At 30.7% G+C, this 57,671-nt stretch carries 56 protein-coding genes (1 of these 56 only partly in view); 25 read left to right on the top strand and 31 right to left on the bottom strand.

The genetic code is table 11. From position 1 onward, the window contains the following. Positions 1–61: 61 nt before the first annotated feature. The 5 genes from LPB136_RS12065 to LPB136_RS12045 all read right to left on the bottom strand — a co-directional run bounded on the left by LPB136_RS12065 (position 62) and on the right by LPB136_RS12045 (position 5,892). On the bottom strand, positions 62–451 hold the full coding sequence (locus tag LPB136_RS12065) for a hypothetical protein (RefSeq protein WP_072556570.1): 390 nt from the start codon (positions 449–451) through the stop codon (positions 62–64). A 228-nt stretch (positions 452–679) separates the two neighbouring features. Continuing rightward, a complete protein-coding gene (locus tag LPB136_RS12060) occupies positions 680–2,416 on the bottom strand; it encodes a helix-turn-helix domain-containing protein (RefSeq protein WP_072556569.1) in 1,737 nt (578 codons plus the stop codon). Between the two features lies 1 nt (position 2,417). Beyond that, positions 2,418–3,200: an enoyl-CoA hydratase/isomerase family protein gene (locus tag LPB136_RS12055; protein WP_072556568.1), complete on the bottom strand. Its 783-nt coding sequence runs from the start codon at positions 3,198–3,200 to the stop codon at positions 2,418–2,420. A 47-nt stretch (positions 3,201–3,247) separates the two neighbouring features. Then, positions 3,248–4,657 carry a sensor histidine kinase gene (locus tag LPB136_RS12050; protein WP_072556567.1) on the bottom strand — a complete coding sequence of 470 codons (1,410 nt, stop codon included), beginning with the start codon at positions 4,655–4,657 and terminating at the stop codon, positions 3,248–3,250. A gap of 89 nt (positions 4,658–4,746) precedes the next feature. Further along, a complete protein-coding gene (locus LPB136_RS12045; RefSeq protein ID WP_072556566.1) occupies positions 4,747–5,892 on the bottom strand; it encodes a DNA polymerase III subunit in 1,146 nt (381 codons plus the stop codon). A gap of 109 nt (positions 5,893–6,001) precedes the next feature. Here LPB136_RS12045 and LPB136_RS12040 point away from each other — a divergent pair, with 109 nt between their 5' ends. The 4 genes from LPB136_RS12040 to LPB136_RS12025 are packed head-to-tail and all read left to right on the top strand — an operon-like array spanning position 6,002 to position 8,847. Next, on the top strand, positions 6,002–7,189 hold the full coding sequence (locus LPB136_RS12040; protein ID WP_072556565.1) for a phosphoglycerate kinase: 1,188 nt from the start codon (positions 6,002–6,004) through the stop codon (positions 7,187–7,189). A 22-nt stretch (positions 7,190–7,211) separates the two neighbouring features. Continuing rightward, a complete protein-coding gene (locus LPB136_RS12035) occupies positions 7,212–7,418 on the top strand; it encodes a hypothetical protein (RefSeq protein ID WP_072556564.1) in 207 nt (68 codons plus the stop codon). Continuing rightward, positions 7,372–7,800 carry a hypothetical protein gene (locus tag LPB136_RS12030; protein ID WP_162272278.1) on the top strand — a complete coding sequence of 143 codons (429 nt, stop codon included), beginning with the start codon at positions 7,372–7,374 and terminating at the stop codon, positions 7,798–7,800. Before LPB136_RS12035 ends, LPB136_RS12030 begins: the two co-directional genes overlap by 47 nt. Positions 7,801–7,806: 6 nt before the next feature. Continuing rightward, positions 7,807–8,847: an NADP(H)-dependent aldo-keto reductase gene (locus tag LPB136_RS12025; protein WP_072556562.1), complete on the top strand. Its 1,041-nt coding sequence runs from the start codon at positions 7,807–7,809 to the stop codon at positions 8,845–8,847. 94 nt (positions 8,848–8,941) lie between these two features. On the opposite strand, the gene LPB136_RS12020 is transcribed toward LPB136_RS12025, so the two are convergent. Together LPB136_RS12020 and trpS are read right to left on the bottom strand one after the other, a co-directional pair. Further along, on the bottom strand, positions 8,942–9,244 hold the full coding sequence (locus tag LPB136_RS12020; RefSeq protein WP_072556561.1) for a DUF6370 family protein: 303 nt from the start codon (positions 9,242–9,244) through the stop codon (positions 8,942–8,944). Between the two features lie 15 nt (positions 9,245–9,259). Then, positions 9,260–10,228: a tryptophan--tRNA ligase gene (trpS, locus tag LPB136_RS12015; RefSeq protein WP_072556560.1), complete on the bottom strand. Its 969-nt coding sequence runs from the start codon at positions 10,226–10,228 to the stop codon at positions 9,260–9,262. Positions 10,229–10,449: 221 nt separating this feature from the next. Between trpS and LPB136_RS12010 the strand changes: the two genes are divergently transcribed. Both LPB136_RS12010 and trhA read left to right on the top strand, forming a co-directional pair. Then, the gene (locus LPB136_RS12010; RefSeq protein ID WP_158009657.1) at positions 10,450–11,163 is read left to right on the top strand and encodes a lysophospholipid acyltransferase family protein; all 714 of its coding nucleotides are present in this window, start codon (positions 10,450–10,452) and stop codon (positions 11,161–11,163) included. Further along, positions 11,135–11,776 (top strand): PAQR family membrane homeostasis protein TrhA, encoded by a 642-nt coding sequence (gene trhA, locus LPB136_RS12005; protein WP_072556558.1) that lies wholly within the window; start codon positions 11,135–11,137, stop codon positions 11,774–11,776. Before LPB136_RS12010 ends, trhA begins: the two co-directional genes overlap by 29 nt. Here the strand turns inward: trhA and LPB136_RS12000 are convergent, their stop codons facing one another. Further along, a complete protein-coding gene (locus LPB136_RS12000; RefSeq protein ID WP_072556557.1) occupies positions 11,777–12,247 on the bottom strand; it encodes a CYTH domain-containing protein in 471 nt (156 codons plus the stop codon). 70 nt (positions 12,248–12,317) lie between these two features. Between LPB136_RS12000 and porZ the strand changes: the two genes are divergently transcribed. The 3 genes from porZ to LPB136_RS11985 are packed head-to-tail and all read left to right on the top strand — an operon-like array spanning position 12,318 to position 17,849. Continuing rightward, positions 12,318–14,645 (top strand): type IX secretion system anionic LPS delivery protein PorZ, encoded by a 2,328-nt coding sequence (porZ, locus tag LPB136_RS11995; RefSeq protein WP_072556989.1) that lies wholly within the window; start codon positions 12,318–12,320, stop codon positions 14,643–14,645. Next, a complete protein-coding gene (gene recO, locus LPB136_RS11990; protein WP_072556556.1) occupies positions 14,646–15,368 on the top strand; it encodes a DNA repair protein RecO in 723 nt (240 codons plus the stop codon). It begins immediately after the preceding gene. After that, the gene (locus tag LPB136_RS11985) at positions 15,369–17,849 is read left to right on the top strand and encodes a TonB-dependent receptor plug domain-containing protein (RefSeq protein WP_072556555.1); all 2,481 of its coding nucleotides are present in this window, start codon (positions 15,369–15,371) and stop codon (positions 17,847–17,849) included. Positions 17,850–17,937: 88 nt separating this feature from the next. Here LPB136_RS11985 and LPB136_RS11980 read toward each other — a convergent pair whose 3' ends face one another. From LPB136_RS11980 to LPB136_RS11945, 8 genes are all read right to left on the bottom strand, one after another. Then, a complete protein-coding gene (locus tag LPB136_RS11980) occupies positions 17,938–18,279 on the bottom strand; it encodes an SdpI family protein (protein WP_072556554.1) in 342 nt (113 codons plus the stop codon). Between the two features lie 92 nt (positions 18,280–18,371). After that, the gene (locus LPB136_RS11975) at positions 18,372–19,238 is read right to left on the bottom strand and encodes an acyl-CoA thioesterase (protein WP_072556553.1); all 867 of its coding nucleotides are present in this window, start codon (positions 19,236–19,238) and stop codon (positions 18,372–18,374) included. Next, positions 19,238–20,434 carry a peptidogalycan biosysnthesis protein gene (locus LPB136_RS11970; protein ID WP_237267392.1) on the bottom strand — a complete coding sequence of 399 codons (1,197 nt, stop codon included), beginning with the start codon at positions 20,432–20,434 and terminating at the stop codon, positions 19,238–19,240. Before LPB136_RS11970 ends, LPB136_RS11975 begins: the two co-directional genes overlap by 1 nt. Positions 20,435–20,479: 45 nt before the next feature. Then, positions 20,480–23,902: a leucine--tRNA ligase gene (locus tag LPB136_RS11965; RefSeq protein WP_072556552.1), complete on the bottom strand. Its 3,423-nt coding sequence runs from the start codon at positions 23,900–23,902 to the stop codon at positions 20,480–20,482. 107 nt (positions 23,903–24,009) lie between these two features. Beyond that, complete coding sequence (locus LPB136_RS11960) at positions 24,010–24,543, bottom strand: DUF2911 domain-containing protein (protein WP_072556551.1); 534 nt, start codon at positions 24,541–24,543, stop codon at positions 24,010–24,012. A 198-nt stretch (positions 24,544–24,741) separates the two neighbouring features. After that, the gene (gene feoB / locus LPB136_RS11955; RefSeq protein ID WP_072556550.1) at positions 24,742–26,853 is read right to left on the bottom strand and encodes a ferrous iron transport protein B; all 2,112 of its coding nucleotides are present in this window, start codon (positions 26,851–26,853) and stop codon (positions 24,742–24,744) included. 2 nt (positions 26,854–26,855) lie between these two features. Beyond that, positions 26,856–27,083: a FeoA family protein gene (locus LPB136_RS11950; RefSeq protein ID WP_072556549.1), complete on the bottom strand. Its 228-nt coding sequence runs from the start codon at positions 27,081–27,083 to the stop codon at positions 26,856–26,858. 91 nt (positions 27,084–27,174) lie between these two features. After that, entirely contained in the window at positions 27,175–28,674 is a 1,500-nt protein-coding gene (locus tag LPB136_RS11945; protein WP_072556548.1) for an aminotransferase-like domain-containing protein, read from the bottom strand. Between the two features lie 67 nt (positions 28,675–28,741). On the opposite strand from LPB136_RS11945, the gene LPB136_RS11940 reads away from it, so the two are divergent. The 5 genes from LPB136_RS11940 (at position 28,742) to LPB136_RS11920 (ending at position 34,661) form a co-directional block, all read left to right on the top strand. After that, positions 28,742–30,565 carry a TonB-dependent receptor gene (locus tag LPB136_RS11940; RefSeq protein WP_072556547.1) on the top strand — a complete coding sequence of 608 codons (1,824 nt, stop codon included), beginning with the start codon at positions 28,742–28,744 and terminating at the stop codon, positions 30,563–30,565. Between the two features lie 283 nt (positions 30,566–30,848). After that, positions 30,849–31,421, top strand: coding sequence for a hypothetical protein (locus tag LPB136_RS11935; RefSeq protein WP_072556546.1), 573 nt, complete (start codon positions 30,849–30,851; stop codon positions 31,419–31,421). Between the two features lie 8 nt (positions 31,422–31,429). Beyond that, positions 31,430–32,854, top strand: coding sequence for a flotillin family protein (locus tag LPB136_RS11930; protein ID WP_072556545.1), 1,425 nt, complete (start codon positions 31,430–31,432; stop codon positions 32,852–32,854). Positions 32,855–33,075: 221 nt separating this feature from the next. Beyond that, complete coding sequence (locus tag LPB136_RS11925; RefSeq protein WP_072556544.1) at positions 33,076–33,945, top strand: cupin-like domain-containing protein; 870 nt, start codon at positions 33,076–33,078, stop codon at positions 33,943–33,945. A gap of 14 nt (positions 33,946–33,959) precedes the next feature. Beyond that, entirely contained in the window at positions 33,960–34,661 is a 702-nt protein-coding gene (locus LPB136_RS11920) for a Bax inhibitor-1/YccA family protein (RefSeq protein WP_072556543.1), read from the top strand. A gap of 73 nt (positions 34,662–34,734) precedes the next feature. On the opposite strand, the gene rseP is transcribed toward LPB136_RS11920, so the two are convergent. Further along, a complete protein-coding gene (gene rseP / locus LPB136_RS11915) occupies positions 34,735–36,081 on the bottom strand; it encodes an RIP metalloprotease RseP (RefSeq protein ID WP_072556542.1) in 1,347 nt (448 codons plus the stop codon). 147 nt (positions 36,082–36,228) lie between these two features. Here rseP and LPB136_RS11910 point away from each other — a divergent pair, with 147 nt between their 5' ends. Next, positions 36,229–36,906: an SCO family protein gene (locus tag LPB136_RS11910; protein ID WP_072556541.1), complete on the top strand. Its 678-nt coding sequence runs from the start codon at positions 36,229–36,231 to the stop codon at positions 36,904–36,906. Positions 36,907–36,949: 43 nt separating this feature from the next. On the opposite strand, the gene LPB136_RS11905 is transcribed toward LPB136_RS11910, so the two are convergent. The 5 genes from LPB136_RS11905 to panB form a co-directional block, all read right to left on the bottom strand. Beyond that, a complete protein-coding gene (locus LPB136_RS11905) occupies positions 36,950–37,495 on the bottom strand; it encodes a hypothetical protein (RefSeq protein ID WP_072556540.1) in 546 nt (181 codons plus the stop codon). Between the two features lie 52 nt (positions 37,496–37,547). Continuing rightward, the gene (locus LPB136_RS11900; RefSeq protein ID WP_072556539.1) at positions 37,548–37,937 is read right to left on the bottom strand and encodes a VOC family protein; all 390 of its coding nucleotides are present in this window, start codon (positions 37,935–37,937) and stop codon (positions 37,548–37,550) included. A gap of 1 nt (position 37,938) precedes the next feature. Further along, positions 37,939–38,394 carry a DUF1801 domain-containing protein gene (locus tag LPB136_RS11895; protein WP_072556538.1) on the bottom strand — a complete coding sequence of 152 codons (456 nt, stop codon included), beginning with the start codon at positions 38,392–38,394 and terminating at the stop codon, positions 37,939–37,941. Between the two features lie 80 nt (positions 38,395–38,474). Further along, positions 38,475–39,434 (bottom strand): 2-hydroxyacid dehydrogenase, encoded by a 960-nt coding sequence (locus tag LPB136_RS11890; protein WP_072556537.1) that lies wholly within the window; start codon positions 39,432–39,434, stop codon positions 38,475–38,477. Further along, a complete protein-coding gene (panB, locus tag LPB136_RS11885) occupies positions 39,435–40,253 on the bottom strand; it encodes a 3-methyl-2-oxobutanoate hydroxymethyltransferase (protein WP_072556536.1) in 819 nt (272 codons plus the stop codon). Between the two features lie 138 nt (positions 40,254–40,391). Between panB and LPB136_RS11880 the strand changes: the two genes are divergently transcribed. From LPB136_RS11880 to LPB136_RS11860, 5 genes are all read left to right on the top strand, one after another. Further along, positions 40,392–40,868: a nuclear transport factor 2 family protein gene (locus LPB136_RS11880; RefSeq protein ID WP_072556535.1), complete on the top strand. Its 477-nt coding sequence runs from the start codon at positions 40,392–40,394 to the stop codon at positions 40,866–40,868. A 16-nt stretch (positions 40,869–40,884) separates the two neighbouring features. Beyond that, the gene (locus tag LPB136_RS11875) at positions 40,885–41,457 is read left to right on the top strand and encodes a sigma-70 family RNA polymerase sigma factor (protein ID WP_072556534.1); all 573 of its coding nucleotides are present in this window, start codon (positions 40,885–40,887) and stop codon (positions 41,455–41,457) included. Between the two features lie 4 nt (positions 41,458–41,461). Beyond that, positions 41,462–41,725 (top strand): hypothetical protein, encoded by a 264-nt coding sequence (locus LPB136_RS11870; protein ID WP_072556533.1) that lies wholly within the window; start codon positions 41,462–41,464, stop codon positions 41,723–41,725. 130 nt (positions 41,726–41,855) lie between these two features. Further along, positions 41,856–42,209 carry a four helix bundle protein gene (locus tag LPB136_RS11865; protein ID WP_072556532.1) on the top strand — a complete coding sequence of 118 codons (354 nt, stop codon included), beginning with the start codon at positions 41,856–41,858 and terminating at the stop codon, positions 42,207–42,209. A gap of 31 nt (positions 42,210–42,240) precedes the next feature. Then, complete coding sequence (locus LPB136_RS11860; RefSeq protein ID WP_072556531.1) at positions 42,241–42,882, top strand: O-methyltransferase; 642 nt, start codon at positions 42,241–42,243, stop codon at positions 42,880–42,882. On the opposite strand, the gene LPB136_RS11855 is transcribed toward LPB136_RS11860, so the two are convergent. Both LPB136_RS11855 and mutS read right to left on the bottom strand, forming a co-directional pair. Further along, positions 42,883–43,164: a Sec-independent protein translocase subunit TatA/TatB gene (locus LPB136_RS11855; protein WP_072556530.1), complete on the bottom strand. Its 282-nt coding sequence runs from the start codon at positions 43,162–43,164 to the stop codon at positions 42,883–42,885. 14 nt (positions 43,165–43,178) lie between these two features. Beyond that, positions 43,179–45,788: a DNA mismatch repair protein MutS gene (gene mutS, locus LPB136_RS11850; RefSeq protein WP_072556529.1), complete on the bottom strand. Its 2,610-nt coding sequence runs from the start codon at positions 45,786–45,788 to the stop codon at positions 43,179–43,181. A gap of 87 nt (positions 45,789–45,875) precedes the next feature. Between mutS and LPB136_RS11845 the strand changes: the two genes are divergently transcribed. The 3 genes from LPB136_RS11845 (at position 45,876) to LPB136_RS11835 (ending at position 49,089) form a co-directional block, all read left to right on the top strand. Next, on the top strand, positions 45,876–46,403 hold the full coding sequence (locus LPB136_RS11845; protein ID WP_072556528.1) for an RNA methyltransferase: 528 nt from the start codon (positions 45,876–45,878) through the stop codon (positions 46,401–46,403). A 75-nt stretch (positions 46,404–46,478) separates the two neighbouring features. Beyond that, the gene (locus tag LPB136_RS11840) at positions 46,479–48,422 is read left to right on the top strand and encodes a tetratricopeptide repeat-containing sensor histidine kinase (protein ID WP_158009637.1); all 1,944 of its coding nucleotides are present in this window, start codon (positions 46,479–46,481) and stop codon (positions 48,420–48,422) included. Next, on the top strand, positions 48,412–49,089 hold the full coding sequence (locus LPB136_RS11835; RefSeq protein ID WP_072556526.1) for a response regulator transcription factor: 678 nt from the start codon (positions 48,412–48,414) through the stop codon (positions 49,087–49,089). The genes LPB136_RS11840 and LPB136_RS11835 overlap by 11 nt, the downstream gene beginning before the upstream one ends. 311 nt (positions 49,090–49,400) lie before the next feature. Here the strand turns inward: LPB136_RS11835 and mgtE are convergent, their stop codons facing one another. The 5 genes from mgtE to LPB136_RS11810 all read right to left on the bottom strand — a co-directional run bounded on the left by mgtE (position 49,401) and on the right by LPB136_RS11810 (position 54,034). Then, the gene (gene mgtE, locus LPB136_RS11830; RefSeq protein ID WP_072556525.1) at positions 49,401–50,750 is read right to left on the bottom strand and encodes a magnesium transporter; all 1,350 of its coding nucleotides are present in this window, start codon (positions 50,748–50,750) and stop codon (positions 49,401–49,403) included. Between the two features lie 45 nt (positions 50,751–50,795). After that, a complete protein-coding gene (rsmA, locus tag LPB136_RS11825) occupies positions 50,796–51,602 on the bottom strand; it encodes a 16S rRNA (adenine(1518)-N(6)/adenine(1519)-N(6))-dimethyltransferase RsmA (protein WP_072556524.1) in 807 nt (268 codons plus the stop codon). Positions 51,603–51,667: 65 nt separating this feature from the next. Next, the gene (locus LPB136_RS11820; protein WP_072556523.1) at positions 51,668–51,877 is read right to left on the bottom strand and encodes a hypothetical protein; all 210 of its coding nucleotides are present in this window, start codon (positions 51,875–51,877) and stop codon (positions 51,668–51,670) included. Positions 51,878–51,892: 15 nt separating this feature from the next. Further along, complete coding sequence (locus LPB136_RS11815; RefSeq protein WP_072556522.1) at positions 51,893–52,222, bottom strand: DUF4286 family protein; 330 nt, start codon at positions 52,220–52,222, stop codon at positions 51,893–51,895. Between the two features lie 93 nt (positions 52,223–52,315). After that, positions 52,316–54,034: a tetratricopeptide repeat protein gene (locus LPB136_RS11810; RefSeq protein ID WP_237267390.1), complete on the bottom strand. Its 1,719-nt coding sequence runs from the start codon at positions 54,032–54,034 to the stop codon at positions 52,316–52,318. 173 nt (positions 54,035–54,207) lie between these two features. Here LPB136_RS11810 and LPB136_RS14085 point away from each other — a divergent pair, with 173 nt between their 5' ends. Next, positions 54,208–54,351, top strand: a complete 144-nt coding sequence (locus LPB136_RS14085; RefSeq protein WP_204218334.1) for a hypothetical protein — start codon at positions 54,208–54,210, stop codon at positions 54,349–54,351. Between the two features lie 100 nt (positions 54,352–54,451). On the opposite strand, the gene serS is transcribed toward LPB136_RS14085, so the two are convergent. Both serS and LPB136_RS11800 read right to left on the bottom strand, forming a co-directional pair. Continuing rightward, a complete protein-coding gene (serS, locus tag LPB136_RS11805) occupies positions 54,452–55,726 on the bottom strand; it encodes a serine--tRNA ligase (protein ID WP_072556520.1) in 1,275 nt (424 codons plus the stop codon). Between the two features lie 196 nt (positions 55,727–55,922). After that, positions 55,923–56,855, bottom strand: a complete 933-nt coding sequence (locus LPB136_RS11800) for a bifunctional riboflavin kinase/FAD synthetase (RefSeq protein ID WP_072556519.1) — start codon at positions 56,853–56,855, stop codon at positions 55,923–55,925. A gap of 180 nt (positions 56,856–57,035) precedes the next feature. On the opposite strand from LPB136_RS11800, the gene LPB136_RS11795 reads away from it, so the two are divergent. Further along, positions 57,036–57,671: the beginning of a TonB-dependent receptor gene (locus tag LPB136_RS11795; protein ID WP_072556518.1), read on the top strand. 2,247 nt of this gene lie beyond the right edge of the window; only the first 636 of its 2,883 coding nucleotides appear in the window; the start codon lies at positions 57,036–57,038; its stop codon lies beyond the right edge, outside the window.

The following is a 57,671-nucleotide window of genomic DNA, read 5'->3' as shown; positions in this document are numbered from 1 at the left end:
AATAAGTCTGTTACTAAATCTAATGCTTCTAAGGTTATTTTTATTATAATTGTTATCATGCTTATTGAATTTTTCCATTTTTAATTATAACCGTTTCAGAGTTTTCGCTATTCACAAACTCAAGTTCCAATAAATCTACTTTATCAAAATCTTTTACATCAGATTTTAATAATTTCTGAATTTTTGTTACTTCATCTTTTACAGATGTAAACTCACAATCTACTAACTGAAATTCTCCTTTCTCTGTACTTAATCCATTTGCCCCAAATTGAATTCCTTTTGCATATATAATTTGATTTACCTCTTTACAGTTGCAATTGTCTTTTAAAACCTGAAGAATAGTACTTGATCGATCCGAACTTTTTACTACAGAACCAACTGTGTAACCAACCAAACCTCCAAGACATATAAATAAAATTATTATTACTGCTGTTTTTTTTGTTTTCTTCATAATTAAGTTATTTTAAATATTCGTAAATTTCTCTTACAAAGATTTGAATTTAAAAAACATTCTACAAGCAAAGCCAACCTGTTTTTAAGGAAATAGGGCTCTTAAAAAAAAACGTGTTTACCTCAATATAAGCACCTTAACACTAATTAAACATAAACGAAGTTTGATAAAACAACAAGCCCTAAATTTTTAAATTTAGGGCTTAAAAGAGTAAAATATTATTATTTTTTAAGAAATAGAGTTCAATTTTTTAATATAAATTGAAGGTAACAAACCTGTTCTTTTCTTGAAATATTTAGTAAATGAATCTGGGCTTTTATAACCTAATTCTTCTGAAATAGATTGCACAGAATAAGCTCTAAATCTTAAATCTTCTTTTAATTTTAATATTGAATAATTTATACGAAGATCGTTGATATAAGTATTAAAGTTTTTTTGATAATGCAAGTTAATAACCTTAGATAAGTAAGTTGTGTTTGTCTTAATTTTTTTAGCAATTGTATATGAACTACACTCTTTTTTTAGATAATAATTTTGACTCGACAGTTTTTCTAAACCTTCAACTATTTGTTGATACGTTTCTGGGTTAATTTCAGATGTATTTTTATCTTCAGAAATAACATCTTTAGTACTTATAATTTCGCTCTTTTTATCTTCTTTAAGAATGTCAATTTTAGAAATTAACTCTTTAAACTTTAATGTTTCTTTCTTTCTTTTCACAGAAATAGAGAATGCATAAAAAGCTAATATTGATATTAGAAAACCACAACCTAACAAAAGATATAATGTAGTTTTCTTTTGCACCTTTTTTTCAAACTCTAAATCCAAAACTTCTTTGTTATGAAAAGAATCTATTATGTTGTTTTTACTCTTTTCTAATCCTTTTTGATTTAAAACATACTTTTCGAAATACTCATTAGATTTTTCTAAATCTCCATTTTTTTTGTAAATTTTAGCTAGTTTTTTATAATCATCTACCAGATTAAACTCTTTGGTTTTGTTCTTTGCAGCAAAAATTCCTTCTTCCATTATTTTAGCAGCTTCTTCATAATTTTCAATTTTACTATAATACGTTGCTAAGTCATTATAATAGTAAGAAACTCCAGATTTAGAATCATACTCTTTAGACACTTTCTTTATATATTCAAACTGCTTTAAAGCTTCATCATACTTACCTTCTTCGACTAATATTTTTGCTTTTTGAGTTTGAAAATTAATATTTGTTATCCCAGAAATTGTATCTAATTTTTGTTTAAAACCAAGATCTAAAATATATTTTGCAGAGTCAATTTCATTTAACTTAAAAAACACATTACTCATACTAATAATTGTAAGAGAACTATTAAACTTTCTATTTAATTCATCTATTTCTTGAGTGCTTTGTAATAAAGAATATCCTTTCTTGTAGTATTTTAAAGCTTCTTTATATTCTCCTGCTTCAGATTTCATTCCGCCAATTAAAACAGGAAGTACTGCTTTATAAAATGGTAGGTTTTCTTCTTTTGCTATGTCAACACTTTTATAAAAATAATCTAACGCAATTTTTGTTTCTCCAATTGCAGCGTAATTATTTCCTTGTTGAGTATATACTTCAATAGGAGCAATTTTCGCTCTATTTAAAAAAGCCTTTTCTTCTTCAGATAAATTGTTATTAATAAGTAATTCTATTTCTTTTTGAAATAATTTGATTGATTGGTAATTCTCATTAACAAACTGACTTTGTCTAGCATAATTATGCAACATTTGAATAATTCTCAAAGTATCTTTGTTCTTTTCTGACAAATCTAAAAGACCTCTAAGATATTGTAAAGACTCTCTTGTATTGTCTTGATATTTATTAACAGAATCTACCAGTTTTAAAAACTCTTTCTTATACACGCTGTCTTTAAATTGTTGAGCAAAAGAGTTGGCAACAATTAAAATTAAGAAAGAGGAAAGAACTATTTTTTTGAGAATCTCTTTCATACTAAGCTCCTGGAAAATTAGCTTTTCGTTTTTCTAAAAATGCTGTTGTTCCTTCTTTAAAATCTTCTGTACCAAAACAGTTTCCGAATTCAGAAATTTCTACTTCAAAACCATTTACTCCATCTTCAAAATTTGCATTTACAGCTCTAATTGCTGCTGTAATTGCTACAGAAGAATTACGCATAATCTTACTAGCTAATTTTTCTGCAAGTGGCATTAATTCTTCTAAAGAAACTACGTGATTTACCAATCCGTAGGCTTTTGCTTCTTCAGCAGAAATCATTCCGGCAGTCATAATTAATTCCATTGCTTTTCCTTTACCTACTAATTGTGGTAAACGTTGTGTACCTCCATAACCAGGAATTACACCTAAAGAAACTTCTGGTAAACCCATTTTTGCATTGTCTGAGGCAATTCTAAAATGACACGCCATTGCTAATTCTAATCCGCCACCCAAAGCAAAACCATTTACGGCTGCAATAACTGGTGTTGAAAGGTTTTCTACAAAATCAAATAACATATCTTGTCCTAAAGCAGCTAATTTACCTCCATCTTCAACAGAAAAATTTGCAAATTCAGAAATGTCTGCTCCTGCAACAAATGCTTTTTCTCCACTTCCAGTAACCACAATTACTTTTACGGTTTCATCATCTTCTAAAGCCTCAAAAGCTGTGTGTAGATCGTGTATAGTTGCTTTGTTTAAAGCATTTAATTTACTTGGCCTATTAATTGTTACTGTTGCTAGACCATTGTTATTTGATACTAAGATGTTTTCGAAATTCATTTTTTAGATTGTTTTTAGATTCCTGCCTACACAGAAATGACAATTGGTTATTCTTTTGGTAAAATTACGGTAAAAACAGTTCCTTTTCCTTCCGTTGAAGTAAAAGAAATGGTTCCGTTATAAGCTTCAATTATATTTTTTATTATTCCTAAACCTAAGCCCATTCCACTTGTTTTTGTGGTGAATTTAGGCTCAAATATTAATTCTTTATTGGTTTCGGAAATTCCTTTCCCATTGTCGGAAACAACAATTTTTACATTATTTTTTTCTCTTAAAACTACAACTTCAACTTGTGGATTTTCTTCAACATTTATAGCTTGTGTAGCATTCTTAACTAAATTAGTTACAATTCTAATTAATTGTGTTTTATCTAGGTTGGCTTCGATTTTTTCTTCTTTCGGAATATACTCGATATAATCTTCAGTAAAAATATCTAAGGCGTGTTTAACTACGTCAATAACATCTAGTTGTTCTCGTCTTTGAGTGGGCATTTTAGCAAAATCTGAAAAAGCAGATGCAATAGAACTCATTACATCTATTTGCTGAATAAGGGTTTCACTATATTCAGCCATTTTTCCTTTTATTTCAGGATCTTCTGGATTAAATTTTCGCTCAAAACTCTGTACAGTTAAACGCATTGGAGTAAGCGGGTTTTTAATTTCATGTGCTACTTGTTTTGCCATTTCTCGCCAAGCTTGCTCACGTTCACTTTGTGCTAATTTTACAGCACTATCTTCCAATTGGTCAATCATATTATTATAAGATTCTACCAACGAATTTATCTCTGAACTAGCAGAGCCTAATGTTATCTTCTCATTTCGTTTATTTAAACGTGTCTCTTTAATTTTTTCAGAAATTGTTTGAATAGATCGTGTTATGTAACTCGATAAGAAATAGGCAAGTGCAATGGCGATTAAAAACATAAAAACGTACACAAAACCAAGACGCGACATAAATTCTTCGAGTTCTCTTTGCTGTTCTGTATTGTCTTGCGCTATTTGTAATTCTAAAATACCAATCCTTTTAAATTTTGGATCATTGATATATGTATAAGAAGATTGATAATTAACTTCTTCTTGTGTATCATCCTTTAAAATTCTATGATTAGAACTATTAGCTAATTCGTTTATTACTTCTATTGACAGAGGTTTTATATCAACTTTTTCAAAAGCTACTGGTTTAGAGGATTTTAGTAATTCTCCATTCATGTTGTACATTGTTATATTTAACTTATGTACTTGGGAAATTTCGTAAATTCTGTTTTGGAAAATATATTGTAAATTTTCTGTATTTACAGCAAAAGTTGTTCTTCTTGTTAATTCAATTTCTATATCTTTCTTTATTGTTTCTTCTTTACGCTCAAAACGCTTTTCATTATATTCTTTTGTTTGTTCATCATATTGAATTATTGTTACACCAGCAATTAAAACTGAAGCCAATAAAACCAAGAGAATCATCGCAAGAAATATGCGAATTCGTAACGATATGTTTTTAAAGTTTAGCAATTAGTAATTAGTAATTTATTAGGTTTTTCATTCATCAATAATTAAACCGTTTCTTCTTTTTGATGTAAAAAACGTGTTAACTTCATAGAAACATCCAATAAAATAATTTTAGCATTTCCGTTTCTTTCTATATGATATTGTGCTTCGTTTAACTCCTTTTCTATCAATAAAATATTTCCACTATGCACAAATGGTGCAAAATTTTTCAAGTTGAATTTTGGTGTCTTTGTTTCTAAAAAAACCAACTCTTCGGAAGCATAATTAAGCAACATTGCTTGTCTAAAAAACTGCAAACAATATTGTAAAAACTGTTTTTGCGTTTCTCTTCCTGTTCCTGCTATTTCGTTAGACCAAGCAATTAATTCTTGAATTACCGCTGCGTTTCCTTTTGCTTTAAATGCTGCTCTAATCCAGGTTATAAACCATTGTTCAAATTGTAAATCGTTAGAGTTTTCGTTTAATAATTGTAATGCTTTATTGTAATTTCCGTTAGCTTGATGTGCTATTCTTATAGCTTCGTTTTCTTCAACTTGTTCTTCACTTATTAAAGTTGAGACAATGTTTTCTTCACTTAAAATAGGAAAGTATAATGCTTGACAACGAGATTTTATGGTATTTATAATCTGCTCTTCATCTTCTGTAATTAAAATAAAAACTGTGTCTTTTGGTGGTTCTTCAATCAGTTTTAATAATTTATTTGCGGCAGCAATGTTCATTTTTTCTGCCATCCAAATTATCATCACTTTAAAACCTCCTTCGTAACTTTTTAGTGTTAATTTTTTTACAATATCTTGTGCTTCGTCAACACCAATAATACCTTGTTTATTTTCTACACCAATATGTTGCAACCAACTAAATAGGCTTCCGTAAGGTTTTTCTGCTATAAATGTTCGCCAATTTTCTAAAAACAGATTACTAACAGGATGTTTTTTTACGGAATCGTTTGTAGTAACAGGAAAAGCAAAATGCAAATCCGGATGTTGTAACTTGTTACATTTAATATTACAAGCTTCATTATTTTCAGAAGAATTACACAATAAAAATTGTGCATAAGCTATTGCCATTGGCAAAGTACCGCTTCCTTCTTTACCTACAAATAATTGTGCATGTGGTATTCTTCCGTTTTCAGCAGAAATTTGCAGATGTTTTTTTATGTGTTCTTGACCTATAATTTCACTAAATAGCATAGCAACAAATATAAGAGATAAAATTACGAAATCGATATTTTAATTTTTAGGTTTTCAATTTCTGTAAACCTAAATAATAAAGTATTTTTGTTGAAAACACACCAATTAAATGAAAACACTTAACGATTTTAACTTCGAAAACAAAAAAGCATTAATTAGAGTAGATTTTAATGTGCCTTTAAATGATAAATTTGAAGTTACAGATAATACTCGAATTCAATCTGCTAAGTCTACTATTATTAAAGTTTTAGAAGATGGCGGTAGTTGCGTTTTAATGTCGCATTTAGGACGTCCAAAAGGAATTGAAGATAAATTTTCGCTACTACATATTGTAGAAGAAGTTACCAATGTAATTGGTGTTAAGGTAAAATTTGCAACTGATTGTGTTGGCGAAAAAGCAGAAGAAGCTGTAGCTAACTTACAAAATGGTGAAGTGTTATTATTAGAGAACTTACGTTTTCATCCAGAAGAAAAATCTGGTGATGTTGACTTTGCCAAACAACTTTCTAAATTGGGAGATATTTATGTAAATGATGCTTTTGGAACTGCGCATAGAGCACATGCATCAACAACTATTATTGCACAATTTTTTGCAGAAAACAAGTGCTTTGGAAACTTGTTAGCTAAAGAAATTGAAAGCATTGATAAGGTCTTAAATAATTCCGAAAAACCAGTAACCGCAATTTTAGGAGGCGCAAAAGTATCTTCAAAAATTGGTGTTATTGAAAATATTATTGAAAAAGTAGATCATATAATTGTTGGTGGCGGAATGACGTTTACCTTTATAAAAGCACTTGGCGGTAAAATTGGAAATTCTTTAGTGGAAGATGATAAATTAGAATTAGCTTTATCAATTTTAAAACTAGCTAAAGAACAAAATACAGAGATTCATTTACCAGTTGATGCATTAATTGCTGACGATTTTTCGAATGATGCTAACACACAACTTGTAAATACAAATGAAATTCCTGATGGTTGGATGGGCTTAGATTGCGGACCCAAAACTTCTGAGAAATTTGCAGACGTTATTGCAAAATCTAAAACCATTTTATGGAACGGGCCTTTAGGTGTTTTTGAAATGGAAAAATTTGCAACTGGAACAATTGAACTTGGAAATGCAATAGCAGAAGGAACACAGAATGGAGCATTTTCTCTTGTTGGTGGCGGAGATTCTGTTGCCGCAGTTAAACAATTTGGTTTTGGTAACAAAGTGAGTTATGTTTCTACTGGTGGAGGCGCAATGTTAGAAATGTTAGAAGGAAAAACATTACCAGGAATTGAAGCGATTTTAAAATAGTTTAAACAAACCCTCGTTAAAAATGAAATATTGGTTTTTAAATAATAACATAATAGTTGTTACTGAAGATTCTATCTATATTGGGAGTTCTAAAAAATATATAAAATCTGAATTAATTTCGAAATTTGAAAAAGAAATAATTCCTAATGAAATTTTTAATATTCCTTTCGCTTATATAAAAAGTGTTGAAAATCCAAAAAAAAAAATTAATTACAATTTTTTATGGTAATGATTCAGACGAGGAAATTAAAATCGATAATTTAAAAATTAAAGACGAAATCTTTAATTACTTGAAAGAAAAATTATCAAAATTAGAATATTCAAGAAAAAAGCCTTCCGTATTAAAACACGCTAAAGCTCCTTTATTTGCAATTTTATTTGTTTCAGGAATATTCCTTTGGACTTTTTACTTAGCAAGTCAAATTGCAAAAGGATACGAATATGAAATTGCTGGTGGTAAACAAGGAATTGGCAGTTTAATTCTTGGAATGGCTCAATTTGGAACAACAAAAGTCATTTTAGGATATTTATTAATTTTATCAATTGCTTTTTTTTCATTAATTAAAAAACTAAAAAACAGAAGTTTAACCGAATACCTTAATAGAAACTAACAAAATATGAAATACACAACTTTACCAAATACCGATGTAAAAGTTTCTAAAATATGTTTAGGAACAATGACTTGGGGAAATCAAAATACCGAAGCAGACGGACACGAACAAATGGATTACGCTCTTGAACAAGGAGTTAATTTTTGGGATACTGCAGAATTATATTCGGTTCCTGCAACGCCAGAAACGTATGGAGCAACCGAAAAAATTATTGGTTCTTGGTTTAAAAAAACAGGAAACAGAGACAAGGTTGTTTTAGCGTCTAAAATTGCTGGTGGTGGCGATTACACTAAACATATTAGAACTGGCGGATTCTCGAAACAAAATATTATTGATGCAGTAGAAGGAAGTTTAAAACGTCTACAAACCGATTATATAGATTTGTATCAATTACATTGGCCAAATAGAGGTGTAAACTGTTTTGGTGTTAGAGATTATCCTTATAAATATTCAACTAAGGAAGCAGAAAATCATTTAGAGATTTTAGAAACCTTGCAAAATTTAATTCAACAAGGAAAAATAAAACACATTGGTTTGTCTAATGAAACTCCTTGGGGAACCATGAAATACATGCAAACTTCTGAGCAACACAAACTGCCAAGAATGAGTACAATTCAGAATTCGTATTCATTAATTCATCGTGGTTATGAAGTTGGTATGAGTGAAGTTTCTATGAGAGAAAATATTGGTTTATTAGTATATTCTCCATTAGCACAAGGTGTTTTATCTGGAAAATATTTAGACGGTAATTTACCTGAAGGCGCAAGAGGAACATTATTTCCTCGTTTTATTGCTCGTTATATGACCGAAGGTTCTTTAAAAGCAGTTGTTGAATATCAAAAAATTGCCAAAAAACACGGACTTACATTAACTGAATTATCATTGGCGTTTATAAATCAATTGCCATTTGTAACTAGTAATATTATTGGCGCTACAAAAATGAGTCAGTTAAAAGAGAATATTAACTCAATAAATATCGATTTATCTGAAGAAATTTTAAAAGAAATTGAAGCAGTGCATAGCGCAATGCCAAATCCTGCGCCATAATTTAGTTTGCAGTATTTAGTAGCAATTTGCAGTATAAAAAATCCGAAGTAAAATTTTACTTCGGATTTTTTATGTTTATTATTTTAATTTTGGATTAATCTATCAGTTTTAATTCACTGGCAACAAATCTGTTTTCAACGATTTCGCCTGTAACTTCTGCTTTTCTAATTACGTTACAAAAACCCATATTTATATCGTGTGCGTCTCCAAATTCATCAATATGTGCTCCATCAACAAAATAAGCAGTATCGTTAATTCTTACCGCTAAATCACATCCTTTTTGTGTATCTAACCCAAATTTACATTGACCGCAAGAAACCTCAACAACCTGAGTTTTACTTGTCTTTTGTGAGCAGGCTATTATTCCAAAGAAAAATATAAAAAGTATTTTTTTCATTGTCTATTTTTTAAATTAATAACCCAATTTAGCTCTAGTTCTCTGTAAAACATCTTGCGCTACAACTCTAGCCTTTTCTGCACCAATAGCTAAAGCAGCATCAATTTCATTTCTATTTTCCATAAAATGATTATAACGCTCTCTAATAATTGCAAACTTATCTACTATTAACTCATACAATTCTTGTTTTGCATGACCGTAACCGTAGTTTCCTGCTTCATATTTAATTCTCATTTCAGCAATTTGTGCTTCAGATGCTAATAATTTATACAGTGCAAACACATTATCAGTATCCGGGTTTTTAGGTTCTTCCAACGCTAAACTATCCGTTTTTATTCCCATAATTTGCTTGCGAAGTTTTTTATCAGAAAGGAAAATATTAATAGTATTGTTTCTTGATTTACTCATTTTTTCGCCATCAGTTCCTGGAACTAATTTTGTGTTTTCTTGAATTTTTGCTTGAGGAGCAATAAGTGTTTCTCCAACAATATTATTTAATCTACTAGCAACATCACGTGTCATTTCTATATGTTGCAATTGATCTTTTCCAACAGGAATAATTTCTGCATCGTATAATAAAATATCTGCCGCCATTAACATTGGATACGAAAATAAACCTGCATTTACATCTTGTAACCTATCTGCTTTATCTTTAAAACTATGGGCTAACGTTAATCTTTGGTATGGAAAAAAACAGCTTAAGTACCATGTTAATTCGGTAACTTCTGGAATATCACTTTGACGATAAAAAACAGTTTTATTTATATCTAAACCGCATGCAAGCCAAGCTGCAGCTGTACTGTAAGTGTTTTCTCTTAAAATATTTCCATCTTTAATTTGTGTTAGTGTATGCAAATTTGCAATAAACAAAAAAGATTGATCGCTAGATTCATTAGCCATTTTTATGGCTGGTAAAATAGCGCCTAATAAATTTCCTAAATGTGGTGTTCCTGTACTTTGAACTCCTGTTAATATTCTTGCCATTTCTGTTATTTTGAATAGCAAAAATAATCAAACATAAAGAATATTACTACATTAGCATTTATGAAAGCTCATAATGAGCATTTAATAAATAAAAAACGCTACAACAAACGCAGTTAAACTACTGTATAACAAGTACTAAATAGATGAAATACCTACTTTACCCTTTTCGATTAATTTGGCGAATTTGGTTTTATTTACTCATGATTGTCTCAGTTCTTGTAATGATTCCATTTTTATTAGTGCTTTTATCTGATGAAAAGTACTATAATTCATTTTGGAAAATGATAAGAATTTGGTCTTTTTTCTTAATCTACGGAATGGGTTTCCGTTTAAAAATTGATAAAAAAGAAAAATTAAATCCAAAGAAAAGCTACATGTTTGTTGCAAACCATGCCTCTTTATTAGATCCATGGATAATGATTGCTATGAATAAAAATCCACTTTTATTTGTTGGGAAAAAAGAATTAGTAAAACTTCCTATTTTTGGGTTTTTCTATAAAAAAGCAGTCGTAATGGTTGATAGAAATGATCCTAAAAGCAGAAAACAAGTATATGCTAGAATTAAAAAACGATTAGAATCTGGTTTAAGTATTGCTATTTTCCCTGAAGGTTTGGTGCCAACAGAAAATGTTATTCTGGCACCTTTTACAAATGGTGCGTTTAGTTTATCTATCGAATATCAAATGCCAATTGTAACACAAATTTATTACGATGCTAAACGTTTATTTTCATGGAATTTTTTTAAAGGACATCCAGGAACTTTTAGAGTAAAACAATTAAACACAATAGAAACAAAAGGGCTAACAATTGAAAATAAAGAAGCTTTAAAAAAACAAGTTTTTGATTTAGTTTTTAATGAATTAAATAACAACAAAGCGTACATGAAAGATACAAATAGACCTAATAATGAGCGAGAAATTAAATCACCTTTATAGTAAAAAAGAAGAGTTTTTAAATGTTCTTACACATGGTTTTGGTTTATTACTTAGTGTAATTGCATTACCTTTTTTAGTGCAGAAATCTTTTAATTATCATCACCTGTGGCAACATTTAAGTTTAGTTATTTACGGTTTAAGCTTAATTGTTTTGTATGCAGCATCCACTTTTTATCATGCAGCAAAAAAACCTAACATAAGAAGAAAGCTAAATATATTTGACCATGCAGCAATTTATGTTCTAATTGCTGGAAGTTATTCACCTTTTTGTTTAATAGCGTTGCCTGAAAAATTAGGTTGTCAACTATTTATTGCTGTTTGGATTTTTGCTTTATCTGGCGTAATTTTAAAACTGTTTTTTACAGGTAAATTTGACAAAATTTCAACAGCATTGTATATTTTAATGGGTTGGCAAGTTATGTTTTTTATAAAACCACTAATGGAAAGTCTTTCGGAAAGCGCCTTCTTTTATTTAGTTGCAGGTGGAATTTCATATACAATAGGAGCCATTTTATATTCAATTAGCAAGCTTCCATATAACCATGCAATTTTTCATGTTTTTGTTTTAGGTGGGAGTTTTTTCCACTTTATGGCAATCTATTACCACATTTAATTACCAATTACAAAATGGTTTTTTAGAAAGATTTGAATTGTAATATTTTTTTTTACCTGTTACTTCTTTTCCTAACCAATTTGGTTTTGAAAAAATCTCATTTTCTGATTTTAATTCTATTTCAGCAACCACTAAACCTTGGTTTTTACCTAAAAATTGATCAACTTCAAATATGTGGTTTTCAGATTTAATAAGATAGCGATATTTTTCAATGCTTCCTTTTTCACAAAGAAAAAATAACTCCTCAGCTTCGTTTTTAGAAATTTCTTTTTCCCACTCAAAACGAGAAGTTCCGCTTTTATTAGACTTCCCTTTTATGGTTAAAAAACCTTTATCGTCCATAATTCTTATACGAACAGTTCTGTTTTTATTAGAATTTAAAAAACCTTGTTTTATATAGTTTTTTTGATAGGCTTCTTCTTTAAAGCTATCTGAATTAACCAAAAATTTTCGTTCTATTTCTAACGCCATAAAAATGCAAATCAAATTTGTACGAATGTATCCTTTTTTATCGTTATTATTAAATATCTTTGAATACTTTATGAAGAAATTAGTACTATTTATATTCCTATCTTTTAGCTTTCTAGCCAACTCTCAAACTGATTATAGCGATCGTTGGGAAGATTTTTTTTCTTACAATAATGTAAAGGATTTTATAAAAGTAGACGAAGTAATTTATGCAATGGCAGACAATGCTGTTTTTATTTATAATACGCAAACTCAAGGAACCAATAAACTATCTTCTGTACAAGGATTGTCTGGAGAAACCACTTCAGCAATTCATTATAATAAAACTTTTGACAGACTGGTAATTGGTTATGAAAACGGATTAATAGAAGTTGTAGATGCAGATGGCAGCATTACTGTTTCTGCGGATATTGTTGGTTTTAATCAAACCGGTTCTAAAAGAATTAATGATATTTATGAGCATGAGAATAAACTTTACCTTTCAACTCCTTTTGCTTTAATTGAATATGATATTGACCGCGTAGAATTTGGAGATACTTTTTTTATTGGTCAAAATTCTTCCGAAGTTAATGTAAATCAAACTACGGTTTTAAACAACACTATTTATGCCGCAACAAATACAGGTATCTATTTTGCGGATGTTAATAACCCAAATTTAATTGATTTTAATAATTGGCAACAAATTTCATCAACCAATACTTTTAAAAAAATTACTGTATTTAACAACAACATATACACTACTCTCAACACAAGTTTACAAAGACTAGACGGTAACAATACAATATTAATAAGAGATTTTCTAGAACCAATAAGAGGATTTAAAAGCTCTAACACCCACTTATCTGTATCGTTAACAACGTATATTGTTTTGTATGACATTAACATTAATAGTATTGCACAAATAGATCAAACCACTGATTTTAGCTTTATTTTAAACACAGCTTACACAGAAAATAATGATGTTTATTTAGGTACAACAGAATTTGGTGTTTTAAAAACAACCTTAGGTAGTTTGGCTAATTTTGAAGAAATACATCCTGATGGCCCGCTAAATAATGCTCCTTTTTCAATAGCTGTAAAAGAAGATAATTTATGGGTTGTATATGGCGGTTACGATGTAACATTTACACCAAATAAAGCAGAAAAAGGGTATAGTCACTTCAAAGAAGGTGAATGGATAAACACTCGGTTTAATGCTGATTTTCCTGTTATTGATCTTAATTACATAACTATCAACCCAAATGACACTCAACATGTTTTTATAAGTTCAATGGGATCAACAAGAAATGTTAACTCAGTTTCAACAGGAGGTTTATTGGAAATAAAAAATGATGAAGTAGTAAATTTTTACAATCACAACAATAGTCCAATACAAGATATTTTAGCAACAAACCCTGCTGTAGTTACTATTAGAGTTGTTGGAACTATTTTTGATAGAGAAGGAAATCTATGGATTACAAATATTCTTGTAGATGAAAAGTTGAAAAAATTAACTCCTTCTGGACAATGGAAAGGAGTAAATATAAACGACATACTAACCAATGGAGCTCCAGGTTTAGGAGAAATTGTAATTGATAAATCAAATTCTATTTGGGTAGCTACAAGAAGAAATGGAGCACTTATTTATAATGAAAACGGTGATAGAAAAAGAGCTCTAATTACAGAACCCACAAAAGGAAGTTTGCCCAACGCAAACGTTAGAACAATTGCGGTTGATGCAAGCAATAGAATTTGGATTGGGACTCTTACAGGCTTAGCACTTTTTAATAACGCAGCTGGTTTATTTGATGCTGACATTTATGATGCAGAACCTGTTATTATTTTAGATGATGGTATCCCCAAAAAATTATTAGGAGAAGAAACTATAAACAGTATTGTTGTAGACGGCGGAGATAACAAATGGTTTGGAACAGAAAATGCTGGTGCTTTATATACAAATCCAAATGGGCAAACAACATTAGCTAATTTTAACTCCAGTAACTCACCACTACCTTCTAACAAAATATTAAAAATTGCTGTAGATGATAGTACCGGAAAAGTATATTTTGCAACAGATAAAGGTATAGTTGTTTACAATAGTAATGTTTCTCCTTTTGGTGATGAATTAGGTGAAGTTTACGCCTATCCAAATCCTGCATTAAATAATCATAGTACCGTAACAATTGATGGTAGAAACGGAACTCATTTACCTAAAGGAACTAATGTTAAAATTTTAGACGTTGCTGGTAATTTAGTTTACGAAACTAATGTTGTAGAAGGTCAAGAACTACAGGGAGGAAAAGTAGTTTGGAACAAACGAAATTTAGCCGGAAATAAAGTCGCATCTGGTGTTTATATAGTTTTACTTTCTAATGATGATGCTTCAGAAACTACCACAACAAAAATTGCAATTGTTAATTAAATGGCTGTAATTTCAACCAAAGCAATTGTTATTAGTGCTCTAAAATATTCCGATTCTAGTCTTATCGTAAAATGTTTTACAGAACAAGAAGGCTTAAAATCTTATTTAATTAGAGGTGTTTTAAAATTTAAAAAAGGAAATTTAAAACCTGCATATTTTCAACCACTTACCCAATTAAAAATAGAAGCTACACACAAACAAAAATCTACTTTACACACCTTAAAAGACGCTACTGTTTTACATCAATACAATACAATTTATCAAGATATTGTAAAGCAATCTATCGTTTTATTTCTGTCTGAAGTTTTATCTAGTTGCATTCAAGAAGAAGAAAAAAATATTCGTTTTTTTTCTTATTTAGAAAATGCAATTTTGTGGTTAGACACACATGAAACAGTTTCTAATTTTCACTTATTATTTTTATTGAATTTATCACACTTTTTAGGGTTCTACCCAGATGTATCTAATAAGCATAAAGATGGCTTTAATTTACTTGAAGGAAATTTTACGGATGCAACTCACGAAAAACTAACTATTTCTGGAGACAAATTAGCACTCTTTAAAAAGCTTTTAGGCATAAATTTTGATGCTATAGAAAACGTGTCTTTTAGTAAACAAGAAAGGCAAGTAATTCTACAAGTGATAATTCAATATTTTGAACTACATTTGGACGGTTTTAGAACACCAAAATCTTTAGCAATTTTAGAAACAGTTTTTAGTTAAATGAGAGCCTTATTTATTACTTTTTTCACACTCTTTTCTTTTATAGGATTTTCGCAAAAAGCGAAGATTTTAGACCAAGAAACAGGTAAAATCATTAAAAATGTGTCAGTTTTTAACAAAAATAAGACAAAATCGTCAATTTCTGACGATAATGGTTTTATTGATATTTCATCATTTAACAAAAATGAAATTATCTTTTTTTCACATATTTCTTATGCTGAATTAAAACAAAAAAAAACAACGATAAAAGCTAACAACTACATAGTTTATCTTAATAAAGAATCTGAACAATTAAATGAAATTGTTTTATCTGTATTTAAAAACAAAGAAAAAGCCAACAGAATTGCAGAGCAAATTGCTGTAATTTCACTTAAAGACATCCAAAAAGAATCTCCACAAACATCGGCAGATTTATTGGCTTCAGTTCCTGGAATTAAAGTTCAAAAATCTCAATTTGGAGGAGGAAGTCCAGTGCTGAGAGGTATGGAAAGTAATCGTGTTTTATTGGTTGTAGACGGTGTTAGAATGAATAATGCAATTTATAGAAAAGGGCATTTACAAAGCGCCATAACTGTGAGTCCAAATTTATTAAAAAGAACCGAAGTTATTTTTGGGCCTTCTTCTGTAATTTATGGATCAGATGCTTTAGGTGGCGTAATTCATTATTATACTAAAACTCCTAAACTATCTGATGAAACTGAAATATCAAGTCAATTATTCTCTAGATATTCAACTGTAAATCAAGAAACAACAACCAATGTTACAGCTGAATTAAGTTTTGATAATTGGGCAAGTTTAACAAGTATTTCTTATAGTGATTTTGGCGATTTACAAATGGGAGAAAATAGATCTCATGGTTTTGATAACTGGGGAAAAGTACATTTTTATTCAGAAAATATAAATGGAAATTATGCTGAAAACCCAACAGAAAATAAAGATGTAAATCTACAAAGAAACACTGGCTATTCTCAAACAGATGTGTTGCAGAAGTTCTTTGTTCCATTGTCTAAAAAGACAGATTTAAACATCAACTTACAATATTCTACTTCATCAAATATTCCTCGTTTTGATAGACTTACCGAGTTAAAAGACGAAACCGATAATTCTTCATTAAAATTTGCAGAATGGTATTACGGACCGCAACAAAGGTTGCTAATTTCTCCTCAGTTGATCATAAATCCTGAGAAGAACTGGTTAGACAAAGGAACTATTACTTTTGCTTATCAAAACTTAAAAGAAAGTAGAATTCAACGAAAATTTGGAAGTTTAGATAGATCTTACAGAGAAGAAACTGTAAATGTGTTTAGTGTAAATGGAGATTTTACTGTTCCGCTTGCGAAAAGTAGAAATTTAGGATACGGTTTTGAATTTGCATACAATGATGTTGCTTCAAATTCCTACGGAAAAATCTTAAACATTTCTAACGAAAATATTAATGGTTTTTCAGATGACTTCAAAGTACAATCTCGTTATCCAGATGGCGGAAGCAGTTACTTTAGTGCTGCTGCTTATGTAGATTATAGACAAGATTTAAGTAAAACTTCAACTTTAAACACTGGTTTACGTTTTACAAACACACAACTAAATGCAAAGTGGATTGATGAAACTTTTATCACTTTACCTAAAAATGAAGTAGAAACAAACAATTCCGCAGTAACAGCAACTATTGGTTACGTGTATAAACCGAATAAGAATTGGCAACTAAATAGTGTAATTTCTTCTGGATTTCGATCTCCTAATATTGATGATGTAGGCAGAATTAGAGAAAAAAGCGGCAATGTTACCATACCAAATATTGATGTTAAACCAGAGTTTGCTTATAATGCAGAAATTGGTGTTCAAAAATATTTTAACGACAGAAGGTTCCGTTTTGGTGCAAATATGTATTATACATTATTAGACAATTATATTCAAAGAGATTTTGTGTACAACACCAACGGAACAATAAAACAGGTAGAATTTGATGGCGAGTTTGGAAATGCAGTTAATAACCAGAATAAAGGAACTGCTTACATAACCGGAATTACTGCAAGCTATGAAGGAAGAATAACCAACAACTTTAAAACATCTGGTTTTATTACATACACTAAAGGAAGAACTTATGACACAGAAGAACCTATGTCATCAATTCCACCTTTATTTGGTCAATTTGATGTAAGTTACAAAAGAGATAAATTATCTTTAGGAGCTAGAATTAGATTTAATAGCAAAAAAGATATTACTGATTTTAATATTACGGAAGGAATTGACAATCACGATTTAACCCCAATTGTAGATGCAAATGCTACAGAAGACACAGACAAATATTACGGCTCACCAAGTTGGTTTACTTTAGGTTTAAACGGAAGTTATACTATGAGTGAAAACTTTTCTGTTATGGCACGTTTAGATAATATTTTAGATCAACATTATCGTGAATTTGCTTCAGGTGTTTCTGCTCCAGGACGAAATTTATCGTTAAGTTTATTAATTAATTTTTAGGGTATTCCCTTCGGGCCGCGCTATCCGTTTTATCTTTTCTTCATTCTTCAGAAAAGGATGCCACTTCTATCGCTAATACACAACTCCGCTACTTTCGTTTCCCTTCATCATCGAAGTTCTTATTTAGTGCTTGTTCTGTTTTAATAACAGAAACCGCTAAAGACAATATCATTAACGCCATTGGTTGCCAAGAAATTAATGGTTTTAAATACACTAAAAGCAAAGCGAATACAAAAGAAATAGCAGAAAACTTTACAAACTGTTTTGTAAAAAAAGAATTAGCAAATTCCCAAATATCTTCATTTAATATTGCCTTTTGAGTTCGATATCCATACAATGCATTTATTTTTTTTGGTGGAAAAAAATAAAAAATAATACTTAATAAAAATAGTAATCCGTTTATAGATAAAACGTAAACAAATGGGCTCATAATAACTTTGTCATTCCTGCGCAAGCAGGAATCTTTTTAATGTTAGTTCTTATTTATGTTGAGATTCCTAAACACGTTAGAAATTACAATTCTTATCTTTTTGGTCGTATTAAACCTTCTTGTGCTACAGAAGCAATTAGTTTTCCATCGCGAGAGAAAATATTTCCTCTAGAGAAACCTCTTGCACCAAAAGTATTTGGAGCTTCCGCAGTAAACAACATCCAATCATCAAAGTCAAAATCTCTGTAAAACCACATAGAATGATCTAAACTCGCCATTTGTGTATTACCATAATGCGCTTTACTTCCATGAGGTTTTAATACTGCGTTTAGTATTGGATAATCAGATATATAAGCTAATAATTGATGCTTTAAAGGTAAAGAAATATCTGAAGGAATAGTTCCTTTCAACTTAAACCAAACATTTTCTTCTGCTGGTAAATCTTTTTGTTCAAACGGGTTTAAAATTTGCGTCGGTTTAAACGCTACAGGTCTATCAATACTTAAATATGAAAGCATTGGTTTTGGTAAAATATCTTCGTATTTATCTACCATTTCTGTCCAACTTAATAAATCTTCTGGTTGTGCTATATCTGTAATTATTTCTTTCTGATAATCATGACCATCTTCTACAATTTGAAATGATGCTGCCATAATAAAAATAGCTTTATCATCTTGTAAAGCAGTTACTCTTCTTGTAGAAAAACTACGTCCATCTCTTAAGTTTTCTACTTCAAAAAGAATAGGTTTTAGCAAATTTCCAGCACGTAAAAAATAAGAATGTAATGAATGTACAAACCTATGTTCCTCTACAGTTCTATAAGCCGCATTTAAAGCTTGCGCTGCAACTTGACCTCCAAAAACATTTGGGCTTCCAATAGTTTTACTAATACCTTTGAAAGTGTTTTCAGAAAGTTGTTCTAAATCTAGAATGGCTATTAAATCGTTTATATTTTTCATTATGAAAGGGTAACTTTTTCCGTTTTAAATGGATGTTTTTGATGAAATGGTGTTGGCTCAATTCGTTTTAAAAAGATGCTTAACAATCTATTGGGAATTGAGTTTTTATGTCGTAAATAAATAGTTAAATCTTGCGGAAATGCACCAACCGAACTTTTTATATCGCTTGCAGTTCTTCCGAAGTTTATAGTCGATAATTTATTGTCTAACGCAATCTGTATATAATCATACAACATACGTTGATAAATGGCGTATTCTCTATTTTTTGAATAGTCAATTCCAACAAAATGAGCATCTAATGCATTCTGATTTATCATTCCTGATAAAAAACCAACTAATTTATTGTCTATTGAATAGGCTCTTAAAATATATGTATCGCCTAAATTCTCTTTTAAGGATTTATAGGTTTCCAGGTTAAAATCGCCTAAATTAAAACCTGCATTTGCCGAAACTGTCTTATAAAGTTCCGTCATTTTTGGCAATAAATCTGCTATATTTTTGGTTGTAACCTCTTCAATTTTAATGTCTGCACTTACTTTCAGTGCTTTTTTAGCTTTAACACGAAACTTGGTTTTCATGGCTGCTAAATAATCATCAAAAGAGCTCCAGTTTTCATCTAATTCTAAAACCATATTCGGCTCTACATTAAAAGAAGAATAATTATAATCGTGTAATTCATCTGTAATAAAAAGCGATTCTTTAATAAAATCTTTCAGCATAAATGCGTTAATTTCCTTATTCAAACCTGCATTAGAACTCACAAAATGCAAAATGGCTTTTGCCAATTCTTTTACAATCTTCTTTTTATCTTGATTTTCTTTTATAAAAATTCCGTGTTCGCCACTTACAAACGTATTACCGCAAGTCAATAATTTAAACGGTTTTTTATCTGGAATTAATCCTAATTTTCGACCAATATTTTTAATTCGTCTTACAGCCAATTCCAAATCGTTACGAACGCTGTCTAAGAAAAAATCTACAACCTGTAACGTAGCAAAAGCTGTTGGTAATTTATTTTCATCAACCAAAACTATGTAAGCAAACGTAATTTGCGGATTATTTTCTGCTAAAGCCGAAAGGTATTTCTTACTAAAATAAACCTCTTTTGTACAACCTAATTGTTCCCAAATAGTATCAGATATTTCTTCTATTGAAGAAAAATATAGTGATGTATTTGTATGGTTACAACAGATCAAATTTTATTAATTTAGTTAAAAAATATATTCGTTTATAATTACAGTTTACCCAACAATATTGATGATTTTTCCTGGAACTACAATTACTTTTTTAGGTGTTCTACCATCTAACTGCGCAATTGTTTTCTCGTGAGCCATTACTGTTTTTTCAATTTCATCTTTAGATAAATCTAACGGAAGTTCTAACGTAAAACGCATTTTTCCGTTGAATGAAATTGGATACACTTTAGCACTTTCTACCAAATTTTTCGCATCAAAAACAGGGAAATCTGCTGTAGAAATGCTTTCTTTATTTCCTAACAAACTCCATAATTCTTCTGCTATATGTGGTGCATAAGGCGAAACTAATACAGCTAACGGTTCTAAAATTGCACGTTTATTACATTTTAAAGCTGTTAATTCGTTTACAGCAATCATAAAAGTAGAAACTGAAGTGTTAAAAGAGAAATTCTCTATATCTTCTTCTACTTTTTTAATGGTTTTATGTAATGTTTTTAACTCGTCTTTTGTTGGCTCAGCATCTGTAACCTCAAATGTTTCTCCGTTAAGATATAGTTTCCATAATTTCTTTAAGAAAGAAGAAACTCCAGAAATACCTGAGGTTTTCCAAGGTTTTGCTTGTTCTAAAGGTCCTAAAAACATTTCGAACAATCTTAATGAATCTGCTCCATATTCTGCAACAATATCATCTGGATTTACAACATTGTATTTAGATTTAGACATTTTTTCGACTTCGCGAGAAACTTTTATCTCACCATTATTAGTAAGGAATAAAGCATCTTTAAAATCTTCATATTTATTATCAATTTTAAAATTTTCTATATCAAGATTATCTGAAGAATTAACATAAGTAACATCAACTCTATGAGATTGTATTCTAAACTCACATTTATCAAAAATCTCTTCATCAATTTTTAAAGACTCAACTAATAAGTCTAAACCTTTAACTTTTTTACAAATATCTTCAAAACTTTCAACCAAGATATACGCTTGGTCATCATTTTCAATATTAAAATCACTTGAAAGAACTATTCTTGGTAAATTTTTAAACTTTTCAAGTTCTTCAATTTTCCTCTTTTTCAAGTCGTTGTAACCACCTCTACCTCCAAAACTTGAATTTATCTCGAAAGTATTTACAAAAGCACTCGTACCCAAAATCATTCCTTGGTTAATTAGTTTTTTTGCAAACTCATCAACAGGTACAATTCCTTTATCAAACAAGAATTTTTGCCAAAAACGTGCGTATAATAAGTGTCCTGTTGCGTGTTCTGAACCACCAATATATAAATCGATATTTTCCCAATACTCTAAATTTTCTTTAGACGCAATTTCGTTTTCGTTGTTAGGATCCATATAACGATTAAAGTAATATGAGCTTCCTGCCCAACCTGGCATTGTGTTTAACTCTAACGGATACACCGTCTTGTTTTTTAACTTATCGTTAGAAACAACTTTTTTATTACGAGAATCCCAAGCCCATTCTGTTGCATTTCCTAAAGGTGGTTTTCCATCTTCGGTAGGTAAGTATTTTTCTACTTCTGGTAACACAATTGGCAAGTGTTCTGCGTCAATCATTTGTGGCATTCCGTCTTTGTAATATACAGGAAAAGGTTCTCCCCAATAACGTTGTCTGCTAAAAACAGCATCACGCAAACGGTAATTTATTTTTCCGTAACCAAAGCCACGTTTTTCCATTTCATAAATGGCTAATTTTAATGCTTTCTTATATTTTAATCCGCTTAAAAAATCTGAATTTGCTATAACAGTTCCGTCTTTATCTGCATGCGCAGCTTCAGAAATATCTACATTCTCAAAAATATTTGGAATCGGAATTCCAAAGTGTTTTGCGAAATCATAATCTCGTTGATCTCCACAAGGAACTGCCATAACTGCTCCTGTTCCGTAACTTGCTAACACGTAATCTCCAATCCAAATCTGAACCTTTTCACCAGAAAAAGGATGAATTGCATACGCACCAGTAAACGCACCAGAAATGGTTTTTACATCTGCCATTCTATCACGTTCAGAACGTTTTGCTGTTGCGGTAACATACGCTTCAACTTCTGCTTTTTGAGCGTCTGTTGTAATTTTAGAAACCAACTCGTGTTCTGGAGCTAACGTCATAAAACTTACTCCGTAAATTGTGTCTGGACGCGTTGTAAAAACGTCAATTTTGTATGATTCTTCTTCAGAATTAGAAGTAACAGCTGTTTTATTATCAGCGTTATCAATTACTTTAGGAAATTGAATTGCAAAATTAATTTCAGAAACTACTTTTACAACATTTTGTAAAACCTCTTCATTTGTAAAACGAATAACGTTAAATCCTTCTTTATGGAAGAATGCTGTTCTTGCTGCTTCATCTTCTTTACCAGAAAATTCAACAATTAAGTTTTTTGCTAAACACACATAATCCACCAAAAATGTACCAATTGTATATTTTTTTCTAAATTTTGATGCGCCTTTTTTATTTTTAATTTCATTCCAAAGCGTAGTTTCAGCCTTCGATAAATTTTGTCTTAATTCTTTTAATGCTTCAAGTTCTTTGTAAGATAATTTTACTTCAGAAATAGATTTTGGAGTGTTGCCTTCAACTTGAAACGTAACCATTGCTCCTTGCGAGCGCCCAATCCAATTGGTTTGAGAATCTTTTAACGGTTGTGGCCAATCTATAGTTTCTAAACCGTCTAATAAACGTTGTGCGTATGCAGAAATTCGCATAGACCATTGTGTCATTTTCTTACGAACAACAGGATGACCTCCACGTTCTGAAACTCCGTTTACAATTTCGTCATTTGCTAAAACGGTTCCTAAAGCAGGACACCAGTTTACTTCTGTGTCTGATAAAAATGTTAAACGGTATTGTAATAAAATTTCTTCTTGTTCGGTTTTTGAAAAAGCTTTCCATTCTTCCGCAGAAAAAATAGTAATATCTTCATCTGAAACAGCATTTACTTTTGCGTTACCTTCTTTTTTGAAGATTTTTTCTAAAGTAGCAACATCTTCTGCCTTATCAGTATCTTTATTGTACCAAGAATTGAACAATTGGATAAAAATCCACTGAGTCCATTTATAATATTCTGGATTTGATGTTCTTACTTCTCTACTCCAATCAAAAGAAAAACCAATTTTATCTAACTGTTTTCTATACGTTGCAATGTTTGCTTCGGTAGTTTTTGCTGGATGTTGCCCAGTTTGAATTGCATATTGTTCTGCTGGCAAACCAAAAGAATCATATCCTTGCGGGTGCAATACATTAAAACCTTTATGACGTTTGTAACGCGCATAAATATCACTTGCAATATAACCTAACGGATGCCCAACATGTAAACCTGCTCCGGATGGATAAGGAAACATATCTAACACATAATATTTAGGCTTCTCACTTTCATTACTGGCTTTAAATGTTTGGTTTTTTGCCCAAAATTCTTGCCATTTCTTTTCTATCTCTTGGTGATTGTATTGCATTTGATTCTTTTATTAAAGTGTGCAAATTTACGCTTATTGTTTGGAAGAGTAAAACAAAAAAAACCGCAAACAATGTTTGCGGTTATATGATAACTTTTATGAAATTTTTATTCTGTAATTGTTACAGAGACTAATGTTTTTCCAAAAACTAGATACATTGTCATATCATCTCCAAAACCAATAGTAAATGCTTCATAGTTTTTATCAGATTTACCAACTAACCCTTTTACTCTTACAACATCTTCTTCTTGCCTATAAGAATAAGAACCCCAAACATTCTTTGCTGTACTTAATATTACAGTCCATTCTCCTTCACCTGGAATTGTAAATAATGTATACGTACCTGCTTTTACCTCTTTGTCTCCAAAGGTTACATCTTTATAAAAAGTAATTTCTGCTGCTTCGTTTGCTCCTGTTCTCCAAACTTTACCTTTTGGCGCTAATTTGTCTAAAGTTCTCCCTTTTAATTGTGGTCTACTATAAGTAACTCGAACTATTTTATCGGAATCTCTCCAACTGTAAGGAAATCTTGCTACATCCATTGGGCTTTTATCTAACGGATCAAAAACTTGAGCAGAGACTTCTATTGAACTAATTAAAGCGATTGCAAATATTGCAATTGTAAATATTGATTTTTTCATTTTATATTGATTTTAATTATTTCCGATTAGTTCTACTAAAATAAGTTTCCTTACAAGAAATTGTATTAATGCTTTGTTAAAATTACTAACAGCCACAATCTGTACTGCAACCTTTTTTATCTTTTGGTTTAAAAAAGAACTTTTTTACCAAAAAAGCAATTGCCAAAATTACGGTTATGTACATTAAAATTTCTTGCATTAACTAAGAATTTGATAGGTTATAAAGGCAGTTACGTATGCTAAAAAGGTCATTCCAAATAACTGAATTAAAGGCCATTTCCAGCTTTTAGTTTCTCGTTTTACAATGGCTAAAGTTGCCATACATTGCATTGCAAATGCGTAAAAAACTAACAATGACATTCCTGTTGCAAAATTGAATCGTTTTTCTCCAGTAGTTGGATTTATTTCAGAAGCCATTTTTTGCTTAATGGTTGTTGTATTTTCATCATCTGATTCTACACTATAAATTGTTGCTAAAGTTCCTACAAAAACTTCACGCGCAGCGAAAGACGTTATTAATGCAATTCCTATTTTCCAATCGTAACCTAAAGGTTTTACAACAGGTTCAATAGTTTTTCCAGCAATACCAATGTATGAGTTTTCTAATTTCGCTGAAGCTACTTTTTGCGACAATTCTTTTTCAGAAAGTTGCTGATTGTCTACATTTTCTATTACATTTTTTTCAGCATTCTCATATGCTGTTGGTCCGCTTGAAGCTAAAAACCACAACACAATTGAAATTGCTAAAATTATTTTTCCAGCTCCAAAAACAAATGCTTTTGTTTTTTCCCAAACATCAAAAAATACATTTTTAAGAGATGGTTTTTTATAATCTGGCATTTCAATTACAAAAAACGAAGTGTTTTTTATCTTTAAGGTCTTATGTAAAATATAGGCAGAAATTATTGCCGTAGCAAAACCTAAAGCATACAAAAGCAATAAGGTTAATCCTTGTAAATTTAAGAATCCTAATATTTTTTTATCCGGAATTATAAGTGCAATTAATATTGCATAAACCGGTAAACGTGCAGAACAGGTTGTAAACGGTGTTACTAAAATGGTAATTAATCTTTCTTTCCAATTCGCTATGGTTCTTGTTGCCATAACTGCAGGAATTGCGCATGCTGTACCAGAAATTAACGGAATTACACTCTTACCGCTCATTCCGAATTTACGCATAATTTTATCCATTAGAAACACTACACGACTCATGTAACCGGTTTCCTCAAGGATTGCAATAAACATAAATAAAATTGCTATCTGCGGAATAAAAATAACAACTCCACCAATTCCAGGAATTATTCCATCCGTTAATAAATCTGTAAAAACTCCAGGCGCTAAAGAATCTTTTAAACCTTGACTTATACCGGCAAATATGCCATCAATAAAATCCATTGGAACAGAAGCCCAATCAAATATTGATTGAAATATCAACAATAAAATTCCGAAGAAAATTACGTACCCAAATATTTTATGTGTAAATATTTTATCTAATTTACTTCTTAAATCTGTAGCTTTAGTTTTATCAACTATATAGGTTTTTTTTAGAATTTTATTGATTTCTTGATAACGATAAATCGTTTCTTTATGTTGATACCTTTTCAATTTAGAAACGTCTTTATTAAACGCTAATAATTGTTGTTTTTGATCTTCAGAAATTGAATTTGGAAAGTTTTTCTGCGTTACCATCAACCATAATTCGTACAAGGAATGTTCTGAACTTATTTCTTTTAATTTATCAAAATAGGCTGGATCAATTTTATGATTTACTGCACACATTGGTTGTGCTTTTGCAGAAACATGACTCTTTATAATTGCTGATTTTACTGCGTCAATTCCCTCGTTTTTTCTTGCACTTATTAAAACAATTTCTGAATTTAACTCCTCTTTTAAAGCCGTTAAATCTATTGAAATTCCTTTTTTATGCATTTGATCTACCATATTGATAGCCAAAACAGTTGGAATTTCTAAATCTTTTATTTGTGAAAAAAGCAGTAAATTTCTCTTTAAATTCTCTACATCTGCAACTACTAAAATTACATCTGGAGATTCTTTAATATCCTTTTTTAACAAGGTTTTTAAAACAATACTTTCGTCTAAGGAAGTAGGATTTATACTATACGTTCCAGGTAAATCCGTAATAATAGCGGTTTGTTTTTCCGATAATTTACAAATACCTTCTTTTTTATCTACGGTAACTCCAGGATAGTTTCCTACCTTTTGTGTTAAACCAGTTAATTGATTAAAAAGTGAGGTTTTTCCAGTATTCGGATTCCCAATTAAAGCAACTTTTATAGCGTTTTTAGACATTATTAATTTGCTTTTAAAATTTCGATTTGTTGTGCAGTTTCTTTTCTAATGGCCAAATGACTTCCGTTTACACAAATGTACATTGGGTCTTTTAAAGGTGCAATTTGAATGAGTTCCACTTCTGCTCCAGGAATACAGCCCATTTCTAATAATTTAAGCGGAATATTTTCTAAAGTGTCTTCAGAAATGTAACCAACTTCGCCGATGTGTAAAGATGCAATAGTGTTCAAAAATCTATTTTTAGGAGCACAAAGATACTAAATTAGAATGATTCTAAACAAGATGTTTTGCTATTAATTTTGATACAATTTTTAATTACTTTTATGTTGCTGAAATCTGGTTAAAAGCACTTTTTAGTTTTCTAATTACAACAACCATTTCTTTTGTATCTAAATGCCCAAAACCTAAACGAATTGCACAAGTGTTTTTATCTTGATACAAAATTGTTTTTGGTAAAAATAAATCGTTTTTTTCTGCTACTGAAGCAAGTTTAACTAAAGAAACCTGCTGCTGAAATTCTAACCAAATTGCCAATCCTCCAGAAGGAATTTTCCATTTTGCAATCTTATAAAAATGCTGATTTAAAAGCTCGCACAAACAATCGCGTCTTTGTTTATAAACAACACTATTTTTTTTCATTAAACGAAGAATTTCACCCTCATTAATCAATTCAGACAACATTTGCTGCTGAATTAAATCGCCTTGTTCATCTAGTAATTGTAGATAATTTTGTGCTTCAGAAATTAAATTTTCAGGAGCAACCATAAATCCTGTTTGAAAACTTGGAAATAAAGATTGCCCAAGTTTTCCTAAATAAATAACCATTCCATTAGCATCTGAACTTGCCATTGGCAACATTGCAGAACCTTCGTACTGAAAATCATAATCATAATCATCTTCAATAATTGCAAAACCATATTCTTTTGCCAATTGCAACAATGCCAAACGACGTTCTGTACTTAAGGTTACCGTTGTTGGATAATCTCTATGAGCACAAATATAAATGCAACGAATACTTTTTTTTATAAAGTGTTTTCTAATATAATCTACATCTAAACCACCTGCGTCTAACGGAATTGTTTTAATACTTGCGCCCGCTTCCTGAAAAATCATGTTTGCAGCATAATTACTTAAGTTTCCAACCAAAACAACATCATTTTGTTTAATTAATAACTGAGAAACTATGTACAAACTCATTTCTGTACTTCGTGTACTTATTAGGTTTTTAGGTTTTATATGAAAACCTCTCGTAGCGTTTAAATAGTTAGATAATTGTGTTTGAAATAAGGAATAAGAAGATTCGTTAGGTCTGTTCCATTTTTTTATCAAGGTTTTTCGCTTCATTGCTGCACTGTACCATCTTGAAAATTCATGAACAGGATGCAAACGTAAATCTGGTTTTCCTTCATTAATAGAATATTTAGCTTTTGTTTCCTGAACTGTTGAAGCTAAATGAAATGATTTTTGAAAAGGGAATCCAGTTGATTCCGCATAGGAATAAGCCTGATTTATTTTTTGAGAAGTGGCTTTTATTTTTGCTGTTTTTAATTCTGGTTCTAAAACAAAAGTACCTTTGTTGGGTATAATTTCTACCCAACCTTGAGAAGCCAATTCATCATAAATAGCAACCGCAGTATTTCTATGAACTTTTAATAATTGCCCCAATGCGCGAGTTCCTGGAAGTTTTGCGCCTTTGGTTAAATATCCTCGTTGAATTGCATTTATAACTTGCTGAGAAACTTGCATATAAACAGGTTGCTCAATCGATTTATCGAAAGAGATTAATTGTTGAAAAAGCGCACCAACCGGACTATCTATCATTTTAAAACGGGACTAGTTTAATCGTCCGGAAAGTTACGATTTTTGCAACATAATAAAATCACTAAACATGAAAATTAAAATTACGGTAATAATTACCTTATTGCTTGTTGCTTTTCAAGTAAAAGCACAAGACAACACCATAAAAAAAGATACTTTAAAAGAAGTTATTATTACTTCTTCTAGAATTGATTTACCTTTTAAAGAAAACTCAAGAACTATCGATGTTATTTCTTCAAAAGATATAAAGAATAGTGCGGCTACAAATGTTGCAGATCTGTTACAACAGGTTGCAGGTGTAGATATTAGAAGAAGAGGAACTGCTGGAAGCCAAGCAGATTTATATATTAGAGGTGGAGGTTTTGACCAAACATTACTTTTAATTGATGGTATAAAAATGGATGACGCACAAACAGGTCATCATACATTAAATGCTGCTTTGCCAATTGAAGTTATTGAAAGAATAGAAATTATTAAAGGTCCTGCTGCAAGAGTTTTTGGGCAAAATGCATTTACTGGAGCTATTAATATTGTTACTAAAAAGAAATTATCAGACACAGTTTCAGCAAATATTGAAGCAGGTTCTTTTGGACAATTGAATGGTTCAATAACTGTTGGTAAAGAGTTTGAAAATTCATCAATTATCGCACATGTTGGTGCGTTAACTTCAGATGGTTATCGTACAAATTCTGATTATAACAACTACAATTACTTATTAAAAGGAGTTTTCAACAAAAAAAAACAACCTATAGAAGTATTAGCTACTTTTTTCGACAAAAAGTTTGGTGCAGAAAACTTTTATACAACCAATCCAGATTGGCATGAATACGAAGAAACACAAAACAGTTTAATAGGAGTTTCTACAACTTTTAAAACTGAAAAATTTAAGATTACGCCAAGAGTTTACTGGAGAAGAGGTCAAGATATCTTTTTATTGAAAAGAGATGATCCAAGTTTTTTCAGAAATCAACATATTACCAATAAAATTGGTGTGGAAACAAATGCTTCCTATACTTCTAAATTAGGTATAACTGGTTTTGGTATAGATATTTCTAGCGTATCTATAAGCAGTAATAATTTAGGTGAAAGAAGCAGAACTATGGCAAATTTGTTTTTAGAACACCGTTTTAAATTAATGAATGATAAATTAGACATAACTCCAGGAGTTGCAGTTACTTATTTTTCTGATTTTAAATTTCACGCCTTTCCAGGATTAGATATAGGTTATAAATTATCAGAGAATTTAAAAGCCTACGGAAACTTAGGTGTTACGTATAGAATACCTACTTATACAGATTTATATTACAATGCTCCTAATACAACTGGAAACGAAAATTTAGAGCCAGAAGAAGCTTTTGCTCAAGAAATAGGATTGAAATATAACTCTAATAATTTCTCAACTTCTGTTGCTATTTTTAATAGAAACGCTACCAATCTTATTGATTTTATTCGTCCAGACACATCAACTTCAAATTACACGGCAACTAACATTGCAAAAGTGAATACCAAAGGTTTTGAATTTAATGCAGACTATAATTTTAAAATAAAAGACTATAATCAGACTTTATCATTTGGATATAATTTTTTAGATGATGATATTTTAGATCAGAATAAAGATTTATCTCGTTATTCTTTAAACACATTAAAACATCATTTTATTACTCGTTTTACCAGTAAATTATTTAAAAATGTAAGACAAAATATTATCTATAAACATGCAGAAAGAACTGTTGGAACAAGCTACAACGTTTGGGATGCTTCTATAATAGTTGATATTAAGAAACTTAGTTTTACAGTTACAGCTAATAATATTTTTGATGCAGAATATATAGAATCTGGTTTTGTACCAATGCCACCAAGCAACGTTTTATTTGGTTTGCGTTATGGTTTCTAGAGAATAAAAAACCTCAATTTTTAAAAAAGCCTTGATATATTCTTATCAAGGTTTTTTGTTTTTTAAAGATTTTCTGTAACAAAATGTCCTTTTTAGCTACTAATAATTGAAACTCAACCACACTTTAATATTATTGGCTTCTTTTTAAGCCGAAAATCAACAATAAAAAGCGCTTTTTAAAAGGTTGATTAAATTAAAAATGAGTTTCTCTTTATATTGATAGAATAACGTGTTCTATTCAGTCAAAAATTTTTATATTTATTCACTTTAAAAACTAATTGTTATGATGGAATGGTTTCAAGAACTAACGTCTTTTCAAAAGACGTATTGGATAATTACAGGAATTTCTACACTTATCTTTTTATTTGTTTTAATCAGCACTTTTATTGGTGCAGATACAGATGATATTGGCGATGTAGATGCAGAAATGGATGCAGATACAGGTGCTGGTTTTCAGTTTTTTACCTTTAAAAACGTTGTTGCCTTTTTTGCCATTTTTGGTTGGAGCGGAATTGCAAGTATAGATGCAGGAAACTCTAAATCGGTTACTATTTTTATATCGATAACATGCGGTTTAGCAATGATGTTTGTAATGGCTGCAATGTTTTATTACATCAGTAAATTAACATCTAGCGGAACCTTAAAGATGAAAAATGCTTTAAACTCAATTGGAGAAGTCTATTTAACTGTTGGTGCAAACCGCTCTAAAACAGGGAAAATTCAGATTAAAATTCAAGGTGCGTTAAGAGAATTAGAAGCTTTAACAGACCATAATGAAGATTTAAAACAAGGAAAAATTATTAAAGTAATTGAAGTAACAAATAACGGAACATTAATTATTGAACCACAAAACTAAAAAAAACTATGCTAAATTTTATTGTATTACAAAGTAGTCCTTTTGCAGGATTAGTCGGAATAGGAATTGCTATTCTATTCATTTTTATATTAATTGTTGCCATGATTAAGCGCTACAAAAGATGTCCTTCAGACAGAATTTTAGTAGTGTACGGAAAAGTTGGTGGCGGAGAATCTGCTAAATGTATTCATGGTGGAGCCGCGTTTATTTTCCCCGTAATTCAAGATTATCAATTTTTAGATTTAACACCAATTTCTATTGAAGTAAATTTAGTGAACGCACTTTCTAAGCAAAATATTCGTGTAAATGTGCCAAGTAGATTTACAATTGGTGTTTCTACAGAACCAGGAATTATGCAAAATGCTGCAGAGCGTTTATTAGGTTTAGATCAAGATAGCATTCAAGATTTGGCACAAGAAATTATTTTTGGTCAATTACGTTTGGTAGTAGCTTCAATGGATATTGAAGAAATTAATAACGATAGAGACAAGTTTTTAACCAATATTTCTCAATCTGTAGAAACAGAATTAAAGAAAGTAGGTTTAAAATTAATCAACGTAAATATTACCGATATTGTTGATGAATCTGGTTATATCGAAGCTTTAGGAAAAGAAGCAGCAGCACATGCAATTAACGCGGCAAGAAAATCGGTTGCAGAAAAAACTAGAGATGGTTCTATTGGTGAGGCTAATGCGGTACAAGATGAAAGAAGCCAGGTTGCAGCAGCAAATGCACAAGCTGTAGAAGGAGAAAACACTGCAAAAATTGCCGTAGCAAATTCAGATTCTTTAAGAAGACAACGTGAAGCTGAAGCAGAACGTGTTGCAATTGCATCTGAAAAAGTACAAACAGCAAAAGCATTACAAGAATCGTATGCAGCTGAGCAAGAAGCAGAAACTGCAAGAGCCGATAGAGAACGTTCTTCTCAGTTAGCAGATATTATTGTTCCTGCAGAAATTGACAAAAGAAAAGTTGAAATTGATGCAGAAGCAAAAGCAGAAAATATTAGACGTATTGCAAAAGGTGAAGCCGATGCAATCTTATTTAAAGCACAAGCAGAAGCACAAGGTTTGTATGAAGTTTTAACAAAACAAGCAGCTGGTTTAGATCAAATTGTAAAAGCAGCAGGAAACGATTCTCAAAATGCAGCCTTATTATTAATTGCTGATAAATTGCCAGAATTGGTTAAAACACAAGCAGAAGCTATTAAAAACATTAAGATTGATAAAGTTACTGTTTGGGAAAATGGTGGAGGAAAAGATGGAAAAACATCTACTTCTAACTTTATTTCTGGAATGTATAAAGCGGTTCCGCCATTGCAAGAAATGTTTAATATGGCTGGAATGGAATTACCAAGTTACTTGAAAGGAAAGGAAATTCCGTCTGAAATTGTTGAAGATATTAAAGAAGACAATTCAGAAGAAAGTAAATAATATTTGTTTTAAAAATCCGCTTTTATAGCGGATTTTTTATGCTATTCAATTAAGCACAAACCTTCACAAACAAGTTTAGCCCTGATTGAACGGCGTGTTTGAGCTCTTTTTTGGTTGTTGAGCGTAGTCGAAACACCAAAAAAAGCGAGTAGTGAAAGCAGGAAACTGCTTCTAAAAAAATGTCAGTTCATTTTCTTAACTTTGTACTTTAAAATTGAAAAATGGGATTAGATCTTACCAAAATAGATCGCGTAAAAACGATCACCAAAGAAGACTTTATCAAAAACTATTTTAAACCACAAAAACCTGTGGTTATAGAGAACTTTGTTAATGATTGGCCAGCACATTCGAAATGGTCTTTAGAGTACATGAAAGAGGTTGCAGGCGATAAAACCGTGCCTTTGTATGATGATAGGCCTGTAGATTTTAAAGATGGTTTTAACGAACCACACGCAACCATGAAAATGGGTGAATATGTAGATTTATTGAAACGTGAGCCTACTAAATTCAGAATTTTTCTTTGGAATGTCTTAAAAGAAGTACCAATTTTACAGAAAGACTTTACGTTTCCAGACTTTGGTTTACGCTTACTAAAAGGATTACCAATGTTATTTTTTGGCGGAACGGATTCGTACACTTTTATGCACTACGATATTGATTTAGCTAATATTTTTCACTTTCATTTTGAAGGAAAAAAAGAAGTAATTCTGTTTGACCAAAAACAAAATAAGTACTTATATAAAATTCCACATTCTTTAATTGTAAGAGAAGATATTGATTTTTCTAATCCAGATTTTGACAAATGGCCTGCACTTAAAAAAGCAAAAGGACATATTACACATCTTGAACATGGAAATGTATTGTACATGCCAGAAGGTTATTGGCATTACATGCGTTATATAACTCCAGGTTTTTCTATGAGTTTGCGTGCTTTAGCAAGAAACCCTAGTAGGTTTGGAAAAGCGATGTACAATATTTTTATTATGCGTAATTATGATAATTTAATGCGTAGAATTAAAGGTCAAAAATGGATTGATTGGAAAAACGAACAAGCTATTATTAGAACCAATAAAGAAAATAAAATTGCTTAACATTAAATAAAACTATGGAAAACACATTAAACAACAACGTTCTTTTAGCTGAAGGAACCGATGTACAAAGAGTTGCTTTTTACAAGAAAACCTACGCACATGTTGCTGGTGGCGTTTTGTTATTTATACTTTTTGAATATTTACTATTACAAAGTACTACAATAGTAAACTTTATGCTTTCAATGACGCAAGGCTATAAATGGTTGTTATTATTAGGTGGATTTATGTTAATTACCAATTATGCAGAAAGTACTGCTTTAAAAACTACCGATAAAAACTTACAATATTTAGCTTATGCAGGTTACATTTTTGCTGAAGCGTTTATTTTTGTTCCGTTAATTTATATTGCAATTTCGTTTACAGGAAATTTCGATTTAATTCAACAAGCAGGTATTGTTACACTTACTTTATTTGCAGGTTTATCTGCTGTTGTTATACTAACTAAAAAAGACTTTTCGTTTTTAAGATCAGCATTAACAATAGGATTTTTTATTGCAATAGGATTAATTATTGCGGGAACTTTATTCGGATTTAACTTAGGTTTATGGTTTTCTGTAGGAATGTGTTTATTAGCCGGAGGTTCTATTTTATATCAAACATCTAACTTGGTTCACAAATTTGGAACAGAAGATTATATTCCTGCTGCTTTAGGCTTATTTGCTTCTTTAATGCTATTATTTTGGTATGTGTTGCAGATATTTATGTCTAGAGATTAAGAGCAAAAAATGATATCATAAAAAAAGAGCAACCAAAACTGATTGCTCTTTTTTTATGCTTTAAATTCAAATGTTATTTAAACAATCTAAATATATCGTTACCATTCGCAAATATTAACAACGCTAGTAAAAGCACAAAACCAACTACTTGAGCGTGTTCTAAAAATTTATCACTTGGTTTCTTACCTGTAATCATTTCCCAAAGGGTAAACAATACATGACCTCCATCTAAAGCAGGAATTGGTAATAGGTTCATAAAACCTAACATTATTGATAAGAATGCTGTAATGTTCCAAAACGTTTCCCAGCTAAATTCTGAAGGAAAAATACTTCCAATAGAAATAAAACCACCTAAACCTTTGTATGCTCCAGTACTTGGATTAAATATCTTTTTAAGTTGTTTTACATAACTTGTTAAAGTATCCCAAGATTTATTTAAACCTGCAGGAACAGCTTCTGTAAATGAATAATCAATTCTTTCTAAATCGTAGTATCCTAGTTTTTCTAAATCATTATAAGATGCTCCACCAAAAACAACACCTATATTTCCGTAATTAGAAACTTTTACAGGAATTTCTTTAGTTTCCTCACCTCTCTTAACAGTTAAGGAAATAGCTTGTCCTTTTAATTTCTCAAACTCTACTTTCGCTTGGTCATAATACTTTATCGGAGCTCCATTAATAGCAACCACCATATCTTTTGGCTGTAAACCAGAAGAAGCATTTAAAGAATCTTGTTGCACGCCACTAATTAAAAACGGATAACGTGTATTTATAAAATTTCCTGCGTTTTTACCTCTATCAACTAATTTTGAAATAAAATCAATCGGAATTTCTTTTTCAAGAACTTCACCATTTCTTTCAATTGTATAGTTGTTACCGTTGATAAACTCTATTGGTAATTGATTAAATTTCTTAATTTTTTCACCATCAACAGTTAAAATTTTATCTCCAGTTTGCAAACCTAAATCCGTTGCTAATTGGTTTTCTACCCAAACACCATCTTTTACATTTTCGTTTGGTAAAAAACGTTCTCCATAAGCCCACATTAAACAGATGTAAATTAGTATTCCTAATACAAAATTCACGATAACACCACCTAACATAATTATTAAACGCTGCCAAGCTGGTTTAGATCTAAATTCCCAAGGTTGTGGCGGTAAAGCCATTTGTTCGGTATCCATACTTTCATCAATCATTCCAGAGATTTTAACATAACCTCCTAACGGAATCCAACCAATACCATACACTGTTTCTCCTACTTTCTTTTTGAAAAGTGAAAATTTATAATCAAAGAATAAGTAGAATTTTTCTACTCTTGTTTTAAACAATTTTGCAGGGATAAAATGCCCCAATTCGTGCAATACAATCAATAAAGAAAGGCTTAAAATAAACTGTGATGCTTTTATTAAAATTTCCATCTACGTAATCAATCTAAAATTTATAATCCCGCAAATGTACGCTTTTAGAAACAGTTGTAAAAGTATTGTTTTTACTGACAAAACTCTTTTAACAAAGAATTTAGAAAATCTGTTTTAAAGATGTGTTTTTAGCCGTATTTTTGTACTATGGAAACAAAATTTTTCAAAAAATCTAAATACACTTTATTGTTTTTGTTGGTCTTTTCAGCAATTACAATTCCAATTTTTTATCATTTAGTAAAAGTTGATAAAAAACTACCAGTTTACAGTCCAGCTGATATAAATCCGAAACTAGTTGATGCTTCTATCAGAAATCAAAAGAAAAATCATAAAGTTGCCGATTTCTCATTGATAAATCAAAATGGAAAAACAATTACAAACAAAGATTTTGACGGCAAAATTTATGTAGCAGATTTCTTTTTTACGCGTTGCCAAACCATTTGTATTGCAATGGCGTATAATATGAGTGAATTACAAGAACATTACAAAAACGATGATGATATTATGTTCTTATCGCACTCGGTAACACCAACAATAGATAGTGTTTCGGTATTAAGAGATTATGCTGATAAAAAAGGTGTAATTGATAAAAAATGGCACGTTACTACAGGAAGTAAAAAACATATTTATAAGTTAGCTCGTAAAAGTTATTTTGCTGTTTTAGATGAAGGCAACGGAGATGAAAACGATTTTGTACACACAGAAAACTTTGTTTTAATAGACAAAGAGCGTCGTATTCGTGGAATGTATGATGGCACTGAAAAAGAAAATATGCAAAAAATTATTGATGATATTTCTTTATTAAAGCAAGAATATAGTAAATAAAAAAAGCGACCAATTGGTCGCTTTTTTATTTTATAAGAATGGTTTATTTACCAAATAAACGCTGAAAGAAATTCTTAGTTTTTTTAACTACTTCTTCTGCTACCTCTTCTGCATCTTCAGCAAAGTCTGCAATATGTTCACTTGCTTCTCCAGCAAACTCACTTGCTTTTTCACCTAAATCTCCTAACGCTTCTTTTGCATCACCTGCTAATTCAGTTGCTTTACCTTTAATATTTTCAACACTTTCACTAGATAAAACTTCAGTAATTTTTTCTTTAGCTTCTCCTGCTAACTCAGTTGCTTTGTCGGCTGCTCCAGAAAGAGCTTCTTTTGCATCATCTGTAAATTCACCTGCTTTTGCTTTTACGTTATCTATTGTTTCTTCAGAAATAACCTCGCTTAATTTTTCTTTTGCTGTATTTAAAGCCTCTTTTGCTTCCTCAGTTACATTGCCTGCAATTTCTTTAGCCTTATCAGAAGCTTCAGATACTATTTCTTTTACATTTTCTGCTGCATCGCTTGCCATATCTTTAGCATTTTCTACACCTTCTTTAAGATTTTCTTTTACATTTTTATTTTCTTCAGACATTTTAATATTGATTTTTAATTAGATAGACTCAAAAATACTAAATTTTTCAATACTAAAAAGCTTCATCTTTTGGTTCCCAAAGTTCAATTTTATTTCCGTCTAAATCTACAATCCAGCCAAATTTACCATAATCATATTCATCAATTTTATCGATTACAGTAACGCCTTGTTCTTTTAATTCCTCTAATAACTCAACTAAATTTTCAACACGATAATTAAACATAAAGTCTTTTTTTGAAGGCTCAAAATGTTTTGTATCTTTTGCAAAAGGACTCCATTGAGTCATGGCTTTTTTTCCGTTTTCATCTTTCCACCAAAAAGAACAACCCCAATCATCTGTATTAAAACCTAACTTGTTTTTATACCAATCTTTAGTTGCTTTTGGGTCTTCAGTTTTAAAAAAAACACCACCAATTCCTGTAACTTTACCTTTTTTCTTCATCTTACTTTTTAGTGTTAGTTTCGTAAATATTAATCCATTCTTCAACCGTCATTTTTGTACATAATTCTGCAATTAAATCAAACGGAATTTCTTCTATCTTCTTAAATCTAATACAGCTTTTTCCCATATCTAACTTGCGTTTACAATGTTTTGGGTATTCAGCTACAAACCAATCATGCAATGCTGGGTTTGCGTAAATTCCGCTATGATATAAGTTTATAGAGTTTTTTTGTGAAGCAAAACTCATAAAAGGAAGTGGTTCTTCCGGCTTGCAATGATAACCGTTTGGATAAATTGAATGTGGCACAAAATAACTTGGAAAGCTATATTGCATGCCTTCTTCAAAACCTTTTGGTAAATTATCTTTTATGGTTTTGCGTAATTTATGTAACGTTTCTTTTCGTTCTTCTGGAACTTGACTAATATAGTCTTCGGGTGAAGTAGCTTTATATTGCATTAGCTTTGGTTTTTATAAAATATCATTACGAAATGAAATTCCTCCTCATACTTCATTCGGAATGACAACAAGCCTACAAGTTAACAAAATTTTGCTTTAATTTTATCTACAATAGTTTGAGCCAGTTTTTCTTTACTTTCAACTGTCCAACCAGCAACATGTGGTGATAAAATTACATTTTCTGAATTAATTAAATACTGAAAAGCTTCTGGTACTTCGGCTACGCTCAGTACACCGTCTTTAAATTTAAATAGATTTTCAAAAGATGCTTTTTCATATTCCAAAACATCTAAACCAGCTCCTAAAATTTTACCTGATTTTAATGCTGAAACCAAATCTGCCGTTACAACCGATTTTCCTCTTGCTGTATTTATCAGCCAAAATGGTTTAGGAAAGCCATTGATAAAATCTTCATTAACCATATTAATAGTTAATGGTGTTTGTGGTGTGTGTAAACTTAAAACATTTGCTCTATTCTGTAATTCTTCTAAGGAAACTTGTGTACAGTTTTCATCGCCAACATTGGGTTTTAAATCATAACACAAAACTTCTACATCAAAGCCTCGTAGTTTTTTGGCGAAAGATTTTCCCATATTTCCGTAGCCAATTAAACCAACTGTTTTACCATCAAGTTCAATTCCACGGTTTTCTTCGCGCAACCATTTTCCACTTCTAACTTGGTTATCGGCTTTGTTTAGTTTGTTAAATAACGAAAGTAACATCCCTAAAGAATGTTCTCCAACTGCGTTTCTATTTCCTTCTGGAGCAGCAATTAAATACACATCTTTTTGTTTGGCATAATCGCAATCAATGTTTTCTAAACCTGCACCAACTCTTCCAATAAATTTTAGGTTTGTTGCTTTATCAAGAAAGGTTTTATCAATAGAAAAACGACTTCTAATAATAATTCCTTCGTATTGATGAATTTTTGCTTCAACTTCACTTTTTGAAGAAATAAAATCTTCTTCATTTGTAAAGCCTAAATCGTTTAATTGATTTAATAATAATGGGTGATTTGAATCTAGGTGAAGGATTCTCATTTAATACTGTTCTTTATTACTTGGGAAATCTCTAGATTTTACGTCGGTAATATATTGTTCAAAAGCTCCTGTCATTTCAGTATATAAATCTAAATATCTACGTAAAAAACGTGGATTAAATTCATGTGTCATACCCAACATATCATGCGTAACTAAAACTTGTCCGTCAACTCCGCCACCAGCTCCAATTCCGATTACAGGAATTGTTAACGCTTCTGCTACTTTTTGAGCTAATTTAGCCGGAACTTTCTCTAAAACCAATGCAAAGCAGCCTAATCTTTCTAGTAATAATGCATCTTCCATTAATTTTTCTGCCTCTTCTTCTTCTTTTGCTCTTACTGTGTAAGTTCCAAATTTATAAATAGATTGTGGCGTTAAACCTAAATGTCCCATAACTGGAATTCCCGCATTTAAAATACGTTTTATAGATTCTTTTATTTCTTTTCCACCTTCTAATTTTATTGAATGTCCTCCGCTTTCTTTCATTATTCTAATAGCAGAACGCAATGCTTCTTTTGGATCTGATTGATAACTCCCAAAAGGTAAATCTACCACAACTAAACAACGATCTATACCTCTAACAACAGAACTTGCGTGGTAAATCATTTGGTCTAGCGTTATTGGCAATGTTGTTTCATGACCAGCCATAACATTTGAAGCAGAATCACCAACTAATATCACGTCTATACCTGCATTGTCTACAATTTTTGCCATTGTATAATCATACGCGGTTAACATAGATATTTTTTCTCCGTTAGCTTTCATTTCAACTAACGATTTTACGGTGACTCTTTTATATTCTTTTTTTGCTACTGACATCAATTTTAATTTTAGAATTGGGTAAAAATAGACATTTTATATAAGATTTTACCAAGTTAATCTTGTGTTAATCTTCTTTTATTTGATTTTTTTGTATCAACTTTTGTATAGTTTTACCTTTCAACCAAACTTTTAAAGATGAATAAAATAATTATTTTACTTGTTACTTTAAGCTTAAGTTCAATTCTTACAGCTCAAAATTCTTCCGATGAAAAAGCCATAAAAGAAACCATAGAAACTTTTTTTGATGGTTTACATAAAGGAGATAGTACAATTGTTAGCGCTACAATGCATTCATCTATAAAAATTCAAACCACATTTAACAGAAAAGGTAAAAAAGATATAGTAACTGATAGTAGAGAAAAAATACTTACAGGAATTGCAAATAAAAAGCCAGAAAACAAATATTTTGAAAAATTATTGTCTTGGGATATAAAAATTGATGGAAATCTAGCATCGGTTTGGACGCCTTATGAGTTTTACTTAAACGGAAACTTTAGCCATTGTGGGGCAAACTCATTTCAACTTTTTAATAATAACGGAAAATGGGAAATAATATACATTGTTGATATGAGAAGACGTGAAAATTGCAATGCTTTAAAAGTTAAAAAATAGCGTATATTTGGCATCAATGAATTCTAAGGACAACAAACCAACTTTATCGCCAGATACTTGGATAGATAAGTATGCCGATTACTTATTTAACTATACTGTTGTAAGAGTTAATGATAGTGATACTGCAAAAGATTTGGTTCAAGAAACGTTTTTTGCTGGATTAAAATCGGCTAAGAATTTTCAAGGAAAATCGACTGAAAGAACTTGGCTTATCTCAATTCTAAAGCGAAAAATAATTGATCATTATAGAAAAATAAATTCTAAAAAAGGACAAGCCGAAGTTAGAATGAATTTTTATGATAGCGGAGAAAATGAAGGTAATTGGATAGAAGAACGCGTACCACAATCTTGGGAAAACGAATCTGAAAAAATTATTGAAACTCAAGAATTAAAAGCTCAAATAGATAAGTGTATAGATGCTTTGCCAGAAAAATACGCAATGGTTTTTAGAATGAAAACTATACAAGAATTTGAAACTGAAGAAATTTGTAAGGAGCTAGACATTACTGCGTCAAACCTGTGGGTAATAATCCATAGAGCCAGAACTCAGTTAAGAAAATGCATGGAAGAGAATTGGTTTAATAATTAATATTATGTTTAAGAACTTTATAATAAGCTGCGACGAAGCAACTACAATTTGCGATAAAAGCCAATATGGAGAAGCTTCATTTTCAGAAAAATTGAAATTAAACTGGCATATTTTTGTTTGCAAAATTTGCAGTAAATATGTAAAACAAAACCGTACAATGACCAAGGTTTTAAAAATGAAAGCCTCAGATTGTAAAGAAGATAATAAATGTCTTTCTAACGCAGATAAAGATGCCTTTAAGAAAGAATTAGAAAAAATGGAAGCATAGAAGATTTTCGGTGTTAAACCGAATTTTTGATTTTTTGTTAGATTGAAACGGAGTTTGCTTTTTGTAAACTCCGTTTTTTATATATTTGAAAAGTTAGATTATTAGATTACTCGACTTTTAGACTTATAGAATGCATAGATATAAAGATTTAAAATTTTGGCAGTTAAGTAGAGTTTTTTGTAAAGAAGTTTATGAAATAACTAAAAAATTTCCTGAAGAAGAAAAATTTGGTTTAGTTTCTCAATTAAGAAGAGCTTCTGTTTCTATTTGCTCAAATATTGCAGAAGGGAGCTCAAGAAAATCAGATAAAGATTTTAGCCGATTCTTAACAATGTCTTTAGGTTCTTGTTATGAAATTGATACACAATTAATTTTAGCAACAGACTTAAATTTTATTTCTGAAAACGATTATTCTAAATTATTTAAAAAATTAATCTCTATAATCAAAATGCTGTCAAAATTCAATTCCACTCTAAAAATCTAATAATCCAAACTTCTATTAATCTAAAAAAATAATGCACTTTTTACCTGAAAATATTGACAATTATGTTGTTGCACATTCGCAACAAGAACCTCTACTTTTACAAAAATTAAGCAAAGAAACTTGGCAAAAAGTATTAAATCCGCGTATGTTAAGCGGTGCTTTTCAAGGAAGAGTTTTGTCTATGATTTCAAAACTTATTCAACCAAAAACTATTTTAGAAATCGGAACATACACTGGTTATTCTGCTTTGTGTTTAGCGGAAGGTTTAGCAAAAAACGGAACTATACACACCATTGATAAAAACGAAGAATTAGAAACATTACAACATAAGTATTTTCAAAAATCGGATTATAACAATCAGATTCAACAATATGTTGGAAATGCACTTCATATTATACCAAAAATTGAAGAAAAATTTGATTTAGTTTTTATCGATGCCGACAAATCTAATTACGTAAATTACTTCAATTTAATTATTGATAAAATGAATACAGGCGGCGTAATTTTATCTGACAATGTACTTTGGAGCGGTAAAGTTGTTGAAGAATTAAACCCGAAAGATATAGATACAAAAGTGCTTTTGGAATACAATGCACTTTTAAATACTGATGAAAGAGTGGAAACTGTTTTGTTGCCAATTAGAGATGGCTTAACAATTAGTAGGGTAAAATAATTAAAGGTTGCGCTTTATTGGCCCAGTAAAATCATCAATATTGTCTTTTACCTTATTTACTTCTTTATTAATGTCTTTTACAAAATCCGTGTCAAGACCTTGCTTTTTTGCGCTGTCATTAATTTCCCTTTTAATATCGTTGGTTGCATCTTTAACCTGACGAATTCCTTTACCCAAACCTCGAGCAATCTCAGGAATTTTATCTGCACCAAATAACATCACTACTAAAAGTAGAATTACAAATATTTCTGGGCCTCCAATAAATAAAAAAATTGTGTTCATTACTGCAAAGATACTTACTTTTTAATCAACATTCGTTTAATCTCATTCAACTTCATTAATGCTTCTATTGGCGTTAATGTATCTATATTAGTTGCTAAAATTTCTTCTCTAATATCTTCTAAAAGCGGATCATCTAATTGAAAAAAGCTCATCTGCATTTCTTCATTCTGAACCTCTTTTAGGGTTTCTTTTACTTCGGAATGTGAATGGTTTTCTTCTAACTGCTTTAATATTTTATTAGCTCTATGAATTACCATACTTGGCATTCCTGCTAATTTTGCAACATGAATTCCAAAACTATGATTACTTCCTCCGGCAACTAATTTTCTAAGAAAAATAATAGAATCTTTTAATTCTTTTACCGAAACATTAAAGTTTTTAATACGCTCAAAAGTAGTTGTCATTTCGTTTAACTCATGATAATGCGTAGCAAACAAGGTTTTTGCTTTTGACGGATGTTCATGCAAATATTCAGAAATTGCCCAGGCAATTGAAATTCCGTCATAAGTAGAAGTTCCACGACCAATTTCATCTAACAACACCAAACTACGTTGAGAAATATTGTTTAGAATAGATGCTGTTTCGTTCATTTCTACCATAAAAGTAGATTCTCCCATAGAAATATTATCACTTGCACCAACACGTGTAAAAATCTTATCTACAATACCAATTCGTGCATTTTGAGCCGGAACATAACTTCCCATTTGTGCCAACAAAACAATTAATGCAGTTTGACGTAAAATTGCCGATTTACCCGACATATTGGGTCCCGTAATCATAATTATTTGCTGCTGATTTCTATTTAAAACAACATCATTTGCAATATAATCTTCGCTAATTGGCAATTGCTTTTCAATTACTGGGTGACGACCATTTTTAATTTCAATATCAGTACTTTCATCCATCATTGGACGCACGTAATTGTTATCCATCGCTAATTTTGCGAATGATAACAAGCAATCTATTTGCGCTATATTTTGTGCATTTTGCTGCACAGGTTTTACAAAACCAACAATATATTGAATCAGTTTAGCAAAAATTTCTTGCTCTAAAGCTTGAATTTTCTCTTCAGCTCCTAATATTTTTGTCTCGTATTCTTTTAATTCTTCTGTTATATAACGCTCAGCATTTACAAGGGTTTGTTTACGTATCCATTCTTCTGGAACCTTATCTTTATGCGAGTTTCTAACTTCAATATAATAGCCAAAAACATTGTTAAACGAAATTTTTAAACTGGTAATTCCAGTTCGTTCCGTTTCTCGCTTTAGCATGTTATCTAAATATTCTTTTCCAGAATTAGAAATAGCTCGTAAATCGTCTAATTCTTGTACAACTCCGTTGGCAATTGCATTTCCTTTATTGATATTTACTGGAGCATCTTCAACTAAAGTCTCCGTGATTTTGGTAATTAAATCATCACATTCGTGTAATGCTTTTCCGATTTGTTGAACAGCAACATTTTTACTGCTTTCAGCGGCAGTTTTTATAGGTAAAATTGCTTTGAGCGAATTCTTTAAATTCACTACTTCTCTTGGCGAAACTTTACCTGTTGCAACTTTAGAAATTAGACGTTCTATGTCTGAAATTTGGTTTAATTGATAGCTTACAGTCTCAAAAAAATCATCTGAATCTATAAAGAATTTGACCATTTCATGGCGATTTTTTATGGCGTCAATATCTTTTAACGGAAGCGCCAACCAACGTTTTAATAAACGTCCGCCCATTGGCGAAATAGTTTTATCAATTACATTTAACAACGTAACAGCATTTACCGAATTTGGATTGTACAATTCTAAATTTCTGACCGTAAAACGGTCCATCCACACGTAATTATCTTCGGCAATTCTACCAATAGTTTGTATGTGTGATAATTTTTTATGTTGTGTTTCTGACAAATAAAATAAAATTGCGCCTGAAGCTACAATTCCATAATTCAATTCTTCTACACCAAAACCTTTCAAGTTTTTTACTTCAAAATGATTTTGTAATGTTTCATTCGCATATTCCGATTGAAAAACCCAGTCTTCTAAATAAAATGTATGAAATCTATCTGTAAATAATTCTAAAAAGCGTTGCTTATTTTGTTTTTGCACCAAAACTTCACTTGGATTAAAATTTTGCAACAACTTATCTATATATTCTTCGTTTCCTTGCGCTGTTAAAAACTCACCTGTTGAAACATCTAAAAATGAAACTCCAAGTAATTTTTTACCAAAATGAACCGACGCTAAAAAGTTGTTTGTTTTACTTTGTAAAACCTCGTCATTTAACGAAACCCCAGGAGTTACTAGTTCTGTAACACCACGTTTTACAATGGTTTTGGTCATTTTTGGATCTTCTAACTGATCGCAAATTGCAACACGTAAACCCGACTTTACCAACTTTGGCAAATACGTATTTAAAGAATGATGAGGAAAACCCGCTAAAGCCGTTTCACTATCGCTACCTGCACCACGTTTAGTTAATGTAATTCCTAAAACTTGCGCCGCTTTTTTGGCGTCTTCTCCAAAGGTTTCATAAAAATCTCCAACACGAAATAGCAACATTGCATCAGGATATTTATTCTTGATTGCATTGTATTGTTTCATTAAAGGAGTTACCTTTTTTGGTTTCGCTTTTGCCAAGTTTTCGGAAATTTTCAGTTAGTTTTGCGAAGATATGAAAAGTAGGCAGTTTTCAGTTTTCAGTAAGCAGTTAATTTATCCACAAATATGAGAAAACTTAAGAATAATGAACTTGGTAGAATTACAGTTGACGAATTTAAAGCTGTTAAAAAAACACCTATAATTGTTGTCTTAGACAATATTAGAAGCTTAAACAATGTAGGTTCTGTTTTTAGAACTTCGGATGCTTTTTTGATTGAAAAAATTTATCTCTGCGGAATTACTGCAACTCCGCCAAATAAAGACATTCATAGAACCGCTTTGGGTGCAACAGAATCTGTTGACTGGGAATATGCTGAAGACACGCTTTCTGTTATTCAAAAATTAAAAGATTCAAACATTAAAGTTTTAGCTATTGAACAAGCGGAAAACAGCACAAAACTGAATGATTTTACTCCAGAAAAAAATCAGAAGTATGCAATTGTAATGGGAAATGAAGTAAAAGGTGTACAACAAGAAGTGGTTTCTTCTGCTGATGGTTGTATTGAAATTCCGCAATTGGGTACAAAACATTCTTTAAATATTTCTGTAACTACAGGTGTTGTGCTTTGGGACTTGTTTCAAAAAATGATGTAGAAACTTTTTTTTTAAGAATGAAATAACTATTTTTATGAGGATAAAAACTGTATGAAATTAATACGTTTTTACCCTATGAAAAAAACCCTCTTTCTATTTTTATTTTTTTCTGTATTTATTGTTTTTTCACAAAAACAACAAGATTCTATTGCTTTCTATTTAAAAAACGCCAAAGGAGCAGACAAATTTTCATATTTAAAAAGAGCGGTACTGCTTTCTGAAGATTTAAAAATAGATTCTCTTATAAAGCAGACAAGTCTTGAGTACGCAAAACATAGTTATTTTGCCAAAGACACTTTAGGGTTAACATTTTCTACAAACAAATTACTAAAACACTTTCAAGTTAAGAAAGATTCTTTTTCTCTAGCAAAGGCATACCATCTAGAAGCTTTAAATCATAAAATAAAAAATAATTTAGATAGTACTTTTTATTATCACCATAAATCAAAAAATGTTTCTATAGCTCTAAAAGATTCTATTGAAATAGGGCGAAGGTTACTATCTATGGCTATTCTTCAAGTAAAAGAATTAGACTATTTAGGTTGTCAAATTACCACCATTGAAGGTTTAAAATACATAGAACCCACTAAAGAATATAGAACTTTAATTTCTTTATATCAAACCTTAGGAAACGCTTTAGGTCATTTAAAAAAACCTAAAGAAGCAAGAAGTTATTACATAAAAGCACAGGAAATTGTTAAGTTTAATTCTGTAAAACATAGAAGAGAAAGAAACTACCTTAACCTATTAAGCAATATTGGAATAACATTTAAAGATGAAAGACAGTTTAAAAAAGCAGCATCTCTATTTAAAGAAGGGTTAAATTTTGATAGTATAGAAACAAAACACCCTACACAATACCAAAACCTTTTAGGAAATTTATCTTCTATATCTTTTAGGCAAGGAAAAATAAAAAAAGCAATAGAAGGCTATAAAACAGTTTTAAAAAGCAGAATAAAAACTAAAAATTTATATGCACAAAGTGTTTCACATGGTCTTTTAGCTGAAGCGTACTTAAAAAACCAACAATATGAATTGGCAAGGAAACACGCTAAAACAGGTTTAGAACTAGGAAAAAAAACAAGAAACAATGAACAAGTTTTAGGGTGCTTAAAAATTTTATCGGAGCTTACTAATGAGCAAACCGCTAAGAAGTATTTAGAAGAATATATAAAATTAAGCGACAGTTTACTTACTAAAGAAAGAAATTTAAAAAACCAATTTGCAAAAGTTAGATACGAAACTGAAAAAAAGGATAAAGAAAACACTAGTTTAAAGCAAGAGAACGAAAAACACGAACTACAGATAAAAACAGAAAGACAATTTAAAACAATTGGTTGGTTATTAGCTGGTGTTGGTTTTCTTATTATTGTTTTTGGCGTTTACATTGCTACAAGCAGAAGAAAAAAACTACTATTTGAAGCAAAGTTATTACAAGTAGAAGTACGTGAAAAAGAACGTCAGGAAATTGCAAAATCTTTACATGATGAAGTTGCTGGAGATTTAAGAATGTTACACCTAAAACTTGCAAAAACAAACCTGTTAGAGGAAACTGAAAAGTTAGATGTAATTAATGAAAAAGTACGAAATTTATCGCATCAATTAAGTAGTGAAAGCTTTAATGAAGTGGTTTTTAAAGATCAAATAGTGAATTTAATATCAGATTTTTTTGATATTGACCTTAGAATTAAAGCAGAGAAAATAAATAGTGTAGATTGGAAAAACATTAATAACGCTATTAAAAGAACCTTATTTTTAATAATAAGAGAAAGCATTCAAAATGCAAAAAAACACGCAGCTGCAAAAAATATAACTTTACGTTTTAATGAAACAAAAAAAGCTGTTTTTTTAACTATTTCTGATAACGGAAAAGGTTTTAATGTTGATGATAAGAAAAACGGAATTGGCTTAAAAAACATAAAAGAACGTACAGAAGAAATTAATGGTATTTTTACTATTGAAAGTAAATTAGAAAAAGGAACAACTATAAAAATTGAAATCCCTAAAAATGGAAACTAAAATAAGAATTTTAATTGCAGATGATCATCAACTTGTAATTCAAGGAATTTTATGTTCCTTAAAAGAAGTAGGCGATTTTGATGTGGTTACAACTAATAATTGCGACGATGCTTTTCAGTTGATAAAAACACACCAAACCAGCAACCCTTTTCATTTATTATTTACAGATTTAAGTTTTGACAATGCTACTGAAGAAACAAATTTAGACGGTGGTGAAGAATTAATAAAAGCTATTAAAAATAATGAATTTGATATTAAAATAGCTGTTATTACTGGCCACACAGAAACCAATAGAGTTTATAATGTTATTAGCAACTTAAACCCAAATGCGTATTTATTAAAAAGTAAATGCGATGCTAAAGAAATTGGTTTTGCTATTCAGAAAATGTTAACTAACGATTATTATTATACGCATGAAATTCATCAAAAAATTATGCGTAGAAACATTATTCAAATTCAAATGGATGATGTTGCTATTCAAATTTTAAAAGAATTACCCAAACATCCAAAAATTAATAATTTAGAAGGATTAATAACAAAAAACAACGGAACACCTTTAAAACTTCGTTCAATTGAGAATAAGTTATCTTCTCTTAGAATTGATTTAAACGCTAATAATAATACAGATTTAGTGCTAAAAGCCAAAGAATTAGGCATTATAGATTAACTCCTTTTTTCGGAAACCCACATTTTTAATTGTGGTTTTTACAAAAAAACTACCTTAAAGTAATAGTACTTTTGACAAAAAATAATTAAGAGTGTTACTGTAGGGGATGATACTCTTAATGCTAAAAGAAAAAGTTAGGCTGTCTGAAAAGACAGCTTTTTTTATACACCAACTTCTCGTAAATGAAAGAACGTTAGCAAACAGGTTTAGCCCTGATTGAAGCGGCATCCTTTTTTGTTTTTCTCAAAAAAGATATAGTGAAAAGCAGGAAATAGCTTCAGAACCTTTCGACTACGCTCAAGATGACAATATTATATTCCTAAAATCATTTTTGCAATCATAAAATAGATAAGAATTCCGAAGATATCGTTAGAAGTAGTGATAAATGGACCTGTTGCTATTGCTGGATCAATACCGCGTTTGTTTAAAAATAAAGGCACAAAGGTTCCTATTAAACCGGCTATGACAATTACGGCGACTAATGAGACGGAAACTGCTAAAGCAAGGTCTACTTTTCCTTTAATAATCCAAACAAAAACGAATAAAAACAAAGCTAAAATTACACCGTTTAAAAGTGCTAGGAACATTTCTTTTATCAGCCTGCTATTTACACTTCCTTTTACATCATCATTTGCTAAACCTTGCACAATAATTGCAGAAGATTGTACACCAACATTACCTGCCATTGCTGCAATTAAAGGCGTAAAGAAAAATAATGCCGCATATTTTGCAAATACTCCGTGAAAACCTTCCATGATTAAAAAAGCGCCAATTCCGCCTAATAAACCTAAAAATAACCAAGGCAAACGTGCTTTGGTTAATTGTAAAATACTATCGTCTGAATCTACGTCTTGTGTTAAACCTGCCGCCATTTGGTAATCTTTGTCAGCTTCTTCTTTTAAAACGTCTACAATATCATCAATGGTAATTCTACCGAGTAATACGTTGTTTTCATCTACAACAGGAATGGCTTCTAAATCGTATTTTGCCATGATTTTGGCAACTTCCTCATCATCTTCGTTTACATTTACTGCATCTACTTTAGATTTTGAGATGTCAGCAATTTTTTGGTCAGATTTGGCTATAATTAAGTCTTTTAAAGACAATCTACCAACCAACTTTTCTTCTTTATCTACTACGTAAATAGAGTGGACTCTTGTTACTTCTTTTGCTTGTCCTCTAATTCTGCGCATACAACCAGCAACGGTCCAAGTTTCATAGACTTTTACCAGCTCTTTTGCCATTAAAGCACCTGCCGTATTATCTTCATAAGACAATAATTCTTTAATATCTGCGGCTAATTCATCGTCTTCTAAAGCATTTATAACACGTTCTTGACGTTCTTCTGATAGTTCACCAATAATATCAGCAGCATCATCAGAATCCATCTCTTCTACCTCTTCGGCAATTTCTTTTGCAGATAAATTTTCTAGAATTTTTTCACGTATATCATCCTCTAGTTCGGTAAGAATTTCAGATGTTTTTTCGCTATCTAAAAGCTTAATAATATAAATGGCTTCCTCAAAACTTACTTCATCTAAAACCTCTGCAATATCTGCAAAATGGACTTCTTCAAATAAGGTTGCTATTGCTTTATCATCCTTATTTAAGATAAGGTTTGTAAGATTTTCTAGAAATAGATCTGAAATTTCAAATGCCATGATTAGCTGTTTTTCTCGATAATTGAGATGTGTTCTTATATATTATTATTCTGCACTTAATTCAGACAATTTTTTTGTTAATTCTATAAACTGATTTACAGATAATTGTTCTGGACGCTGCGCAAATATAGGCTCTTCTTTTAAAGAATCCGTAAGATTGAAAGATTTTAAACTTGAACGCAACATTTTTCTACGTTGCTGAAATGCCGTTTTTACAACTCTAAAGAATAATTTTTCATCAACTGGAAGTGAATAATCTTCTTTTCTGATTAATCGAATAACGCCAGAATCTACCTTTGGTGGCGGATTAAAAACCGTTGGCGGAACGGTAAATAAATATTCAACATCAAAAAATGCTTGTGTTAATACTGATAGAATTCCGTAGACTTTAGAGCCTTCTTTTTCTGCAATTCTCATAGCTACTTCTTTCTGAAACATTCCAGCAAATTCTGGCACAAATTCTCTATTTTCAATTGCTTTAAATACAATTTGCGTAGAAATATTGTATGGAAAATTACCAATAATAGCTACTTGTTCTTGGTTAAAAACCTCGGTTAAATTTTTCTTTAAGAAATCGCCTTCAATTATTTTAAATTTATCTGAAGTTGTATCTAATTTTATATGTTCTAAAGGGAAAGTATCATTTAAATACGCTACAGATTCTCGGTCGAGTTCCATAACAGTTACTTTTGGTTTTTTTTCTAACAAATACTTTGTTAAAACACCCATTCCTGGACCAATTTCTAACACATTATTATAATTATCTCCAATTAAAGCATCTGCAATTTTTTTTGCAATATCTTCATCAGTAAGAAAATGTTGTCCTAAATGTTTTTTTGCTTTTACAGTCATAAAATAGATTCAAGAATAAAGAGGTAAGAAACAAGAAATATTACCTTGTTGATTAACTCCAAAAATTAATTAATTGGTTTTTTTAATGTAAAGAAAATAATACTTATCATAAGTCCAAAACCACAAAGTGCTCCACTAATTGTTTCGTGAGGCTCAATACCCCAATAAAAATAAGCCGTTATAAGGCCAATAATTATAAAAAGCACTCCAATTGATGCTATTAATTTTCTATTATTATATAACAAAATACTTGGCTTTTTTCTTGATTCTGGCATCTATTCTCTAAAAAATTAATTACTTACAGCTGTTGGAAAATACTCGTTAATTATTTTTAATTCGGTTCTAAAAGCTAACATTTTATCGGCAAACTTTTTAAATCCGTCTCCACGAAGTTTGTCTGCATGTTCATTATAATATGCATCCAAATCTTCTCTTGTAGCTGCTGTGTATTGAACAGAATATGTTGCACCGCCCATTTCTTCATCAACCAAAACCTGTGTTAATTTAGCGGATAAAAATTTACCAGTATCCAAAACTTCTGCAATATGATTTTGAATCCACTGCAACCATTCTTGGTGAACACTTTCGTCTATATTTATTGTTACGTTGTATATGTACATTTTACTGAGTAATAGTTTAATGTTTATGCGTTTATTTGTTTAGTTCTCGACTTGCGAACTGTTACTGAATACTGCTTACTAAAAAATTGCCGACTAAATATCGTCGCCGCGTAATTTTCTGAATTTCTTACGAGCATCAACCAAATAAATACTACTTGGATGTTCAAAAATAATCTTTTGATAGTATTCTTGAGCTTTTTCGGGCTTATTTAATTTATTGAACAATTCTGCTACTTCATAATACACGTCATCATTATAAATACCTTCTGCATCATTTGCTACTACTTCTGCAAAAGTTAAAATAGCTTCATCGTATTTTTTTAGTTTTACTAATAGTTTCCCTTTTTTAAACAAGGCTTCGTATTCTATTGGTTGTCCTCCAAAATCTACAAATACTTCTTCTAAAACTGCTAATGCTTCTGCATTTTTATTCTGAAAACTAAACAAATCTGATTGCGCAATCTGTTTTAATCCAGACGGAATTGAATCTTTAGGTTCATTGTCTGAAATGGTTAAAAACAAAGCTACTGCATCATTAGCAATTAATTGTGTTGCAGAACCTTTTAACACTTTTAGCTGTGCTTTTGCCCAGGCAAAATCGCCTTTAAAGTAACTTGTTTGCGCCACTTTAAAACGCGCTTGTTGCGCTAAAGGATGACTTTTTAATTTACTTTGTATTTGAGTGTAATAAATTAAAGCTTGGTTAAACTTCCCTGTAAAAACTAACACATCACCTAACTTCAATTTTATACGTGCTTGTTGAAATTTAGATTTAGCATAACTCATTGCTTCTTCTAAAATTTCTTGTGCATTTTCTGGTTCATTTTTTACGAACGTTACATAATTTGCATATTCAACTTGAATAGGAAGCGTGTTTTCATTCTTTCCAAATTCGCTAAAAACGGTTTCAAACTTGTCTTCAATTTTTGGTACTTCTTGCTTAATTGCAATTTTCAATAAATACAAATGTGCATTTACTTTTTCATCTGGATAATTGGTTTTGTCAAGAATAAATTCGAAACTCTTTTGAGCAGTTTCAAAATCATTATTAAAAAATGCAATTTCTCCTAAATTTACAATACTAGCTAATTCATCTGCATCTCTTGCATACAATGCTTTTTCTTGAATTAAAGCTTTATTATATTCTTTTTGTTGTACAAATAACCAACTTAATAAGCTGTTCCAAATTGCTTTTGGGTTACTAGCAGATTTACGCAACAATGCTTTTTTAAAGGCTATGTTAATTTCGCTTTCGCTATCATCTGTAATATATTGTGCTGTATATCTTTTTACCGTTTTTAATCTACTCGGAATTTTATCAACTAAATCTATATACGATTCAAACATTTTAGGAAAATCTCCTTTTTCTCCATAAATCTGGGCAATTTGAAATCCATAACTGGATTTTGGCCTTTTTTTAGCAGTAGCATTGTACGCTTCAATTGCTAAATCTAACTGATTGTAATTCTTTAATAAATTAGCTATTGTTGTCCCATAATTTGCATTTTTATCAATAGATTTTATGGCCTTTTTATATAGTTTTATTGCTTTTTCTGGCTGTTGTTGTCTTTCATAATTATAACCCAACAAAACATTGTAAAAAGTAAGTTTTTTATTTTTCTTTTGTTTTAAAGTTAACAAACTATCTACTGAAGAAAACCTATTCAATTCTTGATAACAATCTACCAATCTTTGTATATAAGTTGTGTTATACGGACTTTTGTCTACTAATTTTTGATAAATCTGAAGTGCTTTTTCATATTCATTATTTCGATAATAATTTTCGGCCAACGGATAGTCGGATTGCGCCAATACTACTTGGCTAATTACCAGGAAAAAAAGTATTAAAAATCGTTTCATCATTAAATCAAAGATAGGTAACAAAAATGTTAAATTTCTACTAAAACAACTCCGTTTTTAAAAACACTTGTAACATTTTGGCATGGAAATTGTCTTTTGTATACTATAACTAACAATTTAGAATTATGAAAAATCTAACCAAACAATACGAAACCGCTAAGAGAAATTCAATAGAGTTTATGAAAAACGGACAAATATCTGCTTATTTCAACGCACTTTTAGAAATGAAAAAATACAAGCAATTAATGGTTGCTATTGTAGCTAACTAAATCCCCTTTGTCCTTCGGACATTTCCCCAAAGGGGAAAGTTGCAGTCATCAGTTGCAGTTTGCAGTTACAAACTGACTGTAAACTGCAACTGAATACTGTTTACTCAATAATAGAGAACCCACAATAAGGCACTAAAACCTCAGGGATTTTAATTCCGTCTGCTGTTTGATAATTTTCTAAAATCCCCGCTAAAACTCTTGGCAACGCTAAAGAACTACCATTTAAAGTATGTACTAATTGCGTTTTTCCTTCTTTATTTTTATAACGAAGCTTTAATCTATTTGCCTGAAAAGTTTCAAAATTAGACGCAGAACTTATTTCCAACCAACGCTCTTGCGCTGTAGAATACAGTTCAAAATCAAATGTTAATGCTGAAGTAAAACCAGTATCTCCACCACACAAACGTAAAATTCTGTACGGTAATTTTAACTCACGTAAAATATCTTTAATATGTTCTACCATTCCGTTTAAGGCTTGGTAAGAATTTTCTGGACGCTCAACACGTACAATTTCTACTTTATCAAATTGATGCAAACGATTTAATCCACGAACATGCGCTCCGTAACTTCCCGCTTCTCTACGAAAACAAGGTGTGTAACCTGTTACCGAAATTGGTAAATCGTTTTCTTGCTTTAAATCTCCTCTAAACATATTTGTTATTGGAACTTCGGCAGTTGGTATTAAATATAAATCATCTACTTCCGTATGGTACATTTGCCCTTCTTTATCTGGTAATTGTCCAGTTGCAGTTGCAGATGCCGTATTTACTAAATGCGGAACTTGTACTTCTGTATAACCCGCTTTTATGTTTTTATCTAAAAAATAGTTGATTAATGCACGTTGTAATCTTGCTCCTTTTCCTTTATAAACAGGAAAACCTGCTCCCGTAATTTTAGTTCCAAGTTCAAAATCGATTATGTCGTATTTCTTAGCCAATTCCCAATGTGGCAACGCATTTTCTCCTAAATCAGGTATTGTTCCCTCTTTATAAACTTCTTCGTTATCGGCTTCACTTTTACCAGCTTTTACAGAAGCATGTGGCACATTCGGAATCTGATACAATAACTCTTGTAACTCTTCAGAAACTGTATTTAATGTCTCCGTAAACTCTTTAGATTGCTCTTTTAAAAGACTCGTTTTTTCTTTTAATAAGTTCGCTTTTTGCACTTCGCCAGACTTAAAAAAACCTCCAATTTCTTTCGATAATTTATTAGATTCTGCCAACACGTTGTCTAGAGAAACTTGCGTTGCTCTACGAGTTTCATCAGCAGTTAAAACAGCATTAATAATTTGTTCGGCATTTGCAAAATTACGCTTTGCTAATCCGTCTAAAACCGTTTGTTTGTGGTCTCTAATAAATTGTACTTGTAACATTTTTGTTCAAATTTTAAGAAAGCAAAGATAGAAATTGTAACGCTGTTTTACCACCAAATTAAAAATAAAAAGGTGTTTCTGAATTTTAGAATTATTTTTTGGGCGTTACCACAAGGGTCAGGCTTTTCGTTACAAGTCCTCGTTCGTTCCTCACTGTGGGCTTTCCACTGCAATCCTTAACGCGAACCGAGCTACTCTAAAAATTGTCCTTAATGTATAATAGAGAAGTTTCTTCGTCTTTTTTAAGTTGAAGAATTAACGTTTCAACGGAGTCAAATTTTTGTTCATCACGCAAAAAGTAAAGCAGTTCTATAGTTAAATTTTTGCCGTACAAATCTTGGTTGAAATCAAAAAAATGGACTTCAATTGTTTGGTGTATTCCGTTTACGGTTGGTCTTGTTCCAATATTCATCATACCAAAAACAATTTTATTATCTAATAACGACTTTACAACATAAACACCCGTTTTAGGTATTAATTTATAATTTTCAGCAACACTAATATTCGCTGTAGGAAAACCTATTTTACCACCTAATTGCTTTCCGTTTACTACCTTTCCGAAGATTGAAAAGTTATGTCCTAAATATTTATTTGCCGTTTTAAGGTTTCCGCTAGCTAACGCTTTTCTTATTTTTGTAGAACTCACCGAAACCGAATCTATATCTTGAGCCGGAATTTCTTCAACCGTAAAATTATACAAATGGCTATATTCTGTAAGTTGTGTTATATTTCCTTCTCTATTTTTCCCAAAATGATGATCGTACCCAATAACTAGCTTAGAAATATTAAGCTGATTTACCAACACATCACGCACAAAATCTAACGCCGTTAAACGAGAAAACTCTTTACTAAACGGATGAATAATTAAACAATCTAACCCAGTTTTTTCTAAAAGTTTAGCACGTTCATCAATAGAATTAATAAGTTCTATTGAAACATCCTTTTGTAACACCATTCTTGGATGCGGAAAAAAAGTTAACACAACAGATTTGTGCCCTTTTTCTTTAGCCTCTGCAACTAAGTTCTCAATAATTTTCTGATGGCCAATATGCACACCATCAAAAGTACCAATAGTTACAAAGGTTTTTTGGGTAGGTTTATAATCAAAAACTGAATGGATAATTTCCAAATTCGGAGTATATTTTCTACAAAAATACAACTAAAAAGGATAATATGCATTTATTATCAATCTATCATTCTAATAAAAATAGCTCATCAAAACTGTTAAAAAAACAAAATAATGTCTTAAATATTTCATAAATGAAAAAAAATTGTATTTTGCGCAATAGTTAACAAATTATTAAACATTATGATGAAAAAATTATTATTGATTGCATTTGTCCTTTTTGGTAGTGCTGCAATGTTTGCACAGACTACTATTACAGGAGTTGTTAGTGATGCCACAGGTCCTTTACCTGGCGCTAACATTAAAGTTGCTAGAAAAGCTGTTGGAACATCTACAGATTTTGATGGTAAGTTTACATTAAAAGTTACGGACACTCCGCCTTTTACATTAGAAGTTTCTTCTATTGGATTCCAAACAAGTTCTGTTGAAATAACTAAAAACAACCAAGTTGTTACAGTTACTTTAAAAGAGAATGCAACAGCTTTAGATGAAGTTGTAATTTCTGCTTCTAGAACTCCAGAACGTATTATGGAGTCTCCAGTTACTGTTGAAAGAATGGATGTTAGAGCAATTAGAAACACTTCTTCTCCTTCATTTTATGATGGATTAGAAAACTTAAAAGGGGTAGACATTAACTCTAGTAGTTTAACGTTTAAATCGGTAAATACACGTGGTTTTGCAACGTTTGCAAACGAACGTTTTATGCAATTAGTAGATGGTATGGATAATTCTTCTCCAGGTTTAAACTTTGCTTTAGGTAATTTATTAGGTTTATCAGAATTAGATGTAAAAACAGTAGAGTTATTACCAGGTGCGTCT

It is taken from the genome of Tenacibaculum todarodis (assembly GCF_001889045.1).
Lineage (GTDB): Bacteria > Bacteroidota > Bacteroidia > Flavobacteriales > Flavobacteriaceae > Polaribacter > Polaribacter todarodis.
Note: the sequence above shows the minus strand (reverse complement) of the source record. Positions and strands in the feature narration are given on the sequence as shown.

What these genes read in the sequence shown, in the direction of transcription:
- LPB136_RS12065 (WP_072556570.1), bottom strand. Translation starts at nt 451, where the DNA reads ATGAAGAAAACAAAAAAAACAGCAGTAATAATAATTTTATTTATATGT.
- LPB136_RS12060 (WP_072556569.1), bottom strand. Translation starts at nt 2,416, where the DNA reads ATGAAAGAGATTCTCAAAAAAATAGTTCTTTCCTCTTTCTTAATTTTA.
- LPB136_RS12055 (WP_072556568.1), bottom strand. Translation starts at nt 3,200, where the DNA reads ATGAATTTCGAAAACATCTTAGTATCAAATAACAATGGTCTAGCAACA.
- LPB136_RS12050 (WP_072556567.1), bottom strand. Translation starts at nt 4,657, where the DNA reads ATGATTCTCTTGGTTTTATTGGCTTCAGTTTTAATTGCTGGTGTAACA.
- LPB136_RS12045 (WP_072556566.1), bottom strand. Translation starts at nt 5,892, where the DNA reads ATGCTATTTAGTGAAATTATAGGTCAAGAACACATAAAAAAACATCTG.
- LPB136_RS12040 (WP_072556565.1), top strand. Translation starts at nt 6,002, where the DNA reads ATGAAAACACTTAACGATTTTAACTTCGAAAACAAAAAAGCATTAATT.
- LPB136_RS12035 (WP_072556564.1), top strand. Translation starts at nt 7,212, where the DNA reads ATGAAATATTGGTTTTTAAATAATAACATAATAGTTGTTACTGAAGAT.
- LPB136_RS12025 (WP_072556562.1), top strand. Translation starts at nt 7,807, where the DNA reads ATGAAATACACAACTTTACCAAATACCGATGTAAAAGTTTCTAAAATA.
- LPB136_RS12020 (WP_072556561.1), bottom strand. Translation starts at nt 9,244, where the DNA reads ATGAAAAAAATACTTTTTATATTTTTCTTTGGAATAATAGCCTGCTCA.
- trpS (WP_072556560.1), bottom strand. Translation starts at nt 10,228, where the DNA reads ATGGCAAGAATATTAACAGGAGTTCAAAGTACAGGAACACCACATTTA.
- LPB136_RS12010 (WP_158009657.1), top strand. Translation starts at nt 10,450, where the DNA reads ATGATTCCATTTTTATTAGTGCTTTTATCTGATGAAAAGTACTATAAT.
- trhA (WP_072556558.1), top strand. Translation starts at nt 11,135, where the DNA reads ATGAGCGAGAAATTAAATCACCTTTATAGTAAAAAAGAAGAGTTTTTA.
- LPB136_RS12000 (WP_072556557.1), bottom strand. Translation starts at nt 12,247, where the DNA reads ATGGCGTTAGAAATAGAACGAAAATTTTTGGTTAATTCAGATAGCTTT.
- porZ (WP_072556989.1), top strand. Translation starts at nt 12,318, where the DNA reads ATGAAGAAATTAGTACTATTTATATTCCTATCTTTTAGCTTTCTAGCC.
- recO (WP_072556556.1), top strand. Translation starts at nt 14,646, where the DNA reads ATGGCTGTAATTTCAACCAAAGCAATTGTTATTAGTGCTCTAAAATAT.
- LPB136_RS11985 (WP_072556555.1), top strand. Translation starts at nt 15,369, where the DNA reads ATGAGAGCCTTATTTATTACTTTTTTCACACTCTTTTCTTTTATAGGA.
- LPB136_RS11980 (WP_072556554.1), bottom strand. Translation starts at nt 18,279, where the DNA reads ATGAGCCCATTTGTTTACGTTTTATCTATAAACGGATTACTATTTTTA.
- LPB136_RS11975 (WP_072556553.1), bottom strand. Translation starts at nt 19,238, where the DNA reads ATGAAAAATATAAACGATTTAATAGCCATTCTAGATTTAGAACAACTT.
- LPB136_RS11965 (WP_072556552.1), bottom strand. Translation starts at nt 23,902, where the DNA reads ATGCAATACAATCACCAAGAGATAGAAAAGAAATGGCAAGAATTTTGG.
- LPB136_RS11960 (WP_072556551.1), bottom strand. Translation starts at nt 24,543, where the DNA reads ATGAAAAAATCAATATTTACAATTGCAATATTTGCAATCGCTTTAATT.
- feoB (WP_072556550.1), bottom strand. Translation starts at nt 26,853, where the DNA reads ATGTCTAAAAACGCTATAAAAGTTGCTTTAATTGGGAATCCGAATACT.
- LPB136_RS11945 (WP_072556548.1), bottom strand. Translation starts at nt 28,674, where the DNA reads ATGATAGATAGTCCGGTTGGTGCGCTTTTTCAACAATTAATCTCTTTC.
- LPB136_RS11940 (WP_072556547.1), top strand. Translation starts at nt 28,742, where the DNA reads ATGAAAATTAAAATTACGGTAATAATTACCTTATTGCTTGTTGCTTTT.
- LPB136_RS11935 (WP_072556546.1), top strand. Translation starts at nt 30,849, where the DNA reads ATGATGGAATGGTTTCAAGAACTAACGTCTTTTCAAAAGACGTATTGG.
- LPB136_RS11930 (WP_072556545.1), top strand. Translation starts at nt 31,430, where the DNA reads ATGCTAAATTTTATTGTATTACAAAGTAGTCCTTTTGCAGGATTAGTC.
- LPB136_RS11925 (WP_072556544.1), top strand. Translation starts at nt 33,076, where the DNA reads ATGGGATTAGATCTTACCAAAATAGATCGCGTAAAAACGATCACCAAA.
- LPB136_RS11920 (WP_072556543.1), top strand. Translation starts at nt 33,960, where the DNA reads ATGGAAAACACATTAAACAACAACGTTCTTTTAGCTGAAGGAACCGAT.
- rseP (WP_072556542.1), bottom strand. Translation starts at nt 36,081, where the DNA reads ATGGAAATTTTAATAAAAGCATCACAGTTTATTTTAAGCCTTTCTTTA.
- LPB136_RS11910 (WP_072556541.1), top strand. Translation starts at nt 36,229, where the DNA reads ATGGAAACAAAATTTTTCAAAAAATCTAAATACACTTTATTGTTTTTG.
- LPB136_RS11905 (WP_072556540.1), bottom strand. Translation starts at nt 37,495, where the DNA reads ATGTCTGAAGAAAATAAAAATGTAAAAGAAAATCTTAAAGAAGGTGTA.
- LPB136_RS11900 (WP_072556539.1), bottom strand. Translation starts at nt 37,937, where the DNA reads ATGAAGAAAAAAGGTAAAGTTACAGGAATTGGTGGTGTTTTTTTTAAA.
- LPB136_RS11895 (WP_072556538.1), bottom strand. Translation starts at nt 38,394, where the DNA reads ATGCAATATAAAGCTACTTCACCCGAAGACTATATTAGTCAAGTTCCA.
- LPB136_RS11890 (WP_072556537.1), bottom strand. Translation starts at nt 39,434, where the DNA reads ATGAGAATCCTTCACCTAGATTCAAATCACCCATTATTATTAAATCAA.
- panB (WP_072556536.1), bottom strand. Translation starts at nt 40,253, where the DNA reads ATGTCAGTAGCAAAAAAAGAATATAAAAGAGTCACCGTAAAATCGTTA.
- LPB136_RS11880 (WP_072556535.1), top strand. Translation starts at nt 40,392, where the DNA reads ATGAATAAAATAATTATTTTACTTGTTACTTTAAGCTTAAGTTCAATT.
- LPB136_RS11875 (WP_072556534.1), top strand. Translation starts at nt 40,885, where the DNA reads ATGAATTCTAAGGACAACAAACCAACTTTATCGCCAGATACTTGGATA.
- LPB136_RS11870 (WP_072556533.1), top strand. Translation starts at nt 41,462, where the DNA reads ATGTTTAAGAACTTTATAATAAGCTGCGACGAAGCAACTACAATTTGC.
- LPB136_RS11865 (WP_072556532.1), top strand. Translation starts at nt 41,856, where the DNA reads ATGCATAGATATAAAGATTTAAAATTTTGGCAGTTAAGTAGAGTTTTT.
- LPB136_RS11860 (WP_072556531.1), top strand. Translation starts at nt 42,241, where the DNA reads ATGCACTTTTTACCTGAAAATATTGACAATTATGTTGTTGCACATTCG.
- LPB136_RS11855 (WP_072556530.1), bottom strand. Translation starts at nt 43,164, where the DNA reads ATGAACACAATTTTTTTATTTATTGGAGGCCCAGAAATATTTGTAATT.
- LPB136_RS11845 (WP_072556528.1), top strand. Translation starts at nt 45,876, where the DNA reads ATGAGAAAACTTAAGAATAATGAACTTGGTAGAATTACAGTTGACGAA.
- LPB136_RS11840 (WP_158009637.1), top strand. Translation starts at nt 46,479, where the DNA reads ATGAAAAAAACCCTCTTTCTATTTTTATTTTTTTCTGTATTTATTGTT.
- LPB136_RS11835 (WP_072556526.1), top strand. Translation starts at nt 48,412, where the DNA reads ATGGAAACTAAAATAAGAATTTTAATTGCAGATGATCATCAACTTGTA.
- mgtE (WP_072556525.1), bottom strand. Translation starts at nt 50,750, where the DNA reads ATGGCATTTGAAATTTCAGATCTATTTCTAGAAAATCTTACAAACCTT.
- rsmA (WP_072556524.1), bottom strand. Translation starts at nt 51,602, where the DNA reads ATGACTGTAAAAGCAAAAAAACATTTAGGACAACATTTTCTTACTGAT.
- LPB136_RS11820 (WP_072556523.1), bottom strand. Translation starts at nt 51,877, where the DNA reads ATGCCAGAATCAAGAAAAAAGCCAAGTATTTTGTTATATAATAATAGA.
- LPB136_RS11815 (WP_072556522.1), bottom strand. Translation starts at nt 52,222, where the DNA reads ATGTACATATACAACGTAACAATAAATATAGACGAAAGTGTTCACCAA.
- LPB136_RS14085 (WP_204218334.1), top strand. Translation starts at nt 54,208, where the DNA reads ATGAAAAATCTAACCAAACAATACGAAACCGCTAAGAGAAATTCAATA.
- serS (WP_072556520.1), bottom strand. Translation starts at nt 55,726, where the DNA reads ATGTTACAAGTACAATTTATTAGAGACCACAAACAAACGGTTTTAGAC.